Raw genomic sequence first — 57,671 nt, forward strand, 5'->3', positions numbered from 1 at the left:
CCGAAATCAGTCCATATCGAACTGGTGACTGACCGCACCGTCACCATCAGGCACTCGGTCAGCGACGTGCAGTTCGAGTTATTGCTCTCCGTGGCGCTGGTCGTCATGGTGATGTATCTGTTTTTACGCAATATCGCCGCAACGCTGATCCCCAGTGTGGCCGTCCCGCTGTCGCTGATTGGCACCTTTACTGCCATGTATTTTCTGGGTTTTTCGGTCAATAACCTGACGCTGATGGCACTGACCATCGCCACCGGTTTTGTGGTCGATGACGCTATCGTGGTGATCGAAAATATTTCGCGTTATATTGAGAAAGGCGAAACGCCGCTCAATGCCGCCCTGAAAGGCGCGGGCGAAATTGGCTTCACCATTATTTCCCTGACCTTTTCGCTCATTGCCGTGCTGATCCCGCTGCTGTTTATGGGCGATATCGTCGGGCGCTTATTCCGCGAATTTGCCGTAACGCTGGCGGTAGCGATTCTGATCTCCGCCATCGTCTCGCTGACCCTGACCCCCATGATGTGCGCCCGCATGCTCAGCCATGAGTCGCTGCGTAAGCAGAACCGTTTTTCCCGCGCGTCGGAGCGGATGTTCGAGCGCATTATTGCCACCTATGGCCGCGGCCTGACGGTGGTGCTGCGTCATCAGTGGCTGACGCTCGGCGTGGCGCTCGGCACGCTGGCGCTGACTGCCCTGCTGTATATTTTGATCCCCAAAGGCTTTTTCCCGGTGCAGGACAACGGGCTGATTCAGGGCACTCTGGTCGCGCCGCAGTCGGTGTCATTCAGCAATATGGCCAGCCGTCAGCAGCAGGCAGCGGCAATTATTTTGCAGGACCCGGACGTTGAGAGCCTGACGTCGTTTATCGGCGTGGATGGCACCAACCCGACGCTCAATACTGGCCGGTTACAGATTGCCCTCAAGCCACTCAGCGATCGCCATGACCGGGTAGACACCCTCATTCCGCGCTTACAGCAAGCCATTGCCAAAGTGCCTGGCATCACGCTGTACCTGCAACCGGTGCAGGATCTGACCATCGACACTCAGGTGGCCCGCACGCAGTATCAGTTCACCTTGCAGACCCTGACCACCGATTCGCTCGGGCGCTGGGTGCCACAATTACTGGATACTCTGCGCGCCCTGCCGCAATTGCAGGATGTGAGCAGCGACTGGCAGGATCAGGGGCTGGAAGCCTATATCAAGGTGGATCGTGACAGTGCCAGCCGCCTGGGCATCAGCATGACCGATGTCGATAACGCGCTGTACAACGCCTTCGCCCAGCGGCTGATCTCCACCATTTATACCCAGGCCAACCAGTACCGCGTGGTGCTGGAACACGAGACCGCACAGACGCCGGGCCTGAGCGCCTTGCAGGATATCCGCCTGATGGGCAGCAATGGCACCAGCATCCCACTCAGCGCCATCGCGCAAATTGAGCAGCGTAAAACGGCGCTCTCGGTCAATCATCTGGATCAGTTCCTGTCGGCCAGCGTGTCGTTTAATGTCGCCCCCGGTTATTCCCTCGGTGAAGCGGTGGACGCCATCAAGCAAGCTCAACAGCAACTGGCACTGCCCGCCGATATCAGCGTCCATTTTCAGGGCGCAACGCTGGCGTTTGAGGCTGCATTGGGCAGCACACTGTGGCTGATTCTGGCCGCCGTGGTGGCGATGTACATCGTGCTCGGCGTGCTCTATGAAAGCTTTATTCATCCGGTCACTATTTTGTCGACGCTGCCGACGGCGGGCGTGGGCGCACTGCTGGCACTGATGTTGGCAGGCAGTGAGCTGGACGTGATTGCCATCATCGGCATTATTTTACTGATCGGCATCGTGAAGAAAAACGCCATCATGATGATCGACTTCGCGCTGGCCGCCGAGCGCGATCACGGCATGACGCCGTATGACGCCATTTATCAGGCCTGTTTGCTGCGCTTTCGGCCCATTCTGATGACCACACTGGCGGCGTTACTTGGCGCATTGCCGCTGATGCTCAGTACTGGCGTTGGTGCAGAACTGCGGCGACCGTTGGGGATCTGTATGGTCGGCGGACTGCTGGTCAGTCAGGTGCTGACGCTGTTCACCACGCCGGTAATTTATCTGCTGTTTGACCGGCTGGCGCGCCGTATACGCCCGCACGCCTATCCTCACACCGGGCAACCGCAGCCAGATGTAGAGCGGCCGCCGCGATGAAATTCTTCGCGCTGTTCATCCACCGGCCGGTCGCCACCACCTTGCTGACGCTGGCGATTGTGCTGGCAGGCATACTGGGTTTCCGGCTGCTGCCGGTAGCGCCACTGCCGCAGGTGGATTACCCGGTGATCTCAGTCACCGCAACGCTGCCGGGCGCTGACCCGGAGACCATGGCCGCATCGGTCGCCACGCCGCTGGAAAGCACGCTGGGCCGCATTGCCGGTATCAATGAGATGACCTCCGTCAGTACGCTCGGCAGCACGCGTATTACGCTGGAATTTGATTTTGACCGAGATATCAACGGTGCCGCACGCGACGTGCAGGCGGCGATCAACGCCGCGCAAAGCCTGTTACCGACCGGCATGCCAAACCGTCCGACCTACCGCAAAGCCAACCCTTCCGATGCCCCGATCATGATCTTAACCCTCACATCGGATACCTACAGCCAGGGGCAGCTGTACGATTTCGCCTCAACACAATTAGCGCAAACCCTTTCACAACTGGACGGCGTGGGTGATGTGACCGTCGGCGGCAGTTCGCTGCCTGCGGTGCGGGTCGATCTCAACCCGCAAGCGCTGTTCAATCAGGGCGTATCGCTCGATGCCGTGCGTCAGGCGATTGCCGCCGCCAACGTGCGCAAGCCGCAGGGCGCGATGGAAGATGAAAACCAGCGCTGGCAGGTCCGCACCAACGATGCGCTGAAAACCGCTGAAGAGTACGCACCGCTGGTGGTGCACGTCAGTAATGGCAATACCGTGCATCTGCGCGATGTCGCCACCGTCAGCGACGGCGTGCAGGACCAGCGCAACGCCGGGCAAACCAGCCTTGAAAAGGGCGGCGTCAGACCGGCGATTTTGCTGCTGATTCGCCGCAGCGCTGACGCCAATATTATCGCCACCGTGGACGGTATCCGGGCGGAGTTACCCCAGCTGCGCGAGGCGATTCCGGCGGCGATCAGTTTGCAGGTGGCCCAGGACCGCTCCCCCACCATTCGCGCCTCACTCGACGAAGTAGAAGCCTCACTGAGTATCGCGGTAGCGCTGGTGATTCTGGTGGTGTTCCTGTTCCTGCGCTCCGGGCGCGCGACGCTGATCCCCGCTGTCGCCGTACCTGTGTCATTGATCGGCACCTTTGCGGCAATGTATTTGTGCGGCTTCAGCCTGAATAATTTGTCACTGATGGCGCTGACCATCGCCACCGGTTTTGTGGTCGATGACGCCATCGTGGTGCTGGAGAATATTTCGCGACATATCGAAGCGGGTATGAAGCCGATGGCTGCCGCATTGCAGGGGGTCAGAGAAGTTGGGTTTACCGTGCTGTCGATGAGCCTGTCGCTGGTGGCGGTGTTTATTCCACTGTTGCTGATGAGCGGTTTGCCGGGGCGGCTGTTTCGCGAATTTGCCGTCACGCTGTCTGTCGCGATAGGCATTTCACTGCTGGTTTCGCTGACCTTAACACCGATGATGTGCGCCTGGCTGTTGCGTCCTTCCGCCCTGCCCCCGCCGCCGAAAAAACGCGGTGTCAGTTCGCTGCTGCTGCGTATGCAACAGGGCTATGGCCGTTCACTGAACTGGGTGCTTAACCATGCCCGCTGGGTCGGTATAGTGCTTGTGGCGACTATCGCGCTCAACGTCTGGCTGTATATCGCCATCCCAAAAACCTTCTTTCCTGAGCAGGATACCGGCCGGCTGATGGGCTATATTCAGGCCGACCAGAGCATTTCGTTTCAGGCGATGCGCGGCAAGATGTCGGACTTTATCCGCCTGGTGAGCCAGGACAACGATGTCGCCAACGTCACCGGCTATACCGGGGGTTCGCGCACTAACAGCGGCATGATGTTTATTTCGCTCAAGCCGCTGTCGGTGCGCAAGAGTAATGCGCAGGAAGTGATTGCGCGTATCCGTACTGCTGCGTCTCAGGAAGCCGGGGCCGGACTTTATCTCTCGGCGGTGCAGGACGTGCGCGTCGGCGGGCGGCAGGGGAATGCCAGTTACCAGTACACCCTGCTGTCAGACAATTTGCAGGATTTACGCCAGTGGGAACCCAAAATCACCACCGCGCTCGGCGCGTTATCAGAGCTGGCCGATGTCAGTTCCGATCAGCAGGATCAGGGCGCGGAAATGCAACTGACCTACGATCGCGCCACCATGGCCCGGCTGGGTATTTCGATTTCCGCTGCCAACGCGCTGCTCAATAACGCCTTTGGCCAGCGCCAAATATCCACCATTTATCAGCCACTGAACCAGTACAAAGTCGTGATGGAAGTCGCACCGCAATATACGCAGGATGTCAGTTCGCTCGGTAAAATGTTTATCATCAACAGTGCAGGGGCGTCAGTGCCACTCTCCGCTTTCGCCAAATGGCAGCCCGCCAACGCGCCGTTGCAAGTGAATCACCAGGGAATGTCAGCAGCGGCGACCGTGTCATTTAATTTGCCGGAGGGCGGCAGTCTGTCGGAGGCTTCTGCAGCGATTGACCGCACCATGACTCAGCTCGGTGTGCCTGCAACCCTCCACGGGCAGTTCGCCGGTACCGCGCAGGTGTTTCAGGACACGCTGAAATCTCAGTTGCTGCTGATCATCGCCGCCATCGCCACGGTCTATATTGTGCTCGGCATACTGTATGAAAGTTATATTCATCCCCTGACCATTCTGTCGACCCTGCCCTCGGCAGGCATGGGTGCGCTGTTGGCGCTGGAGTTGTTCAGTGCCCCCTTCAGCCTGATCGCCCTGATTGGTATTATGCTGTTGATAGGTATCGTGAAAAAAAATGCCATCATGATGGTAGATTTCGCCCTCGACGCGCAGAGACGTGGGAAGCTCACCGCCCGCGAAGCCATTTTTCAGGCCTGCCTGTTGCGTTTTCGGCCCATCATGATGACTACGCTGGCCGCGCTGTTTGGTGCTCTGCCGCTGGTGCTGACGTCCGGCGACGGTGCGGAACTGCGCCAGCCGCTGGGCATTACCATCGTCGGCGGTCTGGTCGTCAGCCAGTTGCTGACGCTGTACACCACGCCGGTGGTTTACCTGTTCTTTGACCGGCTGCGTAGCCGGTTCAGCCGACAATCGCGGCATATATCACTTGCTGAGACAGACCCATGACATCACCTTCAGAGATAACAGACTCTGCGCCGCCCGCCCCGCTGCCACCCTCGGTGCGCTGGCAGCTGTGGATTGTGGCCTTTGGCTTTTTTATGCAGGCGCTGGATACCACCATCGTCAATACGGCGCTGCCGTCAATGGCGGCCAGTCTCGGCGAAAACCCACTGCACATGCACAGTGTGGTCGTCGCCTATGTACTGACCGTGGCGGTGATGCTGCCCGCCAGCGGCTGGCTGGCGGATCGGGTTGGCGTCAAATGGGTGTTCTTCTCGGCCATTGTGCTGTTTACCCTGGGTTCGTTGCTGTGCGCGCAATCGTCCAGTTTGCAGGAGCTGGTGATGTCCCGCGTGGTTCAGGGAATAGGCGGTGCCATGATGGTGCCGGTCGGACGGCTGACGGTGCTGAAAATCGTCCCACGCAGCGAATATATGGCAGCAATGACCATGGTGACGCTGCCCGGTCAGGTCGGCCCACTGCTTGGCCCGGCGCTCGGCGGTTTTCTGGTGGAGTACGCCAGCTGGCACTGGATCTTTCTCATCAATCTGCCGGTCGGTCTGGCCGGAGGCATCGCCACGTTAATGATTATGCCCAATTACCAGATGCAGACCCGGCGCTTTGATATCAGCGGTTTCGTGATGCTGGCCGTCGGCATGGCGACCCTGACGCTGGCGCTCGACGGTAGCCGGGGTCTCGGCCTGTCACCGTGGCAGCTGGTGCTGCTGGTGGCGGTCGGTCTGGCATCGCTCGGGATTTACTGGCTGCACGCACGCGGTAATCTGTCGGCGCTATTTTCACTACGCCTGTTCCATACCCCGACGTTTAAAATTGGTTTGATCGGCAGTTTCCTCGGGCGCATCGGCAGCGGCATGTTGCCGTTTATGACACCGGTTTTTCTGCAACTCGGCATGGGGTTTACGCCGTTTCACGCAGGTCTGATGATGGTGCCGATGGTGCTCGGCAGCATGGGGATGAAACGAGTCGTAGTGCGGCTGGTGAACAAACTCGGTTATCGCCGGGCGCTGGTTACCGCCACCTTATTACTGGCGCTGATCACCCTGATCTTCCCGTTTGTGGCGATTTATGGCGCATTCTGGATGATCCCAGTGGTGCTGTTCTTCCAGGGTATGGTCAACTCACTACGCTTCTCGTCGATGAATACGCTGACACTGAAAGACTTGCCATCGCGTCTGGCGAGCAGTGGCAACAGCCTGCTGTCGATGATCATGCAGCTGTCGATGAGCCTCGGGGTCAGCGTGGCGGGGATTTTGCTCGGCCTGTTCGCCCACCAGCAAGTGGTCGCAGGCAGTGCCACGATGCACAGCGCCTTCCTTTACTGTTATTTATGCATGTCACTGGTTATCGCCCTGCCCGCCTGGGTATTTTCACGCGTCCCCAATGACGGCCTGAAAAATGCCCTGATTGACCGCCGCCGCGCACAGGCCGGTTCACCCGACCCAATGAGAAAATCATGAGACCTGGAATCACTGCCAAGCTATTTATGGCCATTTTCTTCACCTGCGGCCTGGTGTTAATCACCATGAACTGGGGCGTAAGAATGAGTTTTGAACACGGATTTATCGACTATATCCGCCAAAGTAACGAGCAGCGGGTGGAGCTACTGGCCGATACCCTGCAGGAGCAGTACAAGCTGCACGGCAGCTGGGAGTTTCTGCAAAAAAACGACAAGCTGATCTACCAGATCATGCGCTCGTTTGAACAAAACAACGGCAGCAGCCTGCCGCCGCAGGGCTGGCGAACCAAATTCTGGATCCTCGACAGCCATGATCAACGCATCGGCGGTTCAGACCTGCCCATTCCGCCGGATATGAAAGGCACCCGGCGCGTGATGAACGTCAACGGCGTGAATATCGGCACCGTGCTCTCCACGCCCGCCGAGCGGTTGACGCGCAATGCGGACATCAACTTCGACCGCCAGCAGAACCGCACCAGCTGGATCATTGTCGGCTTTACCGCCCTGCTGGCGGCGGCTGTCACCTGGCTGCTGTCGCGCGGTATGCTGGCCCCGGTCAAACGACTGGTTCAGGGGACACATCAACTGGCGGCCGGGAACTTCAGCAGCCGCGTCAAGGTGGACAGTCAGGACGAACTCGGCAAGCTGGCCCAGGACTTTAACCAGTTGGCGATGACGCTGGAGAAAAATGAGCAGATGCGACGTGCCTTCATGGCCGATATTTCCCACGAGCTGCGCACGCCGCTGGCGGTGCTGCGCGGTGAACTGGAAGCCATGCAGGACGGCGTGCGTAAAATGTCTCTCGACTCACTGATTTCGCTACAGTCGGAAGTCTCTATCCTGACCAAGCTGGTGGATGATCTGCATCAACTTTCGCTCTCGGATGCCGGTGCGTTGGCGTATCGTAAAGAAGAGATCGACGCGGTGCATTTGATTCAACTGGCGGAAGCCGGTTACCGCGATCGTTTTCACCACAAGCAGCTGACACTCGCCACCCAACTACCGGAAAAAATCATGCTGTTTGGGGATCCACAGCGTCTGTCGCAACTGTTCAATAATCTGCTGGAAAACAGCCTGCGCTATACTGACAGCGGGGGTGGCCTGGACATCATCGCCAGCAAACGAGATAAATCGCTGCGCATCCTTTTTCAGGACAGTGCACCAGGTATTAACGATGAGCAGTTGCAGCATATTTTCGAACGTTTTTACCGTGCTGAAGGGTCGCGAAATCGCGCCAGTGGCGGTTCCGGTTTAGGTCTGGCGATTTGCCAAAATATTGTTGAAGCCCACGGCGGGCGGATCAGCGCCAGCCATTCGCCTTCCGGCGGCGTCTGTATCACTCTCAGTCTGCCGCTTTCTATTCCCCTTGGACCGAGAAACTGAATGAATTCTTCTGTGTTGTCCGGCCCTGCGCCGCTACAAATTTTAATTGTTGAAGATGAGCCAAAGCTCGGTCAGTTATTGGTTGATTACCTTGAAGCCGCCGGTTATGCCACGCAGTGGTTGTCCAACGGCAATGACGTGGTGCCACTGGTAAAAGCGCATCCTCCCGCCATGATCCTGCTGGATTTAATGCTGCCGGGCAGCAGCGGCCTGAGCATCTGTCGCGATATTCGTCAGTTTTCCGATATTCCGATCATGATGGTCACCGCCAAAACCGAAGAGATCGACCGCCTGCTGGGGCTGGAAATCGGCGCGGATGACTATATCTGCAAGCCTTACAGCCCACGCGAAGTGGTCGCCAGAGTCAAAGTGATCCTGCGCCGCTGCGTACGTCCAAGTGATAGCCCGGCGGAGGATTTCGGCCTGCATATCAATGAAGCCTGCTTCCAGGCCAGCTATCAGGGCCATGAACTGGACCTAACTCCGGCGGAATTCCGTCTGCTGAAAACGCTGTCGGTGAAACCGGGTTACGTCTTCACCCGCGAAGTGTTGCTCAATAATCTCTATGACGATTACCGCGTGGTGACAGACCGCACTATCGACAGCCATATTAAGAATTTACGCCGTAAGTTGGAGTCTATCGACGGCGATAAGGCCTTCATTCGTGCTGTTTATGGCGTCGGCTACCGCTGGGAAGCGGAGCCATGCAGGATGGTCTAAAAAAGACGGCTATGCATAGAAATGTAAATCTGGTGCAAGTCTGTCTGGCAGATCACATTTTTGCAGATAAAAACGGCGGCCAACGGATCGCCCGCCAACGAAAAGCCTGTCGTTAACTACACTTATCTCTGGATGAAATCACTCACTGGAGAAATCGTATGGCGACAGGTCACTATGAACTTAAAAAAGCGAAGAACGGACAGTTTCACTTTAACCTGAAGGCCGGTAATGGAGAGATTATTCTCACCAGTGAAATGTATGCCAGCAAAGCGTCAGCAGAGAATGGCATCGCGTCCGTGCAGAGCAATTCCACCGATGAGAAGCAATTTGAAGTCAAACCCGGCAAAGACGGACAGTACTATTTCGTCCTTAAAGCCAAAAACTATCAGGTGATCGGCGTCAGCGAGATGTACACCACCGACGCGGCGGCGCGTAAAGGCATGGCCTCGGTGATAAAAAATGGCCCGTCTACTGATGTCCGCGATCTGGCGCATTGATTGAGATCCCGCTCTCCACTTCAACTATTCAGGGGCTAAATTGATCTAAGCCCCTGATCGCTTAAATACCCACACTAACAAGCTGCTTTTTACCTTTTCAGACGTTACAATTCGGGCCTTTCGTCGCCCCACCTCGGGACGGCCCTGACTTGCTATCAGACTGAGAATGACTATGTTTACTCCGGAATTACTCTCTCCGGCCGGTTCGCTTAAGAACATGCGCTACGCTTTTGCTTACGGAGCAGACGCGGTGTATGCCGGCCAGCCCCGTTACAGCCTGCGTGTCCGCAATAACGAATTCAACCACCAGAATCTGGCCATCGGCATTAATGAAGCCCATGAACTGGGTAAGAAATTCTACGTGGTGGTCAACATTGCGCCACATAACGCCAAGCTGAAAACCTTTCTGCGTGACCTCAAACCGGTGATCGATATGGGGCCAGACGCCCTGATCATGTCCGATCCTGGGCTGATTATGATGGTGCGTGAGGCTTTCCCGCAGATAGATATTCACCTGTCGGTGCAGGCTAATGCGGTGAACTGGGCAACGGTGAAATTCTGGCAGCAAATGGGTCTGACGCGGGTGATTTTATCGCGCGAACTGTCACTGGATGAAATTGCGGAAATCCGCGCGCAGGTGCCGGATATGGAGATCGAGATCTTCGTGCATGGCGCATTGTGCATGGCTTATTCGGGCCGCTGTCTGCTCTCCGGTTATATTAATAAGCGCGATCCGAATCAGGGCACCTGTACCAACGCCTGCCGCTGGGAGTACAAAGTGCAGCCAGGCAAAGAGGACGATCTTGGGAATATCGTGCATCAGTACGAGCCGATCCCGGTGCAACAGGTGCCCGCAGCCGAGGCCGCTGAACCCACGCTCGGCATCGGTCAGCCGACTGACAAAGTGTTTATGCTGGAAGAAGCGCTGCGCCCTGGCGAATACATGAGTGCGTTTGAAGATGAACACGGCACCTACATTATGAACTCCAAGGATCTGCGCGCCATTCAGCACGTAGAAACCCTGACCCAAATGGGCGTTCATTCGCTGAAAATTGAAGGCCGCACCAAATCTTTCTATTACTGCGCCCGCACCGCACAGGTGTATCGCCGTGCAATAGATGACGCCGCCGCAGGAAAACCCTTCGACCCGACGTTACTGACCACGCTGGAAGGTTTGGCACATCGTGGCTATACCGAAGGTTTCCTGCGCCGCCATACGCATGATGCCCAGCAGAATTACGACTACGGCTTCTCCGTCAGCGACCGCCAGCAGTTCGTGGGTGAATTTACCGGTAATCGCGTTGACGGCTGGGCGGAAATCGACGTCAAAAACAAATTCAGCGTTGGCGACAGCGTGGAAATGATGACGCCGAAAGGTAATGTGCAATTCATACTGGACGCGCTGCGTAACAAAAAAGGTCAGCCAGTGGAAGTGGCACCGGGTAATGGTCACATTGTTTATGTTTCGCTGCCGGAAGAGATCAGTCTGGAGTTCGCCATTTTGTTGCGCAATCTGGAACAGACTGACACCCGCAATCCTCATGCTAAAGCCTGACGTTAATAATTCCATAAATTAATATCAACAATGACGCCACATTACGTGGCGTTTTTTCTGCCTCTTTGAAAAAAAATAAAATCAAAAATAAGAAACCGGTCACATTCACTCCATCCTGTATTCGTTATTATTCGTTCGCAATTTAGAAGAATGATAAATAAATTATCGGACTACACTAAGAACCACCTCCTTGGCCGGCTCAATCTCCCTTGAGCTGGCTTTTCTTTTATATTTCTCTTTTCACACCCCCTGGTTTTCTCCTTATTTAATTCACTTACTGAACCCCGTAAAATAAAACCCTCCAGCCTGAATTTCATTTAAATATCCTCTATTCTTTTGTCTCAATACCAGCCCAATAAATATGGAAATGTATTTCAAATAATCAGGGAATAATGTTGTCATTGTTCTGAACATTAACTGATTATTCCGATAGCCGATCCCCTGGTTTGTCATCTATGTTTACTGCTAGAGTCTGAACCTTGTTACAGACAGGAGACATTCATGAAGGAAAGCATGAAAGAAACGCCCGGTGCGCTGCTGATTTTAAACGGAAAAGGGGCAGGCAATGAGGCACTGCGTGAGGCGATTTATACTCTACGCGCAGAAGGCACCCGCCTCGAGGTCCGTGTCACCTGGGAACACGGCGATGCGGCACGCTATCTGGCTGAAGCGGTTGCATTAGGCTGTCAAACAGTGATCGCCGGCGGCGGCGATGGCACGATCAATGAAGTCGCGAGTGCACTGGTGAATTTGCCTGACGGCCCGCGCCCGGTGCTGGGTATATTACCGCTCGGCACCGCGAACGACTTTGCCACCAGTTGTGATATTCCCGTGGTGCTGGATCAGGCATTACAACTGGCAATCAAAGGCCGCGCAGTGGATATCGACCTCGCCCGCGTCAATGACAAACACTATTTCATTAATATGGCGACCGGTGGTTTTGGCACCCGGATCACTACCGAAACGCCTGAAAAGCTCAAGTCTGCACTGGGCGGCGTCTCCTATTTCATCCACGGTTTGCTGCGCATGGACACCCTGAAAGCGGACCGCTGCGATATCACCGGGCCGGGCTTTTCATGGGCGGGCGAAGCGCTGGTCATCGGCATCGGCAACGGGCGACAGGCCGGTGGCGGCCAGCAAATTTGCCCTGACGCGCTGATTAACGACGGTCTGCTTCAGCTACGCTTGCTGACTTCCGAAGAGTTATTGCCGTCTTTTATCCGCAGTCTGGTCAATAACGAAGAGAACAAAAATGTGATCTCCGCATCGCTGCCGTGGCTGGAAATCAACGCGCCGCATGACATGACCTTTAATCTCGACGGCGAGCCGCTGACCGGCACCCGATTTCGCATCGACGTGGTGCCAAAAGCCATTCAGTGCCGCCTGCCTCCCCAGTGCCCCCTATTAGGCTAACTTCACGTCTTGCTTCTCCCTCACCTTTTCAGGGGGAGAAGTAAACCCCACCAACTTTCTGTAACCTTTACGCTACAAACTGTGATCCTCTCCTGCAAATTCCGATATGTATACTTGTATGGTAGTTAGCATTAAGCGTATTTTTCATTCAATGAACTGAGCCAACATCTCTACAAAAGGTTTGATTGATGAAAATTGTTAACGCTGAAGTGTTTGTTACCTGTCCGGGACGTAACTTCGTCACGCTGAAAATTACCACCGACAGCGGCCTTACCGGCCTCGGTGATGCCACCCTGAATGGCCGCGAGCTGCCGGTGGCATCCTATCTGAAAGATCACGTCTGCCCGCAGCTGATTGGCCGCGACGCCCACCAGATCGAAGATATCTGGCAGTTCTTCTACAAAGGCGCGTACTGGCGTCGCGGCCCGGTGACCATGTCGGCCATTTCGGCGGTGGATATGGCGCTGTGGGACATCAAAGCCAAAGCCGCCAATATGCCGCTGTACCAACTGTTGGGTGGCGCTTCGCGCACCGGCGTGATGGTTTATTGCCACACCACTGGCCACTCTATTGATGAAGTGCTGGACGATTACGCCAAACACAAAGAGCTGGGCTTTAAAGCGATTCGCGCTCAGTGCGGCGTACCCGGCATGAAAACCACCTACGGCATGGCGAAAGGCAAAGGTCTGGCTTACGAACCGGCCACCAAAGGCGTCTGGCCTGAAGAGCAACTGTGGTCCACCGAAAAATACCTCGATTTCACGCCAAAACTGTTCGAAGCCGTGCGCAATAAGTTTGGTTTTGACGAGCATTTGCTGCACGACATGCACCACCGCCTGACGCCTATCGAAGCGGCACGCTTTGGTAAAAGCATCGAACAATATCGCCTGTTCTGGATGGAAGATCCGACACCGGCTGAAAACCAGGCGTGCTTCCGTCTGATCCGCCAGCATACCGTCACACCAATTGCGGTCGGTGAAGTGTTTAACAGTATCTGGGATTGCAAACAGCTGATCGAAGAGCAGTTGATCGACTATATCCGTACCACGCTGACCCACGCGGGCGGCATCACCGGCATGCGCCGGATTGCGGATTTTGCGTCGTTGTATCAAGTGCGCACCGGCTCGCATGGCCCGTCGGATCTTTCGCCGGTTTGCATGGCTGCCGCGCTGCATTTTGACCTGTGGGTGCCGAACTTCGGCGTGCAGGAGTACATGGGCTATTCCGAGCAGATGCTGGAAGTCTTCCCGCATAACTGGACCTTCAATGATGGCTATATGCATCCGGGAGATAAGCCGGGGCTCGGCATCGAATTTGACGAAAAACTGGCGGCGAAATATCCGTATGAGCCGGCGCATCTGCCGGTGGCCCGTCTGGAAGACGGCACGTTGTGGAACTGGTAAGGGAGTCGAAAATGAAAAGCGTCGTGATACAACAGCCAGGAAAGCTGGTGATCGAAGAGCGGTCGTTACCGCAACCCTCCGCCGGGGAAGTGCGGGTAAAAGTCAGTTACGCCGGAATTTGCGGTTCAGATGTGCATATTCACCACGGCCACAATCCGTTTGCCAAATATCCGCGGGTAATTGGCCACGAGTTTTTCGGCCACATCGACAGCGTGGGTGAAGGCGTGGATGCGATACGAATTGGCGAGCGCGTAGTCGTCGATCCTGTCGTCAGCTGCGGTCATTGCTACCCCTGTTCCATCGGCAGGCCTAACGTGTGCACTGAATTGCAGGTGATCGGTGTGCACCGCGACGGTGGCTTCAGTGACTACGCCTGTGTGCCTGCGGCCAATGCGTATCGTGTTCCGGTCGCCATTTCCGACGAACTGGCCAGTATGGTGGAACCCTTTACCATCGCCGCGAACATTACGGCTTTCCTGAAACCCCAACCGCAGGACACTGCACTGATTTACGGTGCAGGACCGATGGGCCTGACGGTGATTCAGGTACTGAAAGGGGTTTACGGCGTGCAGAAAGTGATTGTCGCCGACCGCATTGACGAACGTCTGGCGATGGCGAAACAGAGCGGCGCAGACTGGATCATCAATAATCAGTATCAATCCGTGGCCGACGCGCTGGCTGCGGAAGGGATTCGCCCAACAATAGTGATTGACGCTGCCTGTCATCCGGCGATTTTACAGGAAGCCATTTTACTGGCCTCACCTGCTGCACGAATCGGCATGATGGGTTTCTCCGGTGAAACCAGTAGCGTGACCCAGCAAAGTATTACCAGTAAAGAGATTTCACTGTTTTCATCGCGCCTTAACAGCCACCGCTTCCCACAGGTGATTGAATGGATGGAGCAGGGAAAAATTGATCCCAAAAAACTGGTGACACACTGGATGCCAGCCACGGACGTTGAAGCGGCTATGCATTTGTTTGAAAAAGACCAGCGCGCCTGCTGCAAAGTGCTGTTGAAATTCCCGATGCATGGCTGATTTACGACACATTGATTAGCCAGGTCATCACTCAGGAAGGGTGAATATTCATCCTTCCTATTTCAGTGCCTGTAATACCCGAATGTTATTCAATTTATACAACACCCTACAGTACGCATCACTATTATAAATAACACCAAGTGGAGCCTCTATGTTTAAGAACCTACGCTGGGTCATCGTATTCCTGTTATTTATGGTTTACATGATTAATTACCTCGACCGCGTTGCGCTGTCGATCACCGTACCGATGATAGAAAAAGAGCTGACCATTAACCCAGAACAATTTGGTTTAATATTTGGTAGTTTCTTCTTCGGCTACGCTATATTTAACTTCCTCGGCGGTTTAGCCGTGGATAAATTCGGCCCGACCATTGTCATGGGTTTAGCTGTCGGCATGTGGTCACTATTTTGCGGAATGACGGCCATTGCTACTGGCTTTTATTCCATGCTTATTTTGCGGGTATTATTTGGTATGGCCGAAGGCCCTATCTGCGCTTCAGCCAATAAGATGATCAATGGCTGGTTTCCGAAGAGACAGGCAGCCACCGCCATGGGGCTACTCAGCGCCGGTTCGCCGTTAGGCGGCGCGGTGGCCGGGCCTATTGTCGGCTATCTGGCGATCTCTTTTGGCTGGCGCCCGGCTTTTATGGTGATTGCTTCCATTGGTATTGTCTGGATGGTTATCTGGTTCTTCACGGTGGCGGATAACCCGTTAAAAAGTAAGCACGTCTCGCAAAACGAATTACGTTTAATTGACCAGATGAAAAATGAGCATCTGAGCAAAGATGAGGATTTAGCCCAGGCCGCCCATGGCTTAGGTTATTACCTGCGTCAGCCCATTATTCTGGTCACCGCCTTTGCCTTCTTCTGCTACAACTATATTTTATTCTTCTTCCTCAGCTGGTTCCCGGCTTATCTGGTACAGGCTCACGGCCTGAATATTAAAGAGATGAGCCTGACGACGGTGATCCCATGGATTGTCGGGTTTGTCGGGCTGGCACTGGGCGGGATTATTTCCGATAAGATCTTCAATATTACCGGCCGCCTGTTGCTATCGCGAAAAATAATATTGGTCGTCAGTCTGTCAGCCGCAGCAATTTGTGTCGCACTGGCTGGCGTGGTGACCAGCGTCGTGCCTGCGGTAGTGCTAATGTCGATTTCTATCTTCTTCCTGTATACCACTGGGGCAATTTACTGGGCGATTATTCAAGACGTGGTGCACAAATCACGCGTGGGCGGCACCAGCGGCTTTATTCATCTGATCGGCAGTGTGTCGGGAATTATTGGCCCGGTGGTGACTGGTTTTATCGTGCAGAACACCGGTCGCTTCGACAGCGCCTTTATCCTGGCCGGTGGCGTCGCCGCACTCGGTGCGGTTCTGGTGTTCTTCGTGATCAAACCGCCTAAGCATCTGCCGGTGAGTCGCGTTACCCAATCCTAACCTCCTATTCCCCGTGCCTCACGGGGAATATCACTTCTGGTGACGGATAAAATTAAACGCCTTCTGTTATCAGAAGGCGTTTATCTGTTTGCGATTCAGTCCTTTTTACTGCTTACCTCTTCCTGCTTACCTTTTTCAACGTAGCTCATATCACCAACCTGACCCACGGTGAATTTACCATTCTGATAGGTAATTTTAGTCACGCTGGCATTCTTAAGAGGTTCACGTAATTGATCGGCCGGTACCCATCCCTTCAGCATGGTGAGGATCGCCATACCGTGAGACACCACCAGCACGTTGCCGCCGCCGTCCGCACTGACTTTTTCAGCGATAGCACGCAACTCATTCTGCATGCGGGTACGCACCTGCTTTGCGTTTTCAGTTTTACCGCTTGGGTCTAAACTCGCCAGCGTATCCATCATTTGATCCAGCGTGATTTCACTTTTACCCAACCCCTGGCCCATAGATTCAAAGTCTTTATAACCGAGTTTTTTCGCCACAGGCTCCCAGGTTACCGATTCCAGTGTTCCTTCAAAGGAACCGAAGCAGGTTTCACGCAAAGAAGACTCTTCAATAATCGGGGTGGCTTGCCCGGCAGCAGCCAGCACTAATTTAGCCGTTTCGCGCGCCCGACCTGCATCACTGGAATAGGCCGCGCTAAAATGCACATCCTGGAGACCTTTCCCCAATTGCGTCGCGACTTCCACGCCTGCGCCCGTCAGTGGTGTGTCCGCCCAGCCCTGCATACGGTGCGCCGTATTAAACATGGTTTTACCGTGGCGGGTCAGATAGAGGGTCACTTCACCCGGCACCTTCGCCACCGGACTCTGGCTGTCCGGTTGAGCCTGTGCGGCCTGCACTGGCGAGAACAATAATGGTGTGATTAATGCCAATGCGGCAATCATGTGCTTTTTCATTGTATATTCCTTATTAATGAAACAGATCAGAAAATATTGAATTTATAATCAATACGGAATTCATACGCGATACTGTCAACTTTTTTAATTATGCCGTTGCTGTCGACGGTTGGCGTGGTGCCGTTATGTTCGAAAGTACGGCCCGGTCCCGCCAGCGTAAATATCGTTAGGTTTTTAAGTGCAGGCGAAGAGGGCTTCCAGAGTGTGTAGACATTAAACTCACCTTCTTTAACCGTCTGACCCTTGTAATCAAAGAAGCCATAATGGGTGTTTATCCCCATTAAAAAATCTGGCGTCAGGTTATATCCCAAATCAAATGAGATCACCTTCTCTTCATCGCGCATATAATCCAGACCGGCATAAGCCATTGAATTAAAGGTGCCGCGTGAGTTTTTACTGATATGGCGCGGGAATTGCCCTATGCCGTCGGTCTTGTGCGCCTGAGTATATTCAAATCCGGGTTTCACTACCCATTTCCCGGGCTTCCATGTCATATCTACTGCATAATGTGTCGCGCTGGTGTCAAAATCTTTTTTACTCGAACGCATGCTGTCATATTTATCCAGCGTATCGGTGGTGTAAATCTGTACACCGTAGGCTAAGGCTTTATTCTGCTTCAGGGCCAGTTCAAGCCCGCTACGACGCAAATAATCTTCACTCTCGCCATACATATACAGCGCAGTGATATTGTCAGATTTATATTGCAGATCGCCAGTATAGATTGAATTAATATCCTTGCCATCGCTGGTCAGGAAATGAACCTTATCCGGTGAATCACGGTTGGAGGATTTATTAACATACGCCATTCGCAGCCGGTAAGCGTCCCAGGTAACATCACCGCTTAACCCCTGATAAGTATTGGGTGCAGCACGCATCGACGTCGTCAGCACACCCAGTTTTAACAGTTTCCAACCGCCGTAGAGATTGCCGTCAATGCCAAATTCTGAGAATTTTGCTTTACCGTAAAGCTGGCCAATTTTGTTAAACCCGCTGGCCTCGCCGTTGTCGTTATACAGTATTCCTCTTGAAGCAAAATTATCCGCTGCCGCCAGTTTAATCACTCCGTAGTAAGAACCATCGACGCCAATAAAGTTATTGATATAGCCAGACTTATAATCTAGTGAAATGCCCTGTCCCCAGGCATTATGCACATTACGTTTCCCTGTCTCACCTTCATCGAGATATTTAAGGATGTTATGGGTCCCTAACTCCAGGGAACTATTTTTAATGAAGTCACTGGCGCGAATATCAGATATTTCCGCAAGAGATATCGCAGGTGTACACAGCAGAGCAATAATTAAACTAATTCTTAACTTTTCCATAGCATGGCCTGTCCATTTTGTTCTTTGTTATTAAACCAGCATGTGCACTGGCGAGGTTGAAAAAATCCAATAAAAAACCCGAAATAAAATCATCCTGAATGAAAAAAGATAATTTTACTTCGGGTTTTGCCCGACTTAACGGTAACAATCCACTGCGGCGAATATACCTAACCTAAATTTTTATAAATACTCTTTTGCACTGATTTTTTCGGGTATATCTCAGGAATGAGATATAAATCTCATTTTTTGCAAAGAGAAGAAAAAACCGTTCAGTGAACACTAAAAATATAAATGCAGACCAAATCAGCCAGATATTTTCGATGCTGATATCGGAATAAATAACCGTCTTCGATAATAGCGAGGGACGGCCAGAGTACGGGCGGACAGGTGACTGACTTTATCCCCTGCTCCGCAGTTGTTCACTCTTTTATGTTGTTCAAAATTACACTCTCGATATCCCCGAACATCTCATTCCACTCCTGCTCGTTGATGTCCATCAGACCGAAAAAACGCAGCATAAAAGCCCCTTCCGTCGCCAGAAAAGCCAGGCGGGCCTTTTTGCCCTGTTCGCTGGTCAAATCCAGACCTTCAATCCGGCTGCGATACCATTCGCGCGAGCTTTCCAGATGCTCTGGCGTTTGTATCAGCGTCGCCATCAGCGCAGCAGCTTTACCGCTGGAGATCTGATCGGAGTCCCGGGTAGCCTGCATATGTGCCTGAACGCGGGTCAACGGAGAGGGTGAATCACCGGCAATCTGCTCAAACACGTTGTCATACGCTTTACCCCAGCGTTCAAACATGGCGTCAATCAACGCATTTTTATTTCCAAAACAATACTGCACCCCGCCCTTGGAGATACCCATTGCTTTCGCCACCGAATCAATGGTTAACCCGGCAGCACCCTGCGTGGCAACAATCTCCTCGGCGGCATCCAGAACCTTATCTCGGTCGATGCTGCGTTGACGTCCCATAAAAAAAGACCTTTTAAATACATACGTATGGATTTATATTATTGATCGCTCACCATGAAAATCGTCCGATGGTGGCAGCATGGCGACTCACCCGAGCCGCCCTTTTTCAGAGACTCTATTATGCACGCCAATAACCGCTGGCTGATACTGGCAATCATCACCAGCACCCTGTTTTTAATCATTGTCGATATGACGGTTTTATACACCGCGTTGCCGCGTCTTACGCAAGCCCTGGATGCAACGGCATCCGAAAAGCTGTGGATCGTCAACGCTTACCCGCTGGTGGTGGCAGGTTTGCTGCCCGGTGCAGGTATGCTCAGCGACCGTCTTGGCCACAAACGTTTGTTTATGGCGGGCCTGCCGGTCTTTGCACTGGCTTCGCTGTGTGCCGCTTTCTCGTCGTCGGCCGAGCTGTTAATTGCTTCCCGCGCTTTCCTGGCGGTCGGCGCGGCCATGATGATGCCAGCCACGCTGTCGATTGTACGTCACGTCTTCACGGATGAGCGCGAGCGGGCGCTGGCTATTGGCATCTGGGCAGCAGTGTCCTCCAGCGCCGCCGCACTCGGCCCGGTCGTAGGTGGCGTCTTGCTGGAGTATTTCTGGTGGGGGTCGGTCTTCCTGATCAATGTACCCGTCGTTTTGATCGTGATCCCTTTCGCCTGGAAATTCATTCCCAATCGAGGCGGTAACCCTGATCGTCCGTATGATCTGATCGGTTCGGGACAAATCATGATCGGGCTGGTCGGCGTGATTTACGCACTCAAAGAGTTGAGTAAACCCACGTCATCGATGCTGGCGCTGAGTATGTCGGCCGTCATCGGTGTGCTGTTCCTCACCCTGTTTGCCCGCCGGCAAAAAAGGGCTGCCTATCCGATGATTGATTTTTCCCTGTTCCGCAACCCGGCCTTTTCCTGTGGCGTTGCCATCGCGATCATCTCAATGATTGCACTGATTGGCGTTGAACTTGTGCTGACCCAGCGCCTGCAACTGGTTCTGGGTTTGACTCCGCTGATGGCCGCATTTTTCATTTTGCCGATCCCAGTCGCTTCCGCGCTGGCCGGTCCCTGGGCGGGAATGATGCTACCCCGCTATGGCGAACGCCGGATCATGGTGGGCGGATTTATCCTCACGGCGCTGGGTACCGGCAGTCTGACGTTACTGTTTGAAAGCAATATCATTGCTCAGTTGGTCTGCCTGTTTGTGCTCGGGCTGGGCCTTGGCGGTGCCATCACCGCAGCCTCAACAGCGATTATGCTAAACGCTCCTGAAGAGAAAGCGGGCATGGTAGCCGCCATTGAAGATGTGTCATGGGAGATGGGGGGTGTGCTCGGGGTGACGCTGCTTGGCGGTCTAATGAGTGCCGTGTATAGCCACAGCCTGGTGCTACCGGAAAATCTCGTGGACGGTGATCTCGCCTACGACAGTCTGGATGAAGCCCTGCGCATCGCTGAAGGACTCAGCCGCGACGATACCTTACTGCTAACGCACCTGGCGCGCGTGGCCTTTGATCACGCATTTCTCGCCGTGCTAATGTCGGCGACAGTGTTAATCATTGCTACGGTATTGGTATTGAGTTGCTTGCTACGTAAGCGGCTGCAAGCTCACTCGATGGCTGACTAAGCGGCTGGGCATTCCGCTATTTGTGCAAGTTCTACATTGCGGAATGCTCCCATCACAACCTTAGCGCCGGGTTTTCCCCATCTCAGAAGACCACTGTGCAATCTGCTCAGGCGATAAAAACCTCACAGTTTCACTCTGCCCGTCGCCATGATCTTTGACGATACTGGCGATGCAGGGGAATTTTTTTGGCATGTGCTGTAGCAGTTCACGCTCCTGCTGATCCGGGCTTAAATTTTGAGTCCTGAGAAAGTCTTCTGACATCCAGGTGCGGTATTCCAGTTCGTTTTTCAGTAACTTCATGAGTCCTCCCAATCTTTTGCAAGAAGATAGCAGATGCTGCAGGATATTCACGTCCTTGTTACTGAGCAGCCTGAAAACTCACGAATCAGACATCTCATCACCAACCCGCCAGCGCGACATCAGTCGCCCTTCAAACTCCAACCCTATTCGCATCAGTAAGTCACTCTGCTTATCCAAGACCCGGAATGTTCATCCCGAAAGTTTGCAATAGCAACACGATATTGAGCGCCACAATGATGACTGTGCCGATGATGGAAATCGTCACGGTCATCCGTCCGTTAACGAACTCGCCCATAATATCGCGGCGGCGGGTGAACATGACCAGCGCGATCATCGGTGCTGGCAGTGCCAGACTCAGGACCACCTGGCTATAGACCAGCGCGTCAGTAGCGTTCACACCGAGAGCCACCACAATAAAAGCCGGGATCATCGTGACCAGACGGCGCAGCCATACCGGGATCTGAAAACCGACAAAGCCTTGCATGATCATCTGGCCGGCCATGGTACCGACAACAGAACTTGAGATCCCCGATGCAATCAGGGAGATCAGGAACACACCTGCAGCGCCAATGCCCAGCAGCGGTGTTAGCGTGTGGTACGCGGTTTCAATTTCTGCCACATCGCTGTGACCACTGTGAAACGCACTGGAAGCCATGATCACCATCGCGATATTCACCAGGCCTGCCACGCTCAGAGCAATGACCACCTCAATATTGGAAAATCGTAGCAGCTTGCGGCGCTCCCCCTGATTTTTAACCTCGGTACGGTGCTGGGTAAGGCCGGAATGCAGAAAAATAGCATGCGGCATCACCGTCGCACCGATGATCCCAACCGATATTGTCAGCGCCTGTGCATCGGGTAATTGAGGCATAATCATACCGATGCCGGCGGCGGCCCAGTCCACCGGCACGATAAACATCTCGATCAGATAACAGAGAGCAATGACCGCCACCAGTCCGCCAATCATCAGTTCGAGCGGGCGAAATCCCCGTTTTTCGACCATCAATAAGGCGTAAGTTATTACCGCTGTAATACCCATTCCCGCCAGTAAAGGCATGTGGAACAGCAAGGCGAGCGCGATAGCACCGCCGAGGAACTCGGCCAAGTCAGTCGCCATCGCCGCGATTTCACTGACACCCCACATCCCCCACACCACCGGCGGTGAAAATTGCTCACGGCACACTTCGGCCAAATTCTTATTGGTGACGATCCCGAGCTTGGCCGACAGCGCCTGAAACAGCATGGCAATCAGGTTAGCCATCACCACGACCCACAGCAGCGTATAACCGTACTTCGAACCGGCCTGAATGTTGGTGGCAAAATTACCCGGATCCATATACGCAATTGAGGCGATAACCGCCGGTCCGGCAAACAGCAGCGGCGTCATCAACCCGCTTTTACGCCCGGATAATGCATCGCCAATGGCCGTATTGGTTCGTTCGGTCAGTGAGGAAGTGTGACTCATTTCACGCATAATCGTTGCAACCTCTGTCTTGCTTGCCTGATGTTTTTTGTTCGGTTTTTATTCAACACCTCCAATATAGCACCGGCTATACTGTATAGAGCAAGCTAAGGTTGACATCAGATTGTTTGATTTTGTTTCAATGCGAAATATCTGCCGCTGCGGTGTTCTACCAACGACAACATTGCCCCCCTCAATACAAGACATGCACGAATTAACATTTAAAATAGTTATGTAGTGGTAATTACTCGTAAATTGGCGCATTAACCTAATGGAATATGCTATTTAAATATTAAAAAGATTTCTCATCGGTATTTAAATTATTATTTCACATCTTAATTTCGCAGAGTGACGTAGCTATCCCAGGTGGCACAGATAGATATTATAGGCGACTTCATTTTGGCAGTGTCGCTGTCGGCGAAATCTATAACGTCGTCATTCCTTTATATTACTATATTATCTCGCAGGTGATCGGCATATGATTGACTGGTCGCCAGACTCGGCGTTCAAAACCTGTCTGAGCCACAGCTTAAAATTGAAACATGAAGAGGTGGTGACATTTAAAACCCAGCAATAGAATGATCATCATGATGAATAATATTAACGAATTTTAATGCACAAAAAACTCTATTACCGTCTTCTGTTCACTGATTACCGAACTGGATCTCAGCCCGTTAAATGAAGCGCAGATCTGTATTAGGCCAATGCTGATTTTCGGCAATTAACCTGATAGTCGGTTCATGGTTTTTCTCTCTACATCAGTATGGCCGGAGCAGCATAAGCGCTAATGCTCATCGTGAACATGTGACATTCCTCAAGAAAATGGGGATATAGGACACAAATTCAAAATTTCATAGCCAAACGAAGAGCAGGACGTGCAATACCCGTGAGTTAAATAAGTCGGGGTAAAGACATACTTTTATTGTGGAAATCGGAACTTTCCTGCTCTATGGTAATTCCCCACAATTATTGGTTATATATACAGTACAATCATGAGATTTTTGTGTCGTAAAGAAAAAATAAATGGGTAAGTGATAGGGTGCTGAGCGGTGGTGATAACATAAATGCCCGCCAAGGCGGGCCTGGTAGTTCTTATTTTTAACTAACTGCGGATTTTCTCTACCAATAAGGTATTTGATGTAGCAGATGGATAATGAGGCCCCATTTTATTATCCTCATACATTTCCAGAACTCTTCCACCCTCTTCATAGATGATCTTTAATAGGTCACACTGACGAATTGCGTGCATTTCGTAAGATTGACTTGGGTGAAGGTGTCCATCCTGTGCTGGAGATGAAATATATTCGCTGGCAATAAATCTGTAGCCAGGAATGTACGTTGGCACCTGGAAAAGAGCAACGCCGTTTATATTTAAACTCTTAATTGCCCCTCGAACCGCGGCACTAATTACAGGGGGTGGTGAGTGCTGTAAAACTATAAGGGAAAATAGCAAATCACACTTAGGCAGATGTGAATAATCGTCGACTTTGTTGAGGAGTTTGAAAGATGTATTTGCGATATTATTTGCATTAAAATGAGATATTGCTGCGTCTATCATGCTTTTTGAAATATCAACGCCGATCACTTTCGAAAAATTACGAGATAAATGGGAAGTAACACGCCCAACCCCACAGCCCAATTCAACTACGGTCTGGCCTTCTGGAAGAATAATGCCATTTCGTGTCAAAGTTTTTTCAATGAGATCAATATCACCCGAACCCGTCAAGTAGAAATCATCTAAAGCCTCTTTACGGTTGGCATGTCGGTATTTTTCGAGGGATAACACTGCCCAGAGAGGATCCTCCTCTCCAAGTTGAGTCCACACATTTTGGACTTTGTCAAAAACCTTATCAAGAATTTTCCTATCTATGTCAGAGTCTATTTCTGAAGTCATAAGAGGCTCAAGACCTGACATGGACGGGGTGCTACCTAACTGTTCTCTCTCCCTATACTCTGCAGAGCGCAGGAAAACACCCCGCATTTCTGAAACTGAGTCTTGATCAAGCCATGCGCTGATTGCTTGCTCACTCTCAGGCTCTCTATTCAAGAAAATTCTGTATGCCGAGACGACATCGGATCGGGTAATCTTCATTCTTTACGTGCCTCCATGTTTTTCGCGATTTCCCTACATTACATGTTTTTTTCAAACCGTCACCAACTCTAAATCACTATCTGACGCAGGGAATCATAAGGTTATCCACAATGAGGGATCTTCAGATGGTTGCGTACAACTGCACTGATACTTACATCTCGAGGATCTCTTGAACCCAATCCCCCCAGCATTCGCAACCAAGCTGTGACTCAACTGTACTTGGATGAGATGCAAGCCACCATTCCTTTACCACTTCATATTCCGAGAACATAAGGGTAAATGGACGCCAACAAGCCATTCTTCCATCTTGATCACAGGGGTCACTGCCAGCCAGGAAGAATTCATTCAGAAAGGGCAAAGGTGGGAAATAGCCAGAATAACTAATGAAGCCAAAGATGCCATAAAGCACCTTGGCGTTTTCATCTAGAACCCGTTTAGCATTATTAATATTATCCATAGAAATCCATTCCACTGATATTTACGTTATTGTCATGTTCCGATTATGTGTACATGTTTTGGTTTTCTTACTCTTGAAACACTGGTGGCTATCCATGCGTATACGCGGGACTTATCAGCACTGGCTACGCTTTCTTTCTGCTGCAGATTACTGGCGAAGCCAGGGTGTTATCGTAAGCCCGGTGAGCAGACCTTCAGGACTGAGCAGGCGGGTGACTGTTTGCCCCCACGGCTCTGTGCGGTTCGCCACCAGCAGGCGATAACCCTTCTCGCTCAATACACGGGTAGCAGAATCGAGATCCCGCACCTCATATTCAATCCATCCCTGCGGTATCGGCAGCTCAGTTGGCCACTGCCCAGCGCCGAAACATGAACTTGCTGCCTGCGATAGTGGCCAGACGGCAAAATGCTTAACGCCCTTCAGCGCGCCCTCTTCCGACAGCAGGTAATCGCAGTTACCCTCCATTGGCTTAAGCGGCAGACCCAGGACCTGCACATAAAACGTGGCGCTGGATTCAGTACTCTGCGAGATGGGCCCAAACCCAGCGACAAACAACACTTCAATTTCCGGTAAATTCTGCGACATGCCAGATTCCTTAAGTGACTTAAATGGAATTCCAAAATTTATACTACGGCTAACTGAATCGCCACGTCTAATCTTGACACCTCGAGGCAATATGTGGAGTGCCCCATCGTTCATCGCTGACCGGGGCTTTTACTCTGACAGGTTCAGGCCACTACGAGCCACTTGCGATATAACCAATGCGGTAGTTTTCCTTATTGGATTGTGGCGAAATACTAAATGCAACGTTCAATAGCTGCCAGCGACTGACATCCCAAGCACAAAGTTGACCTGTTTGAGTTAGCACTTCTAAATCACTATGTGATTCAATAGCCTGTTTGTCTATTGATAGATAAGTCATATTTTTGACGTCACTGAGCGAAGGGGTACGAAGAGACAACCAGGTATCAATCTGCGGCCAGCCAAAATCCTGCGTCAATTTTACAAAGCTCTGACTCTGTAAAAAGCGCGTCATCGCATCAGCACTTCTCCAGACGTAGAGCGGGGCATAGCTGTTTTCTTTAGCAGGTAGCGACAAATCATCTTTCCGAGAGTAGAGATAGAATTTAAGCAATAAACCAGGAAAACCGTCCAGTTTTGCGCCATTGTCGCGAATTCGCTTTTGGATAATATCCATATCGTAATCGGCAGGCAGGGTAAATCGATATTGCATAATAATCATAATGTCTCCTGAAAAATAAAAGCAATGAAGTATTGCCTCTTTACGGATAGTGATTAATTACTGCCGAAAATATTCTACGGTTATCCATAGCGTAATTATGAATCGATATTTTTACCCTGAAAATAGAATTTTTCAGGACGAATGATTTCGTATTTCAGGATGTTTTCTGAGACAAGGACGAAGACACGCTTAGGGTGCTGCTTGGAATTCGGAAATTATCCCACGTTAAGAGTCTTGAGCTTAACGGGTGATTTCGTTCCATTGAATGAAAACTCTCTGACCGTAATGAAAAAAACCGCCCTAAAAGGGGCGGTTTTGCCGCAAAGGGTTCCCTGGTGTCGGGGAGGGGGTAAAGATTATGACATGCGGCCTAACTCTTGATCGAAACGCTGCCAGCTTTCAGTTAAGTCGATGACTGAACGTTTTTTTCGCGCTTCGTCGATTTTTATTGCCGTTAATCCAGCCTCAAGCGCGTCCACCACGGAGACGTTAAGCGGGCTGCCGGTTTTAAGATGTTTCACTACGTGCTCAGCCATCAGGGCATCCGCCCCGTAATGACCGTCATAGGCGTTACCTTCATATTCGGTGGATACCACTTTATCCCCCGAACGTGCATCGTGAACCCGGAAGAAATTGCGCACAAAATCCCCCTCCGCCATACCTTTTGAGCCAATCACGCAGAAACGGCGGAATTCGTCAGGGACGTTAAGGTTGGCGTGAAAAGCCAGCGTTGCGCCGCCGCTGTATTCAATCAACGCAGTCTGGTAATCGATAATGTCGGCATCGCTGGTAAATACGGCGTCGGTACTCGACCAGCCGCTGGGTTTAGTATGGTAAAGCTCAGCACTGGCATTGAAATCACCCTGAGGTTCCTGGTCTGGCGTGAACGACTTTCGCCCGCCAAAACTCGCCACTCTCACCGGTCTTTCCCCCATCAAGCCCTGATAAAGATCGATATCGTGGCAGCATTTTTCCAAAATGTACGGGCCGGCATATTTCTCATAGCGACGCCAGTCTCGCTGGAAAAATGCGCCGTGGAACGGTCGGATGTGCTCGGTGGCCTCAATCGAGGCAATCTCACCCAACTGCCCCTGCTGCTTGGCGTGCATCAGATCAATAAACAGCGGCGAATAGCGCAACACCAGGCCAACAATAATATTGTCTGAGCCGTATTGTCTGACGAGTGCAGCCATCGCTAGCGTTTGCTCTTCATTAATCACCACTGGCTTTTCAGTAAACACTCTCTTACCCGCCTCAAGGCCGGCCTTGACGTGTTCCAAATGCAGATAGTTTGGCGAGCCCACCATTAACAGGTCGAAATCGGCATTTTTCAGCAGATCGTCCAGCGACGTGTACGCATCTCCCGGCTCGATGCCAAAGGTGTGAAGGTTAGGCAGACCGGCGGGCGCAGGGTCAACGTACCCAGCGATACTAAATTCGGGGTCTACTTTATGAAATTCATTAACCACATTGGACATGCGAAAACCGAGACCGACAATGCCTACTTTCATGTTTTATCCCCTGACTGCCTTAATAAGGTGAGCTCAATGCTGACGTCTACGCCGGAGGAAGGGTCGCCCGGCATGCAATTGTCTAATGATTAGACATCAACTTATTACGGTGACAAAAGTAATGTCAACAAACCCGGCAAACCATAAATGACATAATTAACGTATCATATTGAATATGTTAATATTAATTTTATAATTATTTTCGATGTTTTTTTACTATTGCGATTTATGTTTTTTTACCCTATCTTTTGGCTCATCACAGGTCATCTGTTTCAATAGCTTGTAAGGCTTGTGCTGCGGCGTCAGGCAGGAGGGGAACTTTGCAACCAGAATATTTCGTTGGAATTGATGCCGGTGGAACACAATGTCGGGCACGACTTACCGACAATCAGGGTAACGTGTTGGCAAATAGCAGCACAGGCGCAGCCAACATATTCAGCGACTTTAGGGGCGCGATCGCCGCCGCGCTGTCCGCCGTTGAAAACTGCTTCAATATTGCTGAACTCTCCGCAGGTTCGCGTCAAAAAACCTCCGCCGCCTTTGGCTTTGCCGGTGCAAACGTCACCCGCATTCGTCGGCAGGCACTGGACTGGCCGATGCCCTTCCTGCAACGGCATATTGCCTCAGATGTAGAGATAGCCTGCCTCGGCGCACACGCAGGTGGGCCAGGCGCGGTGCTGATTGTCGGCACCGGCAGTCAGGGCACGGCCTACGACGGTCAGCGCTTTCATCCCGTAGGTGGATGGGGATTTGCCCTTTCCGACGGCGGCTCCGGCGCCCAACTAGGCCGCAGCGCACTCCGGCTCGCCCTGCGCTGCCACGAGGGCCTATCAGCGCCCTCGCCGCTGACAGACATTATCATGGCGCATTTCGACAACAGCCCTGAAACCATGCTCCAGTGGACTCTTTCGGCAACGCCCGCGCAGTGGGGAGCATTTTCACCGTGCGTTTTCGAGCACGCCGCGCGTCAGGACAGCAACGCCCTGCAGCTGGTTTGTCGCTTGGCCGCCGATATCGAGCAACATCTTTCCTTTCTGGTGAACTCCAGTCAGGCCAAGGTTTGCCTGATGGGCGGCATTGCCCAACCCGTGACGCCCTATCTGTCGCCCAAATTACAGCAGCAACTGGTTTCGCCACAGGGCGATGCCCTACAGGGCGCGCTGTTGTTGGCCGCACATAATCAAACGATTGTGGTAAATTCAACGCAACGCCACCCTTACAAAAAAGATGACCGCCTAAAACTATGACCGCTGCCAACAAAATCGCTCCCAACGTCTCGGCGCGCCTCCTGCGCCTGATTGTCGAAAACGCCCCCATCAGCCAGTCTGATTTGAAAGTGCGCAGCGGATTAAGCATGTCGACGGTTTCTCAGGCCACTAATCGACTGCTGGCAAAAGGCATCATCCACGAACTTGGACTACGTCGTGAGTCGATGGGACGCCCCAAAATTTTACTGGGTCTTGATCCGGATCAGGCAGCGGTGGTGGGCATTCAGCTCAACGCTGAACGCAATCTGATTGTGATGACAGACCTTAATGGCAAGCTGATTGGCGAGCAGCAAATTCCGAGCGGTGCCATGACACCTAAGCAGCTCAGCGATGCGTTGGCGAAATTCCTTAGAGGCGTCGATGCCGATAAGGTCAGCGCTATCGGGCTGGCCTTATCAGGCATTGTCGACCCCGACAGCGGGTCGTGCGTGCGCTCTAAAGTGCTGGACTGGACCAATGTGCCGATCGCCAATATCCTGGCCGAGCGTTTCAACATTCCTGTATATATAGAAAATGACGCCAATGCGATGGCACTGGCGACGCTGGTATTCGGCCAGTTGGGGAATGCGCAGTCGGCGATTATTGCCACTTACGGCAAGGGGATTGGCGCGGGGATCATTATCGAACGCCAGCTCTATCGCGGCAGGCACGGCACCGCCGGTGAGATTGGAAACGGCCTGATTGGTGACGGCACTTCAGCCAATCTGGAGGAAGTGGCATCTTCGAGCGCTATCCTCAAGGCCCTGGCGGCGCAAACTGATGCCCCCGGAATGACCAATCTGCTTGAGATGGACCAACACCCCTCCCCGGCCGCGCTTGAGATTCTGGCCAGGGCCGGGCAGTACATCGGCATCTCGCTTGCCAACCTCTCGATTGCACTCGATCCCGACGTAGTCTATCTGGCAATGGAGCCCTCTATGGCCTCGCGGATCCTGCTTGAAAACGTCACCATGAACTTTCAGGCAAACCGTCTGAAGCTCACGCCACAGCTCACGCCGCTGATGTTTCTTACCGACTCAAACCGAATGTGGGCGCTGGGTGCGGCGGGCTTTGCGGTGAATAAACTGATTGATATTTTGGCGGCGTCGGCAGACGAAGAGTAACTGAGCGAGGCCTCCTCCACCGAGTTAAGAGGAGGCAATAGATAGGAAAAACTTAGCGAATTCTCTCACCACTTTCCGCGAACAGCAGGCACTCTTTGGCATTAATGCCAAACGTGACGCGATCACCGTTGGCGCGCAGTTCCAACTGCCGCTGTTCAACAACCAACGTTTTCTCGTCCGCATAATCCAGATAGAGATAGTTGGTGTGGCCCAGCCGTTCGGCAAAAGTCAGCGTGGCGCTGAACTGGCAATCCGCAGTGGCCGAAGAAACAAAATGTTCAGGACGGACCCCCAGCCATACTTTCTCGCCCTCGCGCAGTGACTGCTGGAGCGGAACAATCAGGCTTTCAACACCCAGCGCCGCAATACGCAGTTGAACGCGTCCCTCTATGGCCGCCACTACCTCAGCCTCCATAAAGTTAATCCGTGGAGAACCGATAAAACCGGCTACAAACATGTTGTCAGGATTATGGTAAAGCTCGAGCGGTGAACCCACCTGTTCAATCACGCCCTGTCGCAGCACGACAATGCGGTCCGCCAGCGTCATCGCTTCAAGCTGGTCGTGAGTCACATAAATCATGGTGTTGCCCAATGACTCATGGAGTTTGGCAATTTCAATGCGCATTTGCAGGCGCAACTCGGCGTCAAGGTTTGACAGCGGCTCATCAAAGAGGAAAATTCGTGGCTCGCGGATAATCGCCCGGCCAATGGCGACGCGCTGGCGCTGGCCGCCAGAGAGCGCGCGCGGCATGCGGTCTAGCAGTTCGTTTAAATGCAGCTTCTGTGCTGTCAACTCGACCAGCCGTTTGATCTCAGCTTTCGGGCGTTTAGCCACCTCCAGCGGATAGCTCAGGTTACCGCGAACTGTCATATTGGGGTACAGCGCGTAAGACTGAAACACCATGGCGATCCCGCGTTCGGTTGCGGGCTGTTGGGTCATATCTACGCCATCTACCCACAGACTTCCCTGCGTGATCTCTTCCAGTCCGGCAATCATGCGCAGCAGCGTTGACTTGCCGCAGCCCGATGGGCCGACAAACACCACAAATTCGCCGTCATTAATCTCAAGATCGATGCCGTGGATCACCTTGACGTTTTCATAGGACTTCTTGATCGCCTTGAGCTGTAGATTAGCCATAAGTCCTCTTTTATAAGATTAAACCCATGTAGATGGCATTGCTGCGCATCAGAAATTTGAATCCCAGTTTGGAATAGAACCCGCAAACTTGCTCGTTTTGCAGGCTAACACCAAGATGTACGCCGCTGACGCCCGCTGCACGCAGCGCATCGAGTTCGGTTTCTACCATCATTTGGCCATATCCGCCTTTCTGCGCTGCGGGCAAGATATTAATGTGCAGATGTGCGGGATAGGTGTCGGTCAGCTCAGTTGAGGCGTGGGAAGGTTGGCGAATAGCGTCTAGCACTTTGTCATCAAGCGGCGCGACAGGCTGACGGTCGGCAAATTTTTTGCGCAGAGCTGGCCACCACTGCGTTTCGAGACGCTGATTAAACGCCACCGTATCGCGGGTGCCGACCACATAGCCAACAACCTGGTCGTTCTGACACAGCACAAAAGCTAAATCAGGTTCCAATACTGCATATGGCACAGAGAAACGCAGCCCCGGATAGGTGGGATCGCTGTACAGCGCCGTGCCATCCTGACCGGCGTCGGACGTTTTCAAACAGATCGCGGACAGGGCGTCGAGGTCACCCGTTGCAACCTGGCGAAGAATAACAGACGGTGTTGACATAAAAAGTCCCCAGGGTTGTACAAAAAACCTGCCTTTAAACTAAAGAATGCCTACTTAGTTTGCAATATATAATAATCCCCATTTCTTGTGATCGACCAACCTATGACGGCGATCACAGGCTCACCCAAAAGAAAAACTGACTATCAGCGAATTCCCTGTGAACACTCTATCCTTAATTGCAGCGCTAATATGTTGGGAATATTAAGTAGATGAGTGCGCACAGCCATAATTTTATCCTATGGTTGACAATGTGTTAGGCGTCACCCCGTCGTTCAGTACATTTACATAAAGTTCACGCGGATATTTAAAATAATCGCCTTGCCGTAAGCGCATTGAACAGTGTTTAACCGCAATGTTTGGCATTATCTGCAGTGGATAATCGGGTTTTCAATCGATTTGAAGTCACAAGAAAAGCCGTTTGACTTTATTTTATTATTAAAGTAAGTATTGATGGTCGGGTGTTTTTGAGCCAAAACATAATGCAAAGTGCCGGATGTGCTTTTGCCGCCAGAGAAAGGGATGCCTGTTCGTGTTGGATTAGAGGAACGCACCACCATGTCTAAAGCCTTGCATGCACCACATCTTCGTCACACCGAGGGCAATCGTGCGCCACGCGCCCTGCTTTCACTGCTGGCACTCTCCCTCGGCCTGGGTGTTCTACCGGTTCAGGCCGAGACTATCGCTGCGTGGGATATCTATAATTATCCTTCGCAGACTGACGTCATCGATCAGGCCATCAAAGATTTCGAGGCCCAGAATCCGGGCGAGAAAATCAACCGCAGCGTGCACTCCTTCGACGACACGCGCATTCCGCTGAAACTGGCGCTTTCCTCGGGCGAAGGCCCGCAAGTGGCGCAGGTTAACCAGGGCGGCGGCGACATGGGCGCACTGGTCAAAGAGAAGCTGCTTTTCCCCATGGATGCCTACGCCAAACAGTACGGCTGGGAAACGCGTTTCCCGAGTTCCATTCTTAAACGCAACCGCTGGTCAGATAAACAAGACTTTGGCAGCGGTCATCTTTACGGCGTAGCCAGCCTCGGTGAAATGGTGGGTCTGTACTATAACAAAGCCGTGCTGGATAAAGCCGGGATACCGGTACCTAAAACTATGCCGGAATTTGAGGCCGCGCTGGCCAAGCTCAAACAACAGGGCACAGTACCCATTATGCTCGGCCTGCTAGATGGTTCTGTGGGTGCGCAGTTGCTTTCAACCCTGTGGGAAGAGCAAATTGAAAGCAGCGATCGCAAAACGCTGGACGATCTGATTTATGACGTTGGCGGTTCATTTAAAGACAGCAAGCTGGTAAAAGCCGCCCAAACTATGAAGGACTGGAATACCCAAGGTTATTTCTTCCCAGGCTATCAGGGGATGGGCCGCGATGATGCCGCTTCACTGTTTCAGAATGGCCAGGCCGCCTTTTTCATCAGCGGCACCTGGTACATGGGGCAGTTTAAGCCTAATAAAGACATTCATTTCTCGGCAATGCCCGCCGTGCCAGGTGTAAAAGCACCGCTGATGGTTGGCGGGACCGATTTGCCGTTCTCTATGACTGTCACCGCCAAAACCAAGGCGCAACAGGACACCGCGGCGAAATACATTAACTACATTGTTTCCGACAAGGTTTCTGAGGCCTGGCTTAAAGCCGGTTTCCTGCCCGCGTCGGCAGATAAAAATGCCAAACTTCCGGCTGACAACCCACTGCTGGCCGACGTGTATCAAGTCTGGACCACCGTCAATGCCAATGACGGACTGGGCCACTATGTCGACTGGGCAACGCCGACCATGGGTGACGTATTGAACGCCAACGTGCAACAGCTATTGGCTGACCGGATAACGCCTCAGCAGTTAACCGAAAAGCTTGACGAGAATTACCAGCAGTATCTTAAAACCCTTAAACATTAAGGCTAACGACGGCGCAAAGCGTGACAACAGGCTTACTTACTGGCCCGTTGTCACCTCAGTAAAGCAGAAGGTCATGATGAGGGTAACCATGAGGCATATCCATGCTCAATAAATCAATGCTGCAAAATATGCTTTTTGTTTTGCCGTCGCTGCTGATCTACGGCGTATTTCTGCTGGCACCGCTGCTGTTTTCAATCTGGGCGAGTTTTACCGCCTGGGATGGCACCTCGTGGCCAGTTTTCATCGGCGTGCAGAACTTTGTTCGTATGTTTTCCGACGCGACGTTCTGGACTTCCATTGCTAACAACGCTCTGCTGCTGCTGTTTTACACGCTTTGCCCGATAGTGATTGGCCTCGCGCTGTGCAGTTTCCTCAACGACACCCGCCATCACGTTGAGCGCAGCCTGCTGCGTATTCTGTTTTTTCTGCCCTACATCATGCCAATGGCGGTGCTGGGCGTGGTGTGGCGCTGGCTGTACAACCCGGCATTTGGCCCGATCGATCAACTGCTGCGCGCCATTGGTCAGCCACAGCTGGCCGTGGCCTGGCTGGGCGATTTTAACTGGGCGCTGCCTGCCGTGGGCTTCGTCGCAACCTGGTATTTCTTTGGCTTTTGTCTGGTGCTGTTTATGGCCGGTTTGCAACGGATGGATCCCTCACTGCTTGAGGCGGCGGAGCTTGACGGCTCAAGCCGTCGGCAGAAATTTATGCGCATTACTCTGCCGGCCCTCAAACCAGAAATCCGCGTCGCGCTGCTGTTGACAGTGATTGCCGGCATCAAGTCCTTCGACCTGGTTTACGTCATGACCCACGGCGGGCCAGGCACCTCGACCCTGGTAACTAATATTTATATGTATCAGCAAGGCTTTGACTTACGTCATTTTGGCTATGCCTCTGCCGTAGCGATTATCGGTATGGTGATGGTGTTTATCCTTAATGGATTAATCCATCTGGCACTCAGGGAGCGTCGTTAATGCGTAGCACTTCTCTTTTCTCGCGCAGCGTGATTTGGCTGATCGCGATAATGACTATTCTGCCGTTTTTGCTGGCCCTGATGACCTCCTTCAAGACCCCGTCAGAGCTGTTTCAGGGTGCCTTTACCCTGCCAGGCAGTTTGCAACTCGGTAACTATCTTTCCGCCTGGCGCGAAGGTCACTTTAATGTTTACTTTCTGAACTCAGTGATTGTGGTCATTCCGGTGATCGTCATCAGCATTTTTGCCGGGATCTTGTCGGGGTTTGGTTTTGCTTTTCTGCGCCTGCCGAGTAAAAAATTCCTGGCATTTTTGCTGGGGCTGGGCATGGTTTTGCCTTCGGAAGCCTTTATTATTCCGCTTTACCATGAGCTGCACTGGATGGGCATGACTAACACTTACCTGGCGTTGATTGTCCCGCAGGTCGCGCTTTCGATCCCTTTCAGCACGCTAATGGTTGCCACTGCGTTCCAGCAGGTGCCGAAAGAGCTGGTCGAAGCGGCTGTGATGGACGGCTCGAGCCGCAGCAAGATTTTGTGGGGTATATTGGTGCCCGCTATCTGGCCGACGCTGTCAACGCTGTCGCTGCTACTGTTTATCTGGACCTGGAACGAGTTTTTGATCCCGCTGATCCTGGTCAATAAAGACGAACTGCGCACACTGCCGATCGGCATGATGTTTTTCCAGAATAAAAATACCTTAAATATTCCAGAGTTAATGGCCGGAGCCATGATCGCTATCCTGCCAATCGTGGCGGTATTTTTAGCATTTCAACGGAAATTTATCAGCGGCGTGACGGAAGGCGCGGTGAAATAGTGCCAGTCTAATGTCTATCAGACGCGGTCCCAGAGACTGCGTCTGATAGCGGTTGTCAGTCGTGTGAACACAGTGACCTTGATGCAGTGATTTGTAAGGCTAAAGCCCCCCTTGTTATGACCTCAGACAGGTTTTGTTAAATGAATCGTATTTAGATAAAAGCCCCATCAATATCTTGCTCAGACTATTTGTACATTCTCTGGCATGCCTGCACGCTTCATGTTGTTTCAATCATGAAACATCACAAAAATACCCTGGCTTGAACAATCGGAATATGCGCTCCAATAGGGATTAGGTAACAACGCCTTGAATCTCTGCCTTGCAACAATTCGTCAAGACAGTTGCTTGCAGGTGAAGCGACCCGGCTACAGTGCGGGCAAGGGGTGCCCATAGACTCCTCTTATGCTCAAAATATAGGTCAGATTTGTCTACAGGCTCGGGGGCACCCCACTCCGCCATGTTCTGCAACATCAACTATTTCAGCAAAAGGCTACCATTGAAGCCCATAAGAGGGTGCTCAGATCCTCATTTCGCTCAAAATTTCAATTTAGTCAAAAATGCTTTAAGGACAATAACTTAATCCCTAAACAGGTCGTTTTTAATTAAAAATGATCTTGGGGGTTTATGGATGAAAAACTCCCGTGCAATTTAATTACGGCCTTGAAATAAAAGCATAATTATGACAATCAGGAATTATCTTAGAAAATCATTGGTAAATGTAATGACTTAATTGAAATTCACGGATGAATTAAAAATGCCAATAATTTTAATTTTGTAAACAAATTTTCTGAAAAGCACCTATTGAAACCGTTTCCTTGTAAATTTTCTGAAAAATTAAAGCTAAATTCTTTACAAAAACAACCAAAAAAAACAGCCTAAGGCAAATATACGACATAAATAACTGCCTGAGAAAACGTTTGGAATGAGAAACATTCAAGATAAGAAAACGCCTAGATTTGGCTGGCCATTATAGAGAAAGCGATACACTCCTCACACTTTTACTAATAATTAAGAATATTAGTAGGATTTCGCCTAGTAGCAAGTGTGATTATAACGATAAGAAAGTGTAAATCGATCGGCAAAACCTATTGTTTGATGTGATAGTGAGTGAGATAAACGATTGGAAGAGTTTCCAGTGCGGATTATTCTAGATACAGAAACTGAAGAGGATTAAATATGAAATGAGCATTATTAAAGTTTTATTTTTATATCGTTCTGAAAGAGCTCTACTCTTCCCGCTCTCTTCGAGAAGTTTCTGAGCGTTTTAAACCCATGCTATTAGGTAGGCGGAAAAATGCCTCGGTTAATAATCTGGAGTGAATGCCAGTTTACTAAACTTGCGTTAAAGGAAATAGTATCTAAGAAACTACCCTACTTTACTGAAGTCATTTTCCATGACTCTGATGATAAGGTGAAATTGTATACAAGAGATTATCTGATTATTGACCCATCTGGCGACGGTTTTCACAAGTGCTACGGGTTATTAAATGAGAACATCAGCATATTAGATTCAGAGAGAGTACTTCTATTTTCTTCTGAGGTAGATATGTATATGTTAGAGCTTCTTCTTAAGAAAGAATTCAAGTTCCTTAAAAAGAAAAGGGAATTTTCTGAGATAGTCAATGCAATACAACAATTCATACAACTTCAAAATATAATGAATAGCGAGGTTTTTCTTAGTTACAAAATCACAAGAATGGAAGAGAAAATTTTAGTTATGATGATGTTGGGTCTTTCAGTAAAGAGCATTTCCAACATATTAAAACTAAGTGTGAAGACCATCAGTGTACATAAATGTAATTCCCTAAGAAAGATAGGCGTAGACGCCAGAAGAAGTTCAGCCTTGTTCTTTTTGCATAAACATGCTGTGGGAAACAGAGTTATTTTACAAAAATCAATATAGCAGGCACGTATTGCTGGTTTTTGAATGCGTATGTTTAAATTTTTTATCCATGGGGTAAGGGATGCGATCGGTTAAAAGAAGTAATTCCGGGTATACCTTTGAACCCATAGTCACAGTATCAGGTGGAATGTTAGGCTTTGAATTGGTCAAGAAAATAGAAAAACACGAACACCATTTTGATACTGAAGGGCATAATAATTTTTTATCTGTAGAAGATGGCATAAAGGCATTCTTTGACCAGGTCACTATCGCCTGTGTTAATGAAGATGTATTTATTAATAATGCTTTTCTGTTATCCATTACTATCGACTATGAGATTGCACTTCATATCATTAGTAACACAGCGCTGCGAAAGATATTACAACAGCATAGTTACATAAGACTCACGTTGAATGAGCATTTCAATGAGTTTGAAATTGGGGAGGAACGCGCGGTGCTTCATGCCCTGACAACGTACTGCACCTTATGGCTAGACCGATTTGGGGAAGGGAGCACCAGTCTTTCTCTTGTCATGAATGAAAAGTTTGAATATATAAAAATAAGTAAGAGTTTTTTTTGGCAACACCAAGGAACCTTATCATTCCGCAAAATCATTGAACACTTAAAACCCTACTGTAATGGCATTATCATTTGTGGCGTCGAGCACTATAGCCACATCGAGTATTTAAAGGGTAGCGATATTCAGGCTATGCAAGGAATATTATGGTCATCTTACAACCAGGAAAAACTAACTCAATATTTTTTCTGACTTATTAAATGACAGAATAAATACTTCCATGCCTTCATGAAAATAAAAAAATAATCTCCAGAGTATTATGGAGAGGTCTTTTTATTGCTCTGACTATTAGATTATTATTTTGGCAAATTGGTAGCCGTAAACCAGGGGCGGTAGCGTAGCTAAAATAGCTGAAGCCATAAGGAAAGTGATTGCAGTCAGTTCTCCTATTATGGTGCGAAGCATATAGGTAATGAATTTGTTAATTATTAAAAAAAACATGCTGACACCGTTTTTCACAGCATCTTATTAACCTTAATAAAAATCACCTTCTTTAGCTTTACGAAGGTTGGTTATTATTGTTAATTGTGAAGGGCATATGAAATTTCTTACCAGAAACATTTTCGCCAGTCTATTACTCGCTTTATCTGACTTTCTGAGCTTCACAATCTCGCTGTATCTGGCAAAAGGGATACTCAGTAATGTAATGACTAATTTTGAACAACGTATTCCCTATGCTCAAACGTCAGGCTGGATCGCATTGCATGGGCTATTAGCCTTCTGTTGCATCGCTTGGTTCCATCTGCGACTGAGGCACTATTACTACCGTAAAACTTTTTGGTTTGAGCTAAAGGAAATACTTCGCACATTGCTGATCTTTGCACTAATCGAAATAGCTGTCATTGCCTTCGCAAAATGGTATTTCTCACGCTATCTCTGGGTGCTTACGTGGATATTGGTTTTGATTTTGGTGCCTCTGGCCAGAATGCTGACTAAGCAAGCGCTTCATACGTTTGGGCTTTGGCAACGTGACGCCATCATCATTGGCAGCGGCAACAATGCAAGAGGGGCTTACAGCGCAATCAAAGGCGACAGAAACCTGGGGTTACGAGTCACTCAATTTATTTCAAGTGAAGAGGATGACCAACCTGGTGATACGATTGAAGGTATTCATATTATGCCTTCTGACGAAAACTGGGTAAGGACTCGTGTACATAAAAAGACCCAATTTATTGTTGCCGTAGAGTCACATCAGAGCGAGATCCGCAATGCCTGGCTGCGGGTGTTTATGATAAACGGCTACAGTTCAGTTTCCGTCATCCCGACCTTACGCGGTATGCCGCTGGATAGCACCGATATGTCTTTCATTTTCAGCAAGGAAGTGATGATTTTTCGCGTACATCAAAATCTGACGAAATGGACTTCTCGTGTCACAAAACGACTGTTTGATATTGCGGCTTCTCTGGCAATTATCATCCTCTTGTCGCCTCTGCTGATCTACATTACTCGCAAAGTGCGCAAGGATGGCGGCAACGCCATTTATGGTCATGAGCGCGTTGGTCAGACAGGTAAGCCCTTCAAGTGCCTTAAATTCCGCTCAATGGTGGTGAATTCTAAAGAAGTTTTAGAGACGTTATTAGCAAACGATGCAGAAGCACGGGCGGAATGGGACGATACGTTCAAGCTTAAAAATGATCCACGTATCACCCCTATTGGCTATTTGCTACGCAAAACCAGTCTGGATGAATTACCACAATTATTTAACGTACTTAAAGGTGAAATGAGCCTGGTAGGACCTCGGCCAATTATAGCGGCGGAACTTGAGCGTTATTATGATGAGGTTGAGTATTACCTACTGAGCAAACCTGGAATGACTGGGCTGTGGCAAGTGAGTGGCCGCAGTGAAGTTGATTATTCCACGCGAGTATATCTCGATGCCTGGTATGTCAAAAATTGGTCTATGTGGAATGACATTGCGATTTTATTCAAGACCGTAAGCGTAGTACTTAAAAAGGAGGGGGCATATTAAATACATCTAAATAATAAAATCACTAAATATAAGCTCTTAGCAAGAGCGTTCAAAAAATACTCTTCATAATTATAATATCGACTATTTTTATATTTACCATATCGTTAGCATTTGTCTGACATTAATCATCAGAGGCAACAGGGTTTCGGATGAAAATAGTTAATCATTTTATATCCCCACGCAGAAATGATAGATCGCGACTGCCGGAAAGGAATGCGGAGTGACTCTGGAAGGCAGATATTAAACTCGAGCAGCAGATGATGTGAGACAATGAAAAATAGCTTTTTAAAAATTTCCATAATGATATTAGCATCAAGCGTATTAAGCGGTTGCACCGTAATACCAGGGCAAGGTTTAAATACGAAGGATAAGAATATCGTTGAACAACCCGATAGCAATTATAACATTGACAAATTAGTGAATGTTTATCCTTTAACACCCAGACTGGTAGATGGACTGCGTCCGGATTCAGTAATGGCGCGCCCTAACCCACAATTAGACCAACTGCTTAAAAGTTATGAATATCACATTGGTGTGGGGGATGTTTTGATGGTCACTGTCTGGGACCATCCTGAGCTGACCACGCCCGCCGGGCAATATCGAAGCGCCAGCGACACGGGTAACTGGGTTAATGCAGACGGCACTATTTTCTATCCCTATATTGGGAAATTAAAGGTTACAGGAAAGACTGTTAGCCAGATCCGTGAAGATATCAGTAGCCGCCTGGCAAAGTATATTGAGAGCCCGCAGGTTGATGTCAGTATCGCGGCTTTCCGATCTCAGAAAATCTATACCACTGGCGAAGTCTTGAAGTCCGGCCAGCAGCCCATTACAAACATTCCTCTGACTGTGATTGATGCAATCAATGCGGCGGGCGGATTGGCGCCGGATGCAGACTGGCGCAATGTTGTGCTTAACCATAATGGGAAAGACACACCGATATCGCTTCATGCGCTGATGCAAAAAGGTGACCTGACTCAGAATCGGTTGCTTTATCCAGGCGATATTTTGTTTGTGCCACGTAATGACGATCTGAAAGTGTTCGTTATGGGCGAAGTCGGCAAACAAAGCACATTAAAAATGGATCGTAGCGGGATGACGCTTGCAGAAGCCTTGGGTAACTCAGAGGGAATATCGCAGGAGATGGCAGATGCTTCCGGAATATTCGTTATCCGCCCGCTAAAAGGCAGCAACCAGGGAAAGATCGCCAACATCTATCAGTTAAACGCGAAAGATGCCGCTTCGATGGTAATGAGTACAGAATTTCAGCTTCAACCCTACGATATCGTGTACGTCACTACTGCGCCAATTGCACGCTGGAATCGCGTTATTTCTCAGATTGTCCCAACCATTACGGGAGTGCATGACATGATTGAAGCCGGTCGTTTCGTGCGACAGTGGACTCCATAATGTTTGATTCTATTTTGATAGTCTGCACGGGCAATATTTGTCGTTCCCCCATCGCGGAAAGATTATTAAGACAGATATTAGTCGGTAAGAAAATTGACTCTGCGGGGGTGGCGGCCTTAGTGGATAACCCTGCGGATCCTTCCGCCATCGCGGTGGCTTTAAAACATAATATGCAGATTGATAACCATCATGCTATCCAGTTTACATCAGCATTAGGTCGACAGTATGACCTCATTCTGGTGATGGAAAAATATCACCAGGAGCAAATTAGCCGTACCTCTCCGGAAGCGCGCGGCAAAACCATGCTACTGGGGCATTGGTTAGGAGGGCGAGAAATTCCCGATCCTTACCGAAAAAGCCAAGAGGCTTTTGAATCTGTTTACCGGTTAATTGATCAGGCCTGTCAGTCCTGGTCACAGAAGCTGAACGGATAAATCCATCAGGGAAACCAGCCCATGTCACCAGTAATATCTAAAACACCAGCTACACCAGATTCAGATGAATTAGACCTAGGCCGTTTGATTGGTGAGCTTATTGACCACCGAAAACTCATTATCAGTATTACGGTTTTATTCACCGCATTAGCCATCATATATGCACTGTTTGCGACGCCGATTTACCAGGCTGATGTCTTAATTCAGGTAGAGCAGAAACAAGGCAATGCTATTTTAAATAGTCTGAGTCAGGTTCTTCCTGATGCTCAACCCCAGTCTGCACCGGAGATTGCACTATTACAGTCGCGTATGATTTTGGGAAAAACAGTGGATGACCTGAATCTTCAGGCCGTGGTAAAGCAGAAATATTTCCCATTATTTGGTAGAGGATGGGCAAGGCTTACGGGAGAAGTCCCCGGCAATATCTCTGTTAACCATTTATATTTACCTCGTGGCGCTAGCGATATTCCCAAGATAACCCTGAAAGTTATTGATAAAAATCATTATCTCATCGAGGGGGATGATTATGAGATTAACGGTACTGTCGGAGAGTTACTTAATGAAAAAGGGATCTCTTTATTGGTGAATAATATTCAGGCGCCGGCAGGGACTCGCTATACAATCTACTATTTAAGTAAATTAAGAGCCATCAACGATTTGCGGGATATATTCAATGTAGCTGATCAGGGTAAAGATACCGGGATTCTAAATCTGTCATTAAATGGTGATAATCCGGAACATATTTCGTCGGCATTGGACAGTATTAGCAAAAATTATCTGGACCAAAACATTGCTCGTCAGGCTGCCCAAGATGCCAAAAGTCTGGATTTTCTTGACCAACAACTGCCGCAGGTGCGTACCGATCTCAACAAGTCAGAAGATGAGCTGAATGCCTACCGTCGTCAGAAAGACTCGGTAGACCTGTCGCTTGAGGCTAAATCAGTTCTTGATCAGATCGTGAATGTTGAAAGCCAGCTTAACGAATTGACATTCCGTGAGGCAGAAATCTCACAGCTCTACACCAAAGACCATCCGACGTATAAAGCACTGTTAGAAAAACGCCAAACCTTACTGAAAGAAAGAGACCGGCTCGACAAAAGTGTTTCTGCGATGCCCGCGACACAGCAAGAAGTTGCCAGACTAAGCAGAGATGCTGAGTCTAATCGCGCCATTTATATGCAGTTGCTCAATCGTCAGCAGGAGTTAAACATTGCCAAATCAAGTGCGATTGGTAATGTGCGGATCATAGACACGGCCGTCACTGAACCTAAAGCAGTTAAACCCAAAAAAGTGCTGATTGTATTAATTGGCCTCATTCTTGGCGCGATTTTTTCTGTCGGTCTGGTGCTGGCGCGGGTATTTTTACACAGAGGGATTAATTCTCCAGAGCAACTGGAAGAACAAGGAATAAATGTCTACGCAAGCATTCCATTATCAGAATGGCTAATAAAAAAAGACAAGTCAGGGAAAATAAGATCAACTAAGATAAAAAGAAAAGAACATGAACAAAATTTTCTTGCGGTCGATAATCCTGCTGATCTGGCCATTGAGGCTATAAGAAGCCTGCGGACAAGCCTGCATTTTGCGATGATGGAAGCCAAGAATAATGTACTTATGATTTCTGGCCCAAGCCAGAATGCCGGTAAAACGTTTATTAGCAGTAATTTGGCCGCTGTTATTTCACAAGCAAATAAAAAAGTTCTTTTTATCGATGCGGATATGCGGAAAGGACATGCACATAAATTATTTAAAACGAACTTAGATAATGGATTGTCAAGCATTTTATCTGGTAAGACAGCGCATGAATCTGCCATAAAAAATATACCCTCGATTGGGGTAGATTTTATTTCTCGTGGTGAAATACCCCTTAACCCGGCTGAGTTACTTATGCATGAACGTTTCGGCATGCTAATAAACTGGGCATCACAGAATTATGACCTCGTTATTGTAGATACACCGCCTATCCTGGCGGTAACGGATGCGGCAATCATTGGGCGTTATGTGGGAACCACCTTACTTGTGACACGTTTCGAGATGAACACCGTCAAAGAAGTTGCGGTAAGCATCAAACGTTTCGAGCAAAGCGGAGTTCCGATAAAAGGTTGCATTCTTAATAGTGTTGTCAAAAAGGCAAGCAGCTATTATGGCTATGGCTACACAAATTATGTATACGCATATTCAGATGATAAAAATAAGCATTAACTTAAATGATTAATCTTATATTTTTTCATCCTGAGCATTTAGCATAGTAATTTTATCTTATCCATTTTTATCAAAAAATGTGTTCGGGAGCATTTTCACTCACGCTTCGATGAGCTAAATGAAAAGTTGCCATAGTCTTCATTGAAAATGTGCACCCTACTGGTTGGAGGCATCATTCTTTATTTATTAGTCGCATGGTAAATTAAATTAAGCATACTTAAATAATCATCACGGAGTTAATGTGCGATATTTTATAGCCATCCCAACCTATAATGGCGGTGACGTATGGGAAGAATGCGCCAAAAAAATAATGGCTTACTCTCCAGAGGGTACACTCATTTATATTATCGATTCAGGTAGTACAGATAAAACGGTTGATATAGCCAATAAATATCACTTTGAAAATACATCAATAAAAAATCAGGATTTCAATCACGGAGGAACAAGGAACCTAGCTATTGAAAATAACAAAGGGAAATATGACTATGTTATATTTTTAACGCAAGATGCGATTCCAAAAATGGGGTTTATTCAAAATATACTTTCTGCATTTGATGACCCTAACGTTGTCTGCGCATATGGCCGGCAACTACCGCATAAGAATGCCAGTAAAATTTCACAGCATGCACGATATTTTAACTATCCGGCTAAGGGATATGTAGCTGAACTATCGGATAAAAATAGCAAAGGAATAAAAACAGTATTTATGTCCAACTCATTTTCTGCCTATAGGATTGAGGTATTTGAGGCTTTAGGTGGTTTTACATCAGACACAATCCTTTGTGAAGATATGTTTTATACAGCAAAGGCTCTATTAGCCGGATATAAAGTTGCTTATGTGCCCAGTGCCATTGTAAGACATTCCCATAACTACAGCCCAATAGAAGAGTTTAAACGTTATTTTGATATTGGTGTTTTCCATTCTAATGAGCCATGGATTAAGAAAGAGTTTGGTGGTGCCGAGGGCGAAGGGAAAAAATTTGTCCTATCGGAGTTAAAGTATCTCATTGCAAATGGCTTTCATCTCATTCCTGCAGCCTTTGTTAATACCGTATGTAAGTTACTTGGTTATAAACTTGGTGGTAAATATAAAAAAATACCTATTACAGTTATAAAAAAATTAAGCATGCACAAAAGATATTGGTGAAGGACTTGCACTCAATAGATTAAATACATAAGGGGTGGTAATGAGAATAATAGTTACAGGTGGGGCTGGATTTATAGGTTCAGCCGTGGTCAGAAAAATAATTGAAAACTCTAATGATGACGTCTTAGTGATTGATTGCCTGACCTATGCTGGTAATATCGAGTCGCTTGATAGTATATCTGATAACCCTCGTTTTATGATTGAAAAAGTCAATATCTGCGACCGTGAATCTATAGACCGTATTTTTTCTGAATTTGCACCCGATGCTATTATGCATCTTGCGGCAGAGAGCCACGTCGACCGTTCTATCGATTCACCCGGAAGTTTTATTGAAACCAATGTCATCGGCACTTATACCTTACTTGAGGCAGCCCGGAAATATTGGGGTAAATTGCAGGGCATGCAGAAAGATAAATTCCGTTTTCATCATATTTCAACAGACGAAGTCTATGGCGACTTGCATGGCACTGATGATTTCTTTACTGAAACAACACCATATTCGCCCAGCAGCCCATATTCATCATCAAAAGCAGCAAGTGACCATCTTGTAAGAGCATGGCTAAGAACTTATGGACTGCCAACAATCGTCACTAATTGCTCTAACAATTATGGGCCATACCATTTCCCAGAAAAACTTATTCCATTAATCATTCTCAATGCTTTGGCAGGAAAATCGCTCCCTGTTTATGGTGATGGTAACCAGATTAGAGACTGGTTGTATGTTGAAGATCATGCCCGTGCTTTATATAAAGTCGTCACCGAAGGTAAGGTTGGCGAAACTTATAATATCGGTGGGCACAATGAAAGGAAAAACATTGAGGTTGTTCAAACTATCTGTGAATTACTAGATGAGTTAGCGCCTCAAAAACCCGAGAATATCAGTCACTATAAAGATTTAATTACGTTTGTCACTGACAGACCAGGACATGATATGAGATACGCAATCGATTCTTCTAAAATAGAAAGAGAACTGGGCTGGAAACCACAGGAAACATTTGAAAGCGGGATCCGTAAAACAGTTAAATGGTATCTGGAAAATAAAAAATGGTGGCAACGCGTGAATGATGGCTCTTACGCAGGCGAGCGCCTTGGTTTAGATTAAAATAGGTCACATAAATATGAAAGGTATTATTTTAGCAGGTGGTTCTGGTTCGAGATTATATCCCATCACTCGCGGCATATCAAAACAATTAATGCCAATTTATGATAAACCAATGATTTATTATCCTATATCCGTGCTTATGCTTGCAGGCATTAAAGATATATTGATCATTTCAACGCCCGAAGACTTACCATCATTTCAGCGTTTACTTGGCGATGGTAGCCAGTTTGGCATCAATTTTAGTTATAAAATTCAACCCAGTCCAGACGGTTTGGCACAAGCTTTTCTCATTGGTGAAGAGTTCATTAACGGCGAGCGTTGTGCACTTGCACTCGGTGATAACATTTATTTCGGTCAAAGCTTTAGCCAGCAACTAGAAACTGTCACCAATCGAAAAGTTGGAGCAACCGTGTTTGGATATCAGGTTATGGATCCTGAACGGTTTGGCGTTGTTGAATTTGATAAAAATTTCCGCGCAATTTCTATCGAAGAGAAACCTATAAAACCAAAATCTAACTGGGCGGTGACCGGGCTCTATTTCTATGACAGCAATGTTGTTGATATGGTGAGGGAAATAAAACCTTCCAGTCGTGGTGAGCTTGAAATAACGACATTAAATGAAATGTATATGAATCAGGGTTTGCTCAACGTTGAATTATTAGGCCGCGGGTTTGCCTGGCTAGATACAGGCACTCACGAAAGTTTACTTGAAGCATCGCTATTTATTCACACCATAGAAAAAAGACAAGGTTTTAAAGTTGCCTGCTTAGAAGAAATTGCTTTTGGCAAAAAATGGATCAGTAGAGAACAGGTTCTAGAGCAAGCCAAGCCATTGTTGAAAACTGGCTATGGCCAATATCTGAAGCAGCTCCTTGAGGAAAAATAAAATGAACGTTATTAATACTAAAATTGCTGGGGTTAAGATTATCCAGACGAAAGTATTTGGTGACGAACGCGGCTTCTTTCTTGAGACTTACGAAAAAAACCGCTATCAGAAAATGTTAAATACTGATCTGGAATTTGTTCAGGATAACCACTCTCGCTCGTCAAAAGGTGTACTGCGCGGTTTACATTTTCAAACAGAGAACCCTCAGGGTAAATTAGTTCGAGTTGTTCGTGGTGAGGTATTTGATGTTGCGGTTGATATCCGTCCTGACTCGCCCACTTATGGTGAATGGGAAAGCGTGATCCTCTCTGAAGAGAACAAGGTCCAATTCTGGATCCCGCCAGGTCTGGCTCATGGTTTCGTCGTATTGACGGATTTTGCAGATTTTGAATATAAATGTACCGAATTTTATAATCCAAAATTTGAAAAATGTATTCTATGGAACGACCCGGATATTGATATCAATTGGCCTGTCGAAGCACCTTTGTTATCAGAAAAAGATAAGTCAGGAGTGAGATTAAAGGAGCTGAAGCAATGAAAATTTTGCTTACTGGCTCAAATGGCCAGCTAGGACTTTGCTTTCAGGATCGTATTCCAGAAGGTTGGACTCTCCAAGCCACGGATTCTGAGGAATTAGATATCACAGACAGAAACAAAGTATTTTCGTCTGTTAGTGATTATAGACCTGACGTTATTGTCAATGCAGCAGCATACACTGCAGTGGATAAAGCCGAAACTAATGCCGGAATTGCGGCTTTAGTTAACGCTGTTGGCCCTGAAAATCTGGCCATTGCAGCTAAAGAAATCGGTGCAATGTTTTTCCATATATCGACTGACTATGTTTTTGACGGGACAAGTAAGACTCCTTATCTGGAAACGGATAAAACGAATCCGTTGGGAGTTTATGGCAAGACTAAGCTTGATGGCGAGATAGCGGTTTTGGATGTTCTCCCGGAGGCGATTGTCATCAGGACTGCCTGGGTATTTAGCGAGTATGGAAATAATTTTGTCAAAACGATGCTTCGTCTTAGTACTAATGCCGAAGAGTTGCGGGTAATTGACGATCAGAGAGGATGTCCAACTTATGCCGGCGATATTGCACAAGCTATCATCGATATGATCCGGATTAAGCCTGAAGGTGGAATATATAATTTCTGCGGTGATGTTGAGGTTTCATGGTGTCAATTCGCAAAAACCATTTTTGACAAAGCTTTGGAACATGGAAAAATACATGTGTTACCTCGGATTAAGCCCATTGATACCACTGACTATCCGACAGCAGCAGTGAGGCCGATGTACTCATCCCTGGATGGAAGAAAGATAGAGAATATAGGCATCAGTTTATCTAAGTGGCAATATTCGCTATCAGAGGTATTGAAAAAATAAAGCTATTTTGATTAATTATTTATAGGTTAATCCTAATAGTTACAAATATTGCTGGTGTGAAAATCTATTTTCATGTTTCCAGGGAAAAGTTCATCATATTCATATTCACTTTAAAATTACCACCAGTGATATTTGTAGAGAGACTTCATATGATTGAGCAATCGTCCAAGGTTAGCGTGTATATTTCTACACATAATCGTTTAGACAGACTAAAACGCGCTTTGAACTCTGTAGTAAATCAAGATTATAATAACATAGAGATTTTGGTTTGTGATGATGCATCATCTGATGGTACCTATGATTATATGACTGAACGAGCTACCAAAGACCCCAGAATTATTTACCTCAGAAATGAAAATAATAAAGGGGCATGTGCAACAAGAAATTTGGGAATATTCTATGCAACGGGTAAATTTATTACAGGCCTTGATGATGATGATGAATTCACTTCAGATAGGATATCCAATTTCTTGAACTCTTGGGATGATCGCTATTCATTCATTTGTTGCAATTTCATAAATAGATATCCGAACATAAATGATAAAGCATACTATGCAACTCATAATAAAGCTTTGATATTTGATCATAAAAAAATATTGTTTGAAAATGAAGCATCAAATCAAATATTCACGTTAACTTCAAGATTAAAAGATATCGGAGGTTTTGATGTTTCAGTTAGAAGATTGCAGGATTGGGATACCTGGTTAAGACTATCATTCACCTTTGGGAATTTTGTTAGACTGCCGCACGTTACTTATATAATGAACCATGATCATTTACCCACGGAGAACAGAGTATCCAGGGAATATAAAATAACTGATGCACTTCTGGAATTAGTTCATCGCAACCATTTTATATATTCTAAAAAAGAAAAAGAGTATATGTTTTTTTTAGTTTCTACAATGCAAAAAAACGCCGACTTCAAAAGTAGCATTTACTGGTCAATTAAAAATATGAACGTGAAGTTTTTCATAAAATACCTTCTGCAATACACTCACCAGTAAATCCCGCTAACTTCATTTGATTTTAATGTTTCTAATAACTTTAAGGCGTAGTAGTATGAAAAAAGTAAATGTCATTCTTGCTGCATATAATGGCGAACAATTCATAAGAGAGCAAATAGACTCTATAATTGAAAATTTCAGTAAGTTAGAATCTAATGCCTATGAATTTAAGATCATTATTTCTGATGATTCATCTTGTGACAGAACATCTGAAATAATCAATCAATATAGCATTGCAGATCAAAGAGTGATTTTATTAGACAGTGAAAAAAAAGGGGGTGTTAGAGAGAACTTTAAACACCTAATAATGAATACTGATGCCGATTATGTTTTTTTTAGCGATCAGGATGACTTTTGGCTACCTAATAAAATTGAACTGTTTTTAACGAGATTTAGTGAAATTGAAAAGAATTTTAATGGCCCGATTATGGTTCATTCAGATCTGAGCGTCGTTAATGAAGAACTTTTTCCTATCAATAACTCTATGTTCGAATACCAAAACATTAATAAAAAACCTACTTTCCCTGAGTTATTAGTTAGTAACTCTGTCACTGGCTGTGTCATGGCATGTAATAAACATCTAATAGATATTGCAAAAAAAAGCTCTATTGATGAATCAATTATGCATGACTGGTATTTAGCATTGATTGCTTCTGCATTTGGAATTATTGATTTTATTGATTGCCCGTTGATTCTTTATCGTCAACATAGTGCTAATCAGGTTGGTGCAAAATCATTTTCCATCAAAGCACTGCTTGGTAGTGAAGGGATTCCAAAGAAAATTTTTGACCTAAGGTTGTCTGTGCTGAAAACAAGAAAGCAGGCTGAAATATTCCACAGGGATTTTTCAGAAACAATGATTAACGTAAATAAAGAATACCTTGAGACTTATATAGAGTCTTTCGATCTGTCATTTTCATATAGGTTAAAAGCTTTTCTTTTCAAGAAAATAAAGAAAAAAGGGTTTTTACGTAATTTATTTTTTTTCGCTTTTTATGTCGTAAAGATATGAGCATATAAAAGTCATTCCTTATTGGTCATTGAGGGGCGAAAGATGCCTTTATTTTTTGAAAGCACACTTCTACTTTTTTACTTTGTGATCTCCTTGGGGCTATTATTTCTTTCATTCATAAGCATTTTAATAAAAAATAAACAATTGGATTTCCTCTCTTTTCTATTAATATGCATCATGATGACGTGTTTTTATGGATTGAGACCCTCAGGAACAGTAGATACAAAAATGTACCTCGATATTTTTAAACAACTAGCGGGTTTTGCTAATTTTCCATATGGAGTAGGTTTTTATATTTTAATGAAATCCATTAAATATATAGATAATACAAACACCGGTTATGTGTTTTATAGTTCATTATTTATTGTTTTGTTTTTTGCTTTGGCCGTATTCCTCTTGTGTAAAAATATGTATTACAAATCATTATGCATGATTTCATTATTTTTTAGCTGGAGTATGCTTGATCTATCGGCAAACACATATCGTCAAGGTGTTGCAGTACCATTCTTTCTCTTATCGGTTTATTTTTATAAAGAAAGAAAATTCTTTTGGTTCGCCAGTTGCATAATTATCTCTCTTTCTATGCACTGGGGAGCGACATTGATTTTACTTCTTTTCTTAATTGCTATGTTTTTCTCCAGGAAAATAAAGGTATTAAAATTAATTTCCATCAGTGCTCTGGCATTATTAACGGTTTCATTTTTTATTAACTTTAATTTTTCCGAGCTTGCCGCGTCGTCGCCATTGATTAACCAACTTCAAACGGTATTTGTCGGTATAGACCTTCTATCGAAGATCAACTCATATTTAGGTGGCGCAGTAGATGGTGCGAATTTTTATGAGATGACAAGCCTTCAGAGAATATATTTCACCGGTGAAATATATATTGCGCTAATAGTCTGCGTGATATTTTTTATAACAAAAAAAGTTAACGATCCAATTATGTTGTCAAATAGTTTTATGACAGCATATTCTTTTTTTATTTTGGTTTCTTTGTATGGCATTGTTTTAATTTCAATGACTTGGTTTATCAGAAATTTTTATTGGGTTGTCCCAACGATACCAATTCTGTATATGTACATACTTAAATACATTGAAGACAATAAGAAAAAAAACCACTTACCTATTCTTTCTTTTTATTGTATCTTTTTAATTGCATTTAGTTGTGATACATTCTGGAGAGCTCCAATTATTACAGTATCTTATTTATAAGCTTGTATAATCAGTCTGTTTCTCTTGGTTTATTATATAAATATTGAAAAACCATCATGTTATAATTAATCCACAATGAATGCTACTAATGGAGAAGAAAGTGCGCACATATAACTTATTGATACTTTTTATTTTCCCTGGATGTGTTTTCGGTGCCGACGTTAATACATTAGGTAAAATAAATGTCACCAGTAACCAGTCAACGGTTAAAGCTGTATCTAATGGTGTATATGCTTCAGGTGATACATTTGGTATGCGTTCAAATGCTGTTATTGCGGCTTTCAGTGCAAACCCTGATTCAAAGTTCAACTACCCTATTGTCGGTTTTAGTTATTTAATGCAAATGGGGAAATATTTAGATAGAGACTCAGTTGGTTTATATGCTGACAATACCTCTTCACCTTATAAAAGGTGGGAGATTGTACACAATGTGACATATACACCAACATCATTTTCTGCTAAAGCATATGACCTTATAAACATAAAACCTGGTATGTTAATTGATACAGTGAATACGCCTAAGTGGTCATCTTATGTTGTTGCTGTGCAAGATAGGAAAGTAATTACAGCCGGATGGGTAAACACGAAAACGGGACACCTTGGAACTCCTGATAATGGAATTGATTTGGTGATCAATCCTATCACAAAGATTTGGGCTACAAACTTCAATATTTTTTTGCAAAAGAATGGGAGAGTAAGTAAATCCGTAATACAAGAGAATGCCCTTGTCAATAACAATATTACAGACCCTCAATATGTAAACGGCATTGACACGGTTATTCTTCCTCAGTCAAAATTCGGTGGTACTGCTTCGTTTTTATCTCGCTCAGCGAATAGTGGTGAAAAGCAGCAATGGAAATATGGATTTCTTTCATTAGGCGCAATTAATAGTTTTGTTAGTTCTGATACAGGTGACAGATCACCAGAAATTAGTTTTCATGACACCTCCACGTCGGCTAATGGAATGGTATTTGAAGGGAGAAACAAAGCCAATTCTATTCTATGGAAAAAAGAAGGCAAAGTAACCGCCGCAATAACCCCGGATGGACTAATTTCTCGATATGGTATGTTAACCTCACTAATTAAAAATGATACTGCCCTATCGACAGATTTCTCAAGATATATATTTAATAATGATAAGGTCATTGATATTACACTCCCCCCTGAAAAAGACATTACTTCTGGATATACGATTAAGCTCGTCAAAACTACAAATTACGATATAATAATAAAATCTTCCGATGAAACGAAAATAAACAAAAACGACTCATTAAAAGTCAATGGTGTTTGGACAAAAGATATCTTCTTTTTCAACGGAGAGTGGTATTTTTATTGAAAATATAAATATAACTAACCTTTATTGAAATTTTCAAAAACATCATAACTCCCCATTGCAAATCATTAAATGACTTCATTTGATATCCAGAAAGAAATAAAGTTTTAGCTGACATATAACATTAATAAAAGCGACTTTATCGCTAATAAATGAAGACCAGGATGCGTAGTTGTCGTTTATTTATTATTATTTATGCAGAGAACATATGTTCATGGCATCTAAAAATTCTGTTGACTATTTTATGGTAAATGCATTCCCCCCTGATAATTATCCAAAAATATCCTTCGACAGTTTTCTAATTCGTAGAAGAATCGACTGTGTATTAGAAACTTCTTCTGTGAATTGCATAATAAATCGCATAATTCACTTTTATTATATAAATTCCTCAGCATTTGCAATGAGTACCTAAACCAATTATTTCCCAATCTAGTACGGAAGCCAAGGGTTTATTCATGTGTAAGACAATACTGGTTGTCATTCTATACAATAAGACTTTGAAAGAATCGCTTACACTCAATTGCCTGATGAGTGACGCGTATGCCAATATCGATCTATTAATTATTAACAATGGTCCAAAACCTCTTGAGGTTGATGAAGATTTTATCCATACGCTTGGGTTCTTCGTTAACGGTATTGAAACAAAAGAGTTCATTGACAATAAACCATTGAGTTGGATCTATAATAGTTTATTCAATGAATACCACGATTATGAGCGTTTTATTTTATTTGATGATGATAGTGTTTTAAACAAAAATTACATAAAAAAACTTGATCAGTATCATTCCAGTGATATTGATCTGCAGATACCTAATATCCGAGAAAAAACTAACGGTAAATTTTACTACCCTGCCCTCGATCAAATAGTACAAAACTTTAGTGATGGGGAAAAAATCAATCCTAAATACAGTGTGATTTCAATTGGTTCTGGTCTTGTTATCTACCGCTCTCTAGTAGATAAATTTGCTGAGATGAACATGGAGTTGTTTGATAGCAGATTTGCACTTTATGGTGTCGATTTTAGTTTTTTTAACCGCATTGGATTGTTGAAAAATAAGAATATCAACGTTACTATTCAGGTGGTCGGAACCCTTAATCATTCACTTTCCAGAGTCGATGAATCATACTGCAAATGGCGCACAACTGAGCGTCTCTACGATAACGTATTATCCATAAAATACTACTCTCGTAGCCAACTTACTATTTTAATACAAATACTTAAACTTTCCTGCAAACAGCTAGTTAAATTTAGAATATCAAACTTAGTACTTATCATTATAATTTTCATCAGGGGTAAGCATCCGCGATGCTAATCGATTATTAAAACCCATGACAACTAACCAGACCATTGTAGTCTATTTTGGACACTAACATGACCTCCTCGTTTTATCAGCTGTCGACATTCGATGAGTCATAAAGAAGGATGATTTTTTGATGAGTCTTTTGTCTAATGCAAAATGGAATTCCCTATCACAATTTTTCAAGATCTTTGTCCAGGCTGTAAATCTTATTTATCTGGCAAAGATCATACCACCTGCTCAATATGGTCTATTAGCGATGGCGGTGGTGGTAATCAACCTTGGGATTTTGCTCAGGGACCTGGGAACGTCAGCTGCCATTATTCAGAAAAAAACACTCAGCCACGATCTCATAAACTCCATCTTCTGGCTAAATGTGGGGTTGGGTGTTTTCTTATGCGTGCTGATCATGTTACTGGCAAAGCCGTTGGCTACGTTGTACGGCTATCCTGAGCTGATCACAATTCTGATGCTGCTTGGCGTTACGTTCCCCTTATCCAGTTGTGCAGCCACGCATCTTGCTTTGCTGGAAAGGAACTCTCAGTTCAAAACGATCTCCAGAATCGAAATTACATCGACACTGGTGTCGGTGATTGTTGCGGTTATTATGGCCCACCTTGGTTTTGGCGTGTTTAGTCTGGTTGCTCAGGCAATAACTTTAAATCTGATGTCTGCCGTTCAGTTTTGGATGGTTTCAACCTGGAGACCTTCAGTTAAAAAGCTCATTAAGTTGAATGATATTAAGGAGATTTTCTCATTCAGTACTTATCTATCTTTATTCAATCTGATCAACTACTTTTCGCGTAATGCTGACAGCTTCATTGTCGGGAAATTCATGTCGGCAGCCATTTTAGGGCAGTACAATCTGGCTTACCGCATAATGCTTTTCCCGTTGCAGAGTCTGACATTTGTAGCAACACGATCGCTTTATCCTATCCTGAGCAAGTATCAGGATGAGAATGGCAAAATTTTGACGACTTATCTTAATACGATTTTTGTTATTCTCGCATTGACAGCACCGTTAATGAGTATTATTGGATTTTACAGTTATCCACTGGTCACCATAGTTTTTGGTGACCAGTGGATAAAAACTGCAGAAATCCTCAAATGGCTGGCACCCACCGCCATCATCCAATCTGTTCTGAGTACAACAGGGGCGGTGTTTATGGCGAAAGGTCGAACCGATTTATTGATGAAACTAGGAATATTTGGCGCATTTCTTCAGTTAAGCGCTTTTATACTCGGGGTGAATTTTGATATTAATACCTTTGCCCAATTTTACTTAATAGCCAACATGATTAATTTTGTGCCCGTCATGTACTGCATGATGAAATTAATAGGTAGTGATATATCTAGTTTATTGTTAAAAATTTCCCCAGTTATCATTGCTGTCATTGGTATGATTCTCTTTATACTATTTATTAATCATTTCTATCCTGGTGACAGGATAAAAGGTTTTTTACCGCTGGTATGGGTTTTATTTTATAATATTTCATTTTATTTTTCCTGCCTGCTTGTTATGTCAAAAAGCACCCGTCTATTTATATATTCTAAGCTAAGAATAAATTCATAGCAATTCTGCACATAGGATAAATCATCCCTATACATAACCATGCACAAAATAATTGGCCCTCCAAAAAACATTAAATTGTTCTATTTCACATATTACACCTGGGTTGTACATAGTTATTGCGAATAACCTTACAATTCTAATCGCGCATCCGTTGCGATACGTTTTTTAATTGTAATTAAGGGTCATATATGTCTAGAGTTGCACTTATTATCAGTATATCAGGACAAGATGGTTCTTATTTGTCTGAGCTTTTATTAAAAAAAGGCTACACAGTCCATGGTATTAATCGACATATTCCTTTAGTAGCAAGTGAGTACACAGAATTCGTCTATGATAAGTTCTGTATAAAATCCCGCGATTTGCATATTCATGATGAAATCATGTCTGATGTTTCTTGTATTAATGATTTATTAGCCACGATTCGCCCAGACGAAATTTATAATCTTGGGGGGCTTAATCATGCCAATACTGGGTATATACGCCCACACGATTCTCTGGCAGCAGGCGGTATCAGTGCCCTGCGAATACTTGAAGCTATACGCTCCCAGGGATTAGAACATAAAACCCGTTACTACCATGCTTCACCTTCAGAACTGTGCTGCCTGGTTAATGGTTTGACCATCAATGAAATGGTGACATCTAACCCCTATCCATCGGAAACCGTCGCACAGGTCTCCGATTTTTGGACGGTAGTTAATTACCGTGAAACTTTTGGTATGCATGCCTGCAACGGTATACTTTTTAATCATGAATCGCCGCACCGCAGCGAACATTTTGTGACCCGTAAAATTTCTATTGGCCTGGCGAATATTACTCAGGGATTAGAACGATGCCTTCATTTAGGTAATCTGAATGCACTGCGAGACTGGGGGCATGCCCGAGATTACGTCAAAATGCAGTGGTCCATGTTGCAGCAGCATGAACCAGAGGATTACGTCATTGCCACTGGCGTACAGTATACGGTGCGCCAGTTTGTGACATTTGCCGCACTGGAGTTAGGTATAAAACTCCGTTTCGTCGGTAAGGGTATGGATGAAAAAGGTGTAATTGCCGCGATTATCAGTCCAGTTGCAGCAGCTCTAAAAGTGGGAGATGTGGTGGTTGCCGTTGATCCTCGCTACATCCGTCCTGAGGAAAAATGTAAAGCGCCGGCGAACCCAACCAAGGCGCGAAGTAAATTGGGCTGGATACCAGAAACATCGTTACAGGATCTGGTGATCGAGATGGTGCAAGCCGATTTAGCATCTGCTAAGGAACTGGCGCGACTAAAAACGTATTGATAACATGAGATTATTGCTCCCCACAATATGCAGACTGGCATAGCA

At 47.1% G+C, this 57,671-nt stretch carries 47 protein-coding genes (1 of these 47 cut by a window edge); 35 read left to right on the forward strand and 12 right to left on the reverse strand.

Going from position 1 to position 57,671, the window contains the following annotated elements; translation table 11 throughout:
* The 11 genes from EAH77_RS04205 to EAH77_RS04255 form a co-directional block, all read left to right on the forward strand.
* On the forward strand, positions 1-2,190 hold the 3' portion of the coding sequence (locus EAH77_RS04205) for an MdtB/MuxB family multidrug efflux RND transporter permease subunit (protein WP_140470559.1). Its footprint begins 960 nt before the window's first position; the window shows 2,190 of its 3,150 coding nt (coding positions 961-3,150); its start codon lies off the left edge, out of view; it ends in the stop codon at positions 2,188-2,190.
* Positions 2,187-5,291 carry a multidrug efflux RND transporter permease subunit MdtC gene (gene mdtC, locus EAH77_RS04210; RefSeq protein WP_140470560.1) on the forward strand — a complete coding sequence of 1,035 codons (3,105 nt, stop codon included), beginning with the start codon at positions 2,187-2,189 and terminating at the stop codon, positions 5,289-5,291. The genes EAH77_RS04205 and mdtC overlap by 4 nt, the downstream gene beginning before the upstream one ends.
* Positions 5,288-6,763 carry a multidrug transporter subunit MdtD gene (gene mdtD / locus EAH77_RS04215; RefSeq protein ID WP_140470561.1) on the forward strand — a complete coding sequence of 492 codons (1,476 nt, stop codon included), beginning with the start codon at positions 5,288-5,290 and terminating at the stop codon, positions 6,761-6,763. The genes mdtC and mdtD overlap by 4 nt, the downstream gene beginning before the upstream one ends.
* Positions 6,760-8,145, forward strand: a complete 1,386-nt coding sequence (baeS, locus tag EAH77_RS04220; RefSeq protein ID WP_140470562.1) for a two-component system sensor histidine kinase BaeS — start codon at positions 6,760-6,762, stop codon at positions 8,143-8,145. The genes mdtD and baeS overlap by 4 nt, the downstream gene beginning before the upstream one ends.
* The gene (baeR, locus tag EAH77_RS04225; RefSeq protein WP_140470563.1) at positions 8,146-8,865 is read left to right on the forward strand and encodes a two-component system response regulator BaeR; all 720 of its coding nucleotides are present in this window, start codon (positions 8,146-8,148) and stop codon (positions 8,863-8,865) included.
* Positions 8,866-9,023: 158 nt separating this feature from the next.
* Positions 9,024-9,362 carry a YegP family protein gene (locus tag EAH77_RS04230; RefSeq protein ID WP_140470564.1) on the forward strand — a complete coding sequence of 113 codons (339 nt, stop codon included), beginning with the start codon at positions 9,024-9,026 and terminating at the stop codon, positions 9,360-9,362.
* A gap of 172 nt (positions 9,363-9,534) precedes the next feature.
* On the forward strand, positions 9,535-10,917 hold the full coding sequence (yegQ, locus tag EAH77_RS04235; RefSeq protein ID WP_140470865.1) for a tRNA 5-hydroxyuridine modification protein YegQ: 1,383 nt from the start codon (positions 9,535-9,537) through the stop codon (positions 10,915-10,917).
* 513 nt (positions 10,918-11,430) lie between these two features.
* The gene (gene yegS, locus EAH77_RS04240; RefSeq protein WP_140470866.1) at positions 11,431-12,330 is read left to right on the forward strand and encodes a lipid kinase YegS; all 900 of its coding nucleotides are present in this window, start codon (positions 11,431-11,433) and stop codon (positions 12,328-12,330) included.
* 188 nt (positions 12,331-12,518) lie between these two features.
* Entirely contained in the window at positions 12,519-13,733 is a 1,215-nt protein-coding gene (gene manD, locus EAH77_RS04245) for a D-mannonate dehydratase ManD (RefSeq protein ID WP_140470565.1), read from the forward strand.
* A gap of 11 nt (positions 13,734-13,744) precedes the next feature.
* Complete coding sequence (locus EAH77_RS04250) at positions 13,745-14,770, forward strand: Zn-dependent oxidoreductase (RefSeq protein WP_140470566.1); 1,026 nt, start codon at positions 13,745-13,747, stop codon at positions 14,768-14,770.
* Positions 14,771-14,921: 151 nt separating this feature from the next.
* Positions 14,922-16,211 carry an MFS transporter gene (locus EAH77_RS04255; RefSeq protein WP_140470567.1) on the forward strand — a complete coding sequence of 430 codons (1,290 nt, stop codon included), beginning with the start codon at positions 14,922-14,924 and terminating at the stop codon, positions 16,209-16,211.
* Positions 16,212-16,306: 95 nt separating this feature from the next.
* On the opposite strand, the gene EAH77_RS04260 is transcribed toward EAH77_RS04255, so the two are convergent.
* From EAH77_RS04260 to EAH77_RS04270, 3 genes are all read right to left on the reverse strand, one after another.
* Positions 16,307-17,128 carry a histidine phosphatase family protein gene (locus EAH77_RS04260; protein WP_140470568.1) on the reverse strand — a complete coding sequence of 274 codons (822 nt, stop codon included), beginning with the start codon at positions 17,126-17,128 and terminating at the stop codon, positions 16,307-16,309.
* Between the two features lie 26 nt (positions 17,129-17,154).
* The gene (locus EAH77_RS04265) at positions 17,155-18,450 is read right to left on the reverse strand and encodes an OprD family outer membrane porin (protein ID WP_140470569.1); all 1,296 of its coding nucleotides are present in this window, start codon (positions 18,448-18,450) and stop codon (positions 17,155-17,157) included.
* 419 nt (positions 18,451-18,869) lie between these two features.
* Complete coding sequence (locus EAH77_RS04270; protein ID WP_140470570.1) at positions 18,870-19,421, reverse strand: TetR/AcrR family transcriptional regulator; 552 nt, start codon at positions 19,419-19,421, stop codon at positions 18,870-18,872.
* A gap of 120 nt (positions 19,422-19,541) precedes the next feature.
* On the opposite strand from EAH77_RS04270, the gene EAH77_RS04275 reads away from it, so the two are divergent.
* The gene (locus EAH77_RS04275) at positions 19,542-21,041 is read left to right on the forward strand and encodes an MFS transporter (protein WP_140470571.1); all 1,500 of its coding nucleotides are present in this window, start codon (positions 19,542-19,544) and stop codon (positions 21,039-21,041) included.
* 60 nt (positions 21,042-21,101) lie between these two features.
* On the opposite strand, the gene EAH77_RS04280 is transcribed toward EAH77_RS04275, so the two are convergent.
* The 7 genes from EAH77_RS04280 to EAH77_RS04310 form a co-directional block, all read right to left on the reverse strand.
* The gene (locus tag EAH77_RS04280) at positions 21,102-21,341 is read right to left on the reverse strand and encodes a hypothetical protein (protein WP_140470572.1); all 240 of its coding nucleotides are present in this window, start codon (positions 21,339-21,341) and stop codon (positions 21,102-21,104) included.
* A gap of 169 nt (positions 21,342-21,510) precedes the next feature.
* The gene (locus EAH77_RS04285) at positions 21,511-22,815 is read right to left on the reverse strand and encodes an Nramp family divalent metal transporter (protein WP_140470573.1); all 1,305 of its coding nucleotides are present in this window, start codon (positions 22,813-22,815) and stop codon (positions 21,511-21,513) included.
* A gap of 1,090 nt (positions 22,816-23,905) precedes the next feature.
* On the reverse strand, positions 23,906-24,895 hold the full coding sequence (locus tag EAH77_RS04290) for a class I SAM-dependent methyltransferase (protein WP_140470574.1): 990 nt from the start codon (positions 24,893-24,895) through the stop codon (positions 23,906-23,908).
* Between the two features lie 151 nt (positions 24,896-25,046).
* Positions 25,047-25,352: a hypothetical protein gene (locus EAH77_RS04295; protein WP_140470575.1), complete on the reverse strand. Its 306-nt coding sequence runs from the start codon at positions 25,350-25,352 to the stop codon at positions 25,047-25,049.
* 147 nt (positions 25,353-25,499) lie between these two features.
* Positions 25,500-25,937: a VOC family protein gene (locus tag EAH77_RS04300; protein ID WP_140470576.1), complete on the reverse strand. Its 438-nt coding sequence runs from the start codon at positions 25,935-25,937 to the stop codon at positions 25,500-25,502.
* Between the two features lie 151 nt (positions 25,938-26,088).
* Positions 26,089-26,595 (reverse strand): DUF4865 family protein, encoded by a 507-nt coding sequence (locus tag EAH77_RS04305; RefSeq protein ID WP_140470577.1) that lies wholly within the window; start codon positions 26,593-26,595, stop codon positions 26,089-26,091.
* A gap of 356 nt (positions 26,596-26,951) precedes the next feature.
* Positions 26,952-28,106 carry a Gfo/Idh/MocA family protein gene (locus EAH77_RS04310; RefSeq protein ID WP_140470578.1) on the reverse strand — a complete coding sequence of 385 codons (1,155 nt, stop codon included), beginning with the start codon at positions 28,104-28,106 and terminating at the stop codon, positions 26,952-26,954.
* A 320-nt stretch (positions 28,107-28,426) separates the two neighbouring features.
* Between EAH77_RS04310 and EAH77_RS04315 the strand changes: the two genes are divergently transcribed.
* Together EAH77_RS04315 and EAH77_RS04320 are read left to right on the forward strand one after the other, a co-directional pair.
* Positions 28,427-29,353 carry a BadF/BadG/BcrA/BcrD ATPase family protein gene (locus EAH77_RS04315; protein WP_140470579.1) on the forward strand — a complete coding sequence of 309 codons (927 nt, stop codon included), beginning with the start codon at positions 28,427-28,429 and terminating at the stop codon, positions 29,351-29,353.
* Positions 29,350-30,477, forward strand: a complete 1,128-nt coding sequence (locus tag EAH77_RS04320; RefSeq protein ID WP_140470580.1) for an ROK family transcriptional regulator — start codon at positions 29,350-29,352, stop codon at positions 30,475-30,477. The genes EAH77_RS04315 and EAH77_RS04320 overlap by 4 nt, the downstream gene beginning before the upstream one ends.
* Positions 30,478-30,529: 52 nt before the next feature.
* Here the strand turns inward: EAH77_RS04320 and EAH77_RS04325 are convergent, their stop codons facing one another.
* Positions 30,530-31,615, reverse strand: a complete 1,086-nt coding sequence (locus tag EAH77_RS04325; protein WP_140470581.1) for an ABC transporter ATP-binding protein — start codon at positions 31,613-31,615, stop codon at positions 30,530-30,532.
* A 10-nt stretch (positions 31,616-31,625) separates the two neighbouring features.
* Complete coding sequence (locus EAH77_RS04330; protein WP_140470582.1) at positions 31,626-32,228, reverse strand: GNAT family N-acetyltransferase; 603 nt, start codon at positions 32,226-32,228, stop codon at positions 31,626-31,628.
* Positions 32,229-32,783: 555 nt separating this feature from the next.
* Between EAH77_RS04330 and EAH77_RS04335 the strand changes: the two genes are divergently transcribed.
* From EAH77_RS04335 to EAH77_RS04435, 21 genes are all read left to right on the forward strand, one after another.
* Entirely contained in the window at positions 32,784-34,130 is a 1,347-nt protein-coding gene (locus tag EAH77_RS04335; RefSeq protein WP_140470583.1) for an extracellular solute-binding protein, read from the forward strand.
* A 101-nt stretch (positions 34,131-34,231) separates the two neighbouring features.
* On the forward strand, positions 34,232-35,104 hold the full coding sequence (locus EAH77_RS04340) for a carbohydrate ABC transporter permease (RefSeq protein WP_140470584.1): 873 nt from the start codon (positions 34,232-34,234) through the stop codon (positions 35,102-35,104).
* Entirely contained in the window at positions 35,104-35,919 is an 816-nt protein-coding gene (locus EAH77_RS04345; RefSeq protein ID WP_140470585.1) for a carbohydrate ABC transporter permease, read from the forward strand. Before EAH77_RS04340 ends, EAH77_RS04345 begins: the two co-directional genes overlap by 1 nt.
* Before the next feature lie 1,696 nt (positions 35,920-37,615).
* The gene (locus EAH77_RS25465; RefSeq protein ID WP_277752542.1) at positions 37,616-37,822 is read left to right on the forward strand and encodes a LuxR C-terminal-related transcriptional regulator; all 207 of its coding nucleotides are present in this window, start codon (positions 37,616-37,618) and stop codon (positions 37,820-37,822) included.
* A gap of 61 nt (positions 37,823-37,883) precedes the next feature.
* The gene (locus EAH77_RS04355) at positions 37,884-38,570 is read left to right on the forward strand and encodes an EAL domain-containing protein (RefSeq protein WP_140470587.1); all 687 of its coding nucleotides are present in this window, start codon (positions 37,884-37,886) and stop codon (positions 38,568-38,570) included.
* A gap of 346 nt (positions 38,571-38,916) precedes the next feature.
* A complete protein-coding gene (wbaP, locus tag EAH77_RS04360) occupies positions 38,917-40,347 on the forward strand; it encodes an undecaprenyl-phosphate galactose phosphotransferase WbaP (protein ID WP_140470588.1) in 1,431 nt (476 codons plus the stop codon).
* 270 nt (positions 40,348-40,617) lie between these two features.
* A complete protein-coding gene (locus tag EAH77_RS04365) occupies positions 40,618-41,757 on the forward strand; it encodes a polysaccharide export protein (RefSeq protein WP_140470589.1) in 1,140 nt (379 codons plus the stop codon).
* A complete protein-coding gene (locus EAH77_RS04370; protein ID WP_170215666.1) occupies positions 41,757-42,191 on the forward strand; it encodes a protein tyrosine phosphatase in 435 nt (144 codons plus the stop codon). Before EAH77_RS04365 ends, EAH77_RS04370 begins: the two co-directional genes overlap by 1 nt.
* Before the next feature lie 21 nt (positions 42,192-42,212).
* Complete coding sequence (locus EAH77_RS04375; RefSeq protein ID WP_140470590.1) at positions 42,213-44,393, forward strand: polysaccharide biosynthesis tyrosine autokinase; 2,181 nt, start codon at positions 42,213-42,215, stop codon at positions 44,391-44,393.
* Positions 44,394-44,634: 241 nt separating this feature from the next.
* Entirely contained in the window at positions 44,635-45,540 is a 906-nt protein-coding gene (locus tag EAH77_RS04380; RefSeq protein ID WP_140470591.1) for a glycosyltransferase family 2 protein, read from the forward strand.
* Between the two features lie 40 nt (positions 45,541-45,580).
* The gene (gene rfbB / locus EAH77_RS04385; RefSeq protein WP_140470592.1) at positions 45,581-46,642 is read left to right on the forward strand and encodes a dTDP-glucose 4,6-dehydratase; all 1,062 of its coding nucleotides are present in this window, start codon (positions 45,581-45,583) and stop codon (positions 46,640-46,642) included.
* Positions 46,643-46,658: 16 nt separating this feature from the next.
* Entirely contained in the window at positions 46,659-47,528 is an 870-nt protein-coding gene (rfbA, locus tag EAH77_RS04390) for a glucose-1-phosphate thymidylyltransferase RfbA (protein ID WP_140470593.1), read from the forward strand.
* Position 47,529: 1 nt separating this feature from the next.
* Positions 47,530-48,066, forward strand: a complete 537-nt coding sequence (gene rfbC, locus EAH77_RS04395) for a dTDP-4-dehydrorhamnose 3,5-epimerase (RefSeq protein ID WP_140470594.1) — start codon at positions 47,530-47,532, stop codon at positions 48,064-48,066.
* A complete protein-coding gene (gene rfbD / locus EAH77_RS04400) occupies positions 48,063-48,914 on the forward strand; it encodes a dTDP-4-dehydrorhamnose reductase (protein WP_140470595.1) in 852 nt (283 codons plus the stop codon). The genes rfbC and rfbD overlap by 4 nt, the downstream gene beginning before the upstream one ends.
* Before the next feature lie 149 nt (positions 48,915-49,063).
* Entirely contained in the window at positions 49,064-49,918 is an 855-nt protein-coding gene (locus tag EAH77_RS04405; protein WP_140470596.1) for a glycosyltransferase family 2 protein, read from the forward strand.
* 55 nt (positions 49,919-49,973) lie between these two features.
* Positions 49,974-50,930 (forward strand): glycosyltransferase family 2 protein, encoded by a 957-nt coding sequence (locus EAH77_RS04410; RefSeq protein WP_140470597.1) that lies wholly within the window; start codon positions 49,974-49,976, stop codon positions 50,928-50,930.
* A 42-nt stretch (positions 50,931-50,972) separates the two neighbouring features.
* A complete protein-coding gene (locus EAH77_RS04415) occupies positions 50,973-52,142 on the forward strand; it encodes an EpsG family protein (protein WP_140470598.1) in 1,170 nt (389 codons plus the stop codon).
* 88 nt (positions 52,143-52,230) lie between these two features.
* The gene (locus EAH77_RS04420) at positions 52,231-53,478 is read left to right on the forward strand and encodes a hypothetical protein (protein ID WP_140470599.1); all 1,248 of its coding nucleotides are present in this window, start codon (positions 52,231-52,233) and stop codon (positions 53,476-53,478) included.
* A gap of 452 nt (positions 53,479-53,930) precedes the next feature.
* Positions 53,931-54,788, forward strand: coding sequence for a hypothetical protein (locus EAH77_RS04425; protein ID WP_194150476.1), 858 nt, complete (start codon positions 53,931-53,933; stop codon positions 54,786-54,788).
* Between the two features lie 121 nt (positions 54,789-54,909).
* The gene (locus tag EAH77_RS04430; RefSeq protein ID WP_140470600.1) at positions 54,910-56,346 is read left to right on the forward strand and encodes a lipopolysaccharide biosynthesis protein; all 1,437 of its coding nucleotides are present in this window, start codon (positions 54,910-54,912) and stop codon (positions 56,344-56,346) included.
* A 188-nt stretch (positions 56,347-56,534) separates the two neighbouring features.
* A complete protein-coding gene (locus tag EAH77_RS04435; RefSeq protein ID WP_140470601.1) occupies positions 56,535-57,626 on the forward strand; it encodes a GDP-mannose 4,6-dehydratase in 1,092 nt (363 codons plus the stop codon).
* Positions 57,627-57,671 lie beyond the last annotated feature (45 nt).

It is taken from the genome of Ewingella americana, from assembly GCF_006438725.1.
Lineage (GTDB): Bacteria > Pseudomonadota > Gammaproteobacteria > Enterobacterales > Enterobacteriaceae > Ewingella > Ewingella americana_A.

What these genes read in the sequence shown, in the direction of transcription:
- EAH77_RS04405 (WP_140470596.1), top strand. Translation starts at nt 49,064, where the DNA reads ATGATTGAGCAATCGTCCAAGGTTAGCGTGTATATTTCTACACATAAT.
- EAH77_RS04230 (WP_140470564.1), top strand. Translation starts at nt 9,024, where the DNA reads ATGGCGACAGGTCACTATGAACTTAAAAAAGCGAAGAACGGACAGTTT.
- EAH77_RS04325 (WP_140470581.1), bottom strand. Translation starts at nt 31,615, where the DNA reads ATGGCTAATCTACAGCTCAAGGCGATCAAGAAGTCCTATGAAAACGTC.
- manD (WP_140470565.1), top strand. Translation starts at nt 12,519, where the DNA reads ATGAAAATTGTTAACGCTGAAGTGTTTGTTACCTGTCCGGGACGTAAC.
- EAH77_RS04270 (WP_140470570.1), bottom strand. Translation starts at nt 19,421, where the DNA reads ATGGGACGTCAACGCAGCATCGACCGAGATAAGGTTCTGGATGCCGCC.
- rfbB (WP_140470592.1), top strand. Translation starts at nt 45,581, where the DNA reads ATGAGAATAATAGTTACAGGTGGGGCTGGATTTATAGGTTCAGCCGTG.
- mdtC (WP_140470560.1), top strand. Translation starts at nt 2,187, where the DNA reads ATGAAATTCTTCGCGCTGTTCATCCACCGGCCGGTCGCCACCACCTTG.
- yegQ (WP_140470865.1), top strand. Translation starts at nt 9,535, where the DNA reads ATGTTTACTCCGGAATTACTCTCTCCGGCCGGTTCGCTTAAGAACATG.
- EAH77_RS04430 (WP_140470600.1), top strand. Translation starts at nt 54,910, where the DNA reads ATGAGTCTTTTGTCTAATGCAAAATGGAATTCCCTATCACAATTTTTC.
- mdtD (WP_140470561.1), top strand. Translation starts at nt 5,288, where the DNA reads ATGACATCACCTTCAGAGATAACAGACTCTGCGCCGCCCGCCCCGCTG.
- EAH77_RS04340 (WP_140470584.1), top strand. Translation starts at nt 34,232, where the DNA reads ATGCTCAATAAATCAATGCTGCAAAATATGCTTTTTGTTTTGCCGTCG.
- EAH77_RS04305 (WP_140470577.1), bottom strand. Translation starts at nt 26,595, where the DNA reads ATGATTATTATGCAATATCGATTTACCCTGCCTGCCGATTACGATATG.
- EAH77_RS04285 (WP_140470573.1), bottom strand. Translation starts at nt 22,815, where the DNA reads ATGCGTGAAATGAGTCACACTTCCTCACTGACCGAACGAACCAATACG.
- EAH77_RS04355 (WP_140470587.1), top strand. Translation starts at nt 37,884, where the DNA reads ATGCGATCGGTTAAAAGAAGTAATTCCGGGTATACCTTTGAACCCATA.
- EAH77_RS04425 (WP_194150476.1), top strand. Translation starts at nt 53,931, where the DNA reads ATGTGTAAGACAATACTGGTTGTCATTCTATACAATAAGACTTTGAAA.
- EAH77_RS04290 (WP_140470574.1), bottom strand. Translation starts at nt 24,895, where the DNA reads ATGAAGATTACCCGATCCGATGTCGTCTCGGCATACAGAATTTTCTTG.
- EAH77_RS04260 (WP_140470568.1), bottom strand. Translation starts at nt 17,128, where the DNA reads ATGAAAAAGCACATGATTGCCGCATTGGCATTAATCACACCATTATTG.
- EAH77_RS04420 (WP_140470599.1), top strand. Translation starts at nt 52,231, where the DNA reads ATGGAGAAGAAAGTGCGCACATATAACTTATTGATACTTTTTATTTTC.
- baeR (WP_140470563.1), top strand. Translation starts at nt 8,146, where the DNA reads ATGAATTCTTCTGTGTTGTCCGGCCCTGCGCCGCTACAAATTTTAATT.
- EAH77_RS04375 (WP_140470590.1), top strand. Translation starts at nt 42,213, where the DNA reads ATGTCACCAGTAATATCTAAAACACCAGCTACACCAGATTCAGATGAA.
- EAH77_RS04345 (WP_140470585.1), top strand. Translation starts at nt 35,104, where the DNA reads ATGCGTAGCACTTCTCTTTTCTCGCGCAGCGTGATTTGGCTGATCGCG.
- rfbA (WP_140470593.1), top strand. Translation starts at nt 46,659, where the DNA reads ATGAAAGGTATTATTTTAGCAGGTGGTTCTGGTTCGAGATTATATCCC.
- baeS (WP_140470562.1), top strand. Translation starts at nt 6,760, where the DNA reads ATGAGACCTGGAATCACTGCCAAGCTATTTATGGCCATTTTCTTCACC.
- EAH77_RS04255 (WP_140470567.1), top strand. Translation starts at nt 14,922, where the DNA reads ATGTTTAAGAACCTACGCTGGGTCATCGTATTCCTGTTATTTATGGTT.
- rfbC (WP_140470594.1), top strand. Translation starts at nt 47,530, where the DNA reads ATGAACGTTATTAATACTAAAATTGCTGGGGTTAAGATTATCCAGACG.
- EAH77_RS04310 (WP_140470578.1), bottom strand. Translation starts at nt 28,106, where the DNA reads ATGAAAGTAGGCATTGTCGGTCTCGGTTTTCGCATGTCCAATGTGGTT.
- EAH77_RS04275 (WP_140470571.1), top strand. Translation starts at nt 19,542, where the DNA reads ATGCACGCCAATAACCGCTGGCTGATACTGGCAATCATCACCAGCACC.
- EAH77_RS04415 (WP_140470598.1), top strand. Translation starts at nt 50,973, where the DNA reads ATGCCTTTATTTTTTGAAAGCACACTTCTACTTTTTTACTTTGTGATC.
- EAH77_RS04410 (WP_140470597.1), top strand. Translation starts at nt 49,974, where the DNA reads ATGAAAAAAGTAAATGTCATTCTTGCTGCATATAATGGCGAACAATTC.
- EAH77_RS04320 (WP_140470580.1), top strand. Translation starts at nt 29,350, where the DNA reads ATGACCGCTGCCAACAAAATCGCTCCCAACGTCTCGGCGCGCCTCCTG.
- yegS (WP_140470866.1), top strand. Translation starts at nt 11,431, where the DNA reads ATGAAAGAAACGCCCGGTGCGCTGCTGATTTTAAACGGAAAAGGGGCA.
- EAH77_RS04335 (WP_140470583.1), top strand. Translation starts at nt 32,784, where the DNA reads ATGTCTAAAGCCTTGCATGCACCACATCTTCGTCACACCGAGGGCAAT.
- EAH77_RS04435 (WP_140470601.1), top strand. Translation starts at nt 56,535, where the DNA reads ATGTCTAGAGTTGCACTTATTATCAGTATATCAGGACAAGATGGTTCT.
- EAH77_RS25465 (WP_277752542.1), top strand. Translation starts at nt 37,616, where the DNA reads ATGGAAGAGAAAATTTTAGTTATGATGATGTTGGGTCTTTCAGTAAAG.
- EAH77_RS04280 (WP_140470572.1), bottom strand. Translation starts at nt 21,341, where the DNA reads ATGAAGTTACTGAAAAACGAACTGGAATACCGCACCTGGATGTCAGAA.
- EAH77_RS04330 (WP_140470582.1), bottom strand. Translation starts at nt 32,228, where the DNA reads ATGTCAACACCGTCTGTTATTCTTCGCCAGGTTGCAACGGGTGACCTC.
- EAH77_RS04370 (WP_170215666.1), top strand. Translation starts at nt 41,757, where the DNA reads ATGTTTGATTCTATTTTGATAGTCTGCACGGGCAATATTTGTCGTTCC.
- wbaP (WP_140470588.1), top strand. Translation starts at nt 38,917, where the DNA reads ATGAAATTTCTTACCAGAAACATTTTCGCCAGTCTATTACTCGCTTTA.
- EAH77_RS04295 (WP_140470575.1), bottom strand. Translation starts at nt 25,352, where the DNA reads ATGGATAATATTAATAATGCTAAACGGGTTCTAGATGAAAACGCCAAG.
- EAH77_RS04300 (WP_140470576.1), bottom strand. Translation starts at nt 25,937, where the DNA reads ATGTCGCAGAATTTACCGGAAATTGAAGTGTTGTTTGTCGCTGGGTTT.
- EAH77_RS04250 (WP_140470566.1), top strand. Translation starts at nt 13,745, where the DNA reads ATGAAAAGCGTCGTGATACAACAGCCAGGAAAGCTGGTGATCGAAGAG.
- EAH77_RS04365 (WP_140470589.1), top strand. Translation starts at nt 40,618, where the DNA reads ATGAAAAATAGCTTTTTAAAAATTTCCATAATGATATTAGCATCAAGC.
- rfbD (WP_140470595.1), top strand. Translation starts at nt 48,063, where the DNA reads ATGAAAATTTTGCTTACTGGCTCAAATGGCCAGCTAGGACTTTGCTTT.
- EAH77_RS04265 (WP_140470569.1), bottom strand. Translation starts at nt 18,450, where the DNA reads ATGGAAAAGTTAAGAATTAGTTTAATTATTGCTCTGCTGTGTACACCT.